The sequence below is a fragment of the Mycolicibacterium sp. XJ662 genome (assembly GCF_053484035.1).
On the sequence record NZ_JBEFTL010000006.1, the window covers coordinates 171,482 to 228,337 of the forward strand.

Annotated in this window: 56 protein-coding genes and 1 pseudogene (2 of these 57 only partly in view); 31 read left to right on the top strand and 26 right to left on the bottom strand. The window is 68.8% G+C overall.

Annotated elements, in window-relative coordinates:
* The 6 genes in view from ABQE93_RS17870 to sucB are tightly spaced (at most 18 nt apart) and all read right to left on the bottom strand, a layout consistent with a single transcriptional unit that may run on beyond the window.
* Positions 1-983 carry the 5' portion of an amidohydrolase gene (locus tag ABQE93_RS17870; protein WP_448409253.1) on the bottom strand. The gene continues 820 nt to the left of window position 1, outside the view, so only the first 983 of its 1,803 coding nucleotides appear in the window; it begins with the start codon at positions 981-983; its stop codon lies off the left edge, out of view.
* An 18-nt stretch (positions 984-1,001) separates the two neighbouring features.
* Positions 1,002-1,754 carry a DUF4191 domain-containing protein gene (locus tag ABQE93_RS17875; protein ID WP_448409252.1) on the bottom strand — a complete coding sequence of 251 codons (753 nt, stop codon included), beginning with the start codon at positions 1,752-1,754 and terminating at the stop codon, positions 1,002-1,004.
* 4 nt (positions 1,755-1,758) lie between these two features.
* Positions 1,759-2,691 carry a lipoyl synthase gene (gene lipA, locus ABQE93_RS17880; protein WP_448409250.1) on the bottom strand — a complete coding sequence of 311 codons (933 nt, stop codon included), beginning with the start codon at positions 2,689-2,691 and terminating at the stop codon, positions 1,759-1,761.
* Positions 2,688-3,374, bottom strand: coding sequence for a lipoyl(octanoyl) transferase LipB (gene lipB, locus ABQE93_RS17885; RefSeq protein ID WP_448409248.1), 687 nt, complete (start codon positions 3,372-3,374; stop codon positions 2,688-2,690). Before lipB ends, lipA begins: the two co-directional genes overlap by 4 nt.
* Positions 3,375-3,384: 10 nt before the next feature.
* Complete coding sequence (locus tag ABQE93_RS17890; RefSeq protein WP_448409246.1) at positions 3,385-4,287, bottom strand: TIGR01777 family oxidoreductase; 903 nt, start codon at positions 4,285-4,287, stop codon at positions 3,385-3,387.
* Positions 4,288-4,291: 4 nt separating this feature from the next.
* A complete protein-coding gene (gene sucB, locus ABQE93_RS17895) occupies positions 4,292-6,085 on the bottom strand; it encodes a 2-oxoglutarate dehydrogenase, E2 component, dihydrolipoamide succinyltransferase (RefSeq protein ID WP_448409245.1) in 1,794 nt (597 codons plus the stop codon).
* 154 nt (positions 6,086-6,239) lie between these two features.
* Here sucB and ABQE93_RS17900 point away from each other — a divergent pair, with 154 nt between their 5' ends.
* A complete protein-coding gene (locus ABQE93_RS17900; protein ID WP_448409243.1) occupies positions 6,240-6,584 on the top strand; it encodes an oxidoreductase in 345 nt (114 codons plus the stop codon).
* A gap of 53 nt (positions 6,585-6,637) precedes the next feature.
* A complete protein-coding gene (locus tag ABQE93_RS17905) occupies positions 6,638-8,404 on the top strand; it encodes an SDR family oxidoreductase (protein WP_448409242.1) in 1,767 nt (588 codons plus the stop codon).
* Between the two features lie 54 nt (positions 8,405-8,458).
* Here ABQE93_RS17905 and ABQE93_RS17910 read toward each other — a convergent pair whose 3' ends face one another.
* Entirely contained in the window at positions 8,459-9,973 is a 1,515-nt protein-coding gene (locus tag ABQE93_RS17910; protein WP_448409240.1) for a leucyl aminopeptidase, read from the bottom strand.
* A gap of 18 nt (positions 9,974-9,991) precedes the next feature.
* Positions 9,992-11,077 (bottom strand): adenylate/guanylate cyclase domain-containing protein, encoded by a 1,086-nt coding sequence (locus ABQE93_RS17915; protein WP_448409238.1) that lies wholly within the window; start codon positions 11,075-11,077, stop codon positions 9,992-9,994.
* 44 nt (positions 11,078-11,121) lie between these two features.
* Between ABQE93_RS17915 and gcvT the strand changes: the two genes are divergently transcribed.
* Positions 11,122-12,216, top strand: coding sequence for a glycine cleavage system aminomethyltransferase GcvT (gcvT, locus tag ABQE93_RS17920; RefSeq protein WP_448409236.1), 1,095 nt, complete (start codon positions 11,122-11,124; stop codon positions 12,214-12,216).
* A 22-nt stretch (positions 12,217-12,238) separates the two neighbouring features.
* A complete protein-coding gene (locus ABQE93_RS17925; protein ID WP_448409235.1) occupies positions 12,239-13,345 on the top strand; it encodes a branched-chain amino acid aminotransferase in 1,107 nt (368 codons plus the stop codon).
* Here the strand turns inward: ABQE93_RS17925 and ABQE93_RS17930 are convergent, their stop codons facing one another.
* From ABQE93_RS17930 to ABQE93_RS17945, 4 genes are read right to left on the bottom strand one after another with little or no spacing between them, the layout of a single operon-like run.
* Entirely contained in the window at positions 13,346-14,071 is a 726-nt protein-coding gene (locus tag ABQE93_RS17930; protein ID WP_448409233.1) for an adenosylcobinamide-GDP ribazoletransferase, read from the bottom strand.
* 5 nt (positions 14,072-14,076) lie between these two features.
* Positions 14,077-15,132 (bottom strand): nicotinate-nucleotide--dimethylbenzimidazole phosphoribosyltransferase, encoded by a 1,056-nt coding sequence (cobT, locus tag ABQE93_RS17935; protein ID WP_448409231.1) that lies wholly within the window; start codon positions 15,130-15,132, stop codon positions 14,077-14,079.
* Positions 15,129-15,650: a bifunctional adenosylcobinamide kinase/adenosylcobinamide-phosphate guanylyltransferase gene (locus ABQE93_RS17940; RefSeq protein ID WP_448409229.1), complete on the bottom strand. Its 522-nt coding sequence runs from the start codon at positions 15,648-15,650 to the stop codon at positions 15,129-15,131. Before ABQE93_RS17940 ends, cobT begins: the two co-directional genes overlap by 4 nt.
* 5 nt (positions 15,651-15,655) lie before the next feature.
* Complete coding sequence (locus ABQE93_RS17945; RefSeq protein ID WP_448409441.1) at positions 15,656-16,291, bottom strand: DUF3043 domain-containing protein; 636 nt, start codon at positions 16,289-16,291, stop codon at positions 15,656-15,658.
* Positions 16,292-16,468: 177 nt separating this feature from the next.
* Between ABQE93_RS17945 and ABQE93_RS17950 the strand changes: the two genes are divergently transcribed.
* Positions 16,469-16,831, top strand: coding sequence for a HesB/IscA family protein (locus ABQE93_RS17950; protein ID WP_448394258.1), 363 nt, complete (start codon positions 16,469-16,471; stop codon positions 16,829-16,831).
* Positions 16,832-16,835: 4 nt separating this feature from the next.
* Here the strand turns inward: ABQE93_RS17950 and ABQE93_RS17955 are convergent, their stop codons facing one another.
* Entirely contained in the window at positions 16,836-17,489 is a 654-nt protein-coding gene (locus ABQE93_RS17955) for an Rv0361 family membrane protein (RefSeq protein WP_448409228.1), read from the bottom strand.
* A gap of 131 nt (positions 17,490-17,620) precedes the next feature.
* Here ABQE93_RS17955 and ABQE93_RS17960 point away from each other — a divergent pair, with 131 nt between their 5' ends.
* A complete protein-coding gene (locus ABQE93_RS17960; protein WP_448409227.1) occupies positions 17,621-18,598 on the top strand; it encodes a carbohydrate kinase family protein in 978 nt (325 codons plus the stop codon).
* A gap of 12 nt (positions 18,599-18,610) precedes the next feature.
* On the opposite strand, the gene asnB is transcribed toward ABQE93_RS17960, so the two are convergent.
* The gene (gene asnB / locus ABQE93_RS17965; RefSeq protein ID WP_448409226.1) at positions 18,611-20,554 is read right to left on the bottom strand and encodes an asparagine synthase (glutamine-hydrolyzing); all 1,944 of its coding nucleotides are present in this window, start codon (positions 20,552-20,554) and stop codon (positions 18,611-18,613) included.
* Between the two features lie 105 nt (positions 20,555-20,659).
* Between asnB and ctaC the strand changes: the two genes are divergently transcribed.
* From ctaC to ABQE93_RS17985, 4 genes are all read left to right on the top strand, one after another.
* A complete protein-coding gene (gene ctaC / locus ABQE93_RS17970; RefSeq protein ID WP_448409225.1) occupies positions 20,660-21,694 on the top strand; it encodes an aa3-type cytochrome oxidase subunit II in 1,035 nt (344 codons plus the stop codon).
* Between the two features lie 9 nt (positions 21,695-21,703).
* Positions 21,704-22,123 (top strand): cytochrome c oxidase subunit 4, encoded by a 420-nt coding sequence (locus tag ABQE93_RS17975; RefSeq protein WP_448409224.1) that lies wholly within the window; start codon positions 21,704-21,706, stop codon positions 22,121-22,123.
* A gap of 175 nt (positions 22,124-22,298) precedes the next feature.
* The gene (locus tag ABQE93_RS17980; RefSeq protein ID WP_448409222.1) at positions 22,299-23,096 is read left to right on the top strand and encodes an MmpS family transport accessory protein; all 798 of its coding nucleotides are present in this window, start codon (positions 22,299-22,301) and stop codon (positions 23,094-23,096) included.
* Positions 23,096-23,767 (top strand): DUF2561 family protein, encoded by a 672-nt coding sequence (locus ABQE93_RS17985; RefSeq protein ID WP_448409221.1) that lies wholly within the window; start codon positions 23,096-23,098, stop codon positions 23,765-23,767. The genes ABQE93_RS17980 and ABQE93_RS17985 overlap by 1 nt, the downstream gene beginning before the upstream one ends.
* 168 nt (positions 23,768-23,935) lie before the next feature.
* Here ABQE93_RS17985 and qcrB read toward each other — a convergent pair whose 3' ends face one another.
* The 4 genes from qcrB to ctaE are packed head-to-tail and all read right to left on the bottom strand — an operon-like array spanning position 23,936 to position 28,286.
* Positions 23,936-25,627, bottom strand: coding sequence for a cytochrome bc1 complex cytochrome b subunit (gene qcrB, locus ABQE93_RS17990; RefSeq protein WP_448409219.1), 1,692 nt, complete (start codon positions 25,625-25,627; stop codon positions 23,936-23,938).
* Complete coding sequence (gene qcrA / locus ABQE93_RS17995) at positions 25,624-26,835, bottom strand: cytochrome bc1 complex Rieske iron-sulfur subunit (protein ID WP_448409217.1); 1,212 nt, start codon at positions 26,833-26,835, stop codon at positions 25,624-25,626. Before qcrA ends, qcrB begins: the two co-directional genes overlap by 4 nt.
* Positions 26,832-27,638, bottom strand: coding sequence for a cytochrome bc1 complex diheme cytochrome c subunit (gene qcrC, locus ABQE93_RS18000; protein ID WP_448409216.1), 807 nt, complete (start codon positions 27,636-27,638; stop codon positions 26,832-26,834). Before qcrC ends, qcrA begins: the two co-directional genes overlap by 4 nt.
* A 36-nt stretch (positions 27,639-27,674) precedes the next feature.
* The gene (gene ctaE / locus ABQE93_RS18005; RefSeq protein ID WP_448409214.1) at positions 27,675-28,286 is read right to left on the bottom strand and encodes an aa3-type cytochrome oxidase subunit III; all 612 of its coding nucleotides are present in this window, start codon (positions 28,284-28,286) and stop codon (positions 27,675-27,677) included.
* A gap of 68 nt (positions 28,287-28,354) precedes the next feature.
* Between ctaE and trpD the strand changes: the two genes are divergently transcribed.
* A complete protein-coding gene (gene trpD / locus ABQE93_RS18010) occupies positions 28,355-29,428 on the top strand; it encodes an anthranilate phosphoribosyltransferase (RefSeq protein ID WP_448409212.1) in 1,074 nt (357 codons plus the stop codon).
* On the opposite strand, the pseudogene ABQE93_RS18015 reads toward trpD, so the two are convergent.
* Positions 29,366-31,165, bottom strand: a pseudogene (locus ABQE93_RS18015) (DEDD exonuclease domain-containing protein); the annotation flags it as partial. The gene trpD and the pseudogene ABQE93_RS18015 sit on opposite strands and share 63 nt — an antisense overlap.
* A gap of 104 nt (positions 31,166-31,269) precedes the next feature.
* Here ABQE93_RS18015 and ABQE93_RS18020 point away from each other — a divergent pair.
* The 4 genes from ABQE93_RS18020 (at position 31,270) to ABQE93_RS18035 (ending at position 34,693) form a co-directional block, all read left to right on the top strand.
* Complete coding sequence (locus tag ABQE93_RS18020; RefSeq protein ID WP_448409210.1) at positions 31,270-31,473, top strand: hypothetical protein; 204 nt, start codon at positions 31,270-31,272, stop codon at positions 31,471-31,473.
* A 197-nt stretch (positions 31,474-31,670) separates the two neighbouring features.
* Positions 31,671-32,750 (top strand): peptidoglycan hydrolase RipC, encoded by a 1,080-nt coding sequence (gene ripC / locus ABQE93_RS18025; protein WP_448409209.1) that lies wholly within the window; start codon positions 31,671-31,673, stop codon positions 32,748-32,750.
* Complete coding sequence (locus ABQE93_RS18030) at positions 32,719-33,552, top strand: peptidase (protein WP_448409207.1); 834 nt, start codon at positions 32,719-32,721, stop codon at positions 33,550-33,552. Before ripC ends, ABQE93_RS18030 begins: the two co-directional genes overlap by 32 nt.
* A gap of 4 nt (positions 33,553-33,556) precedes the next feature.
* Positions 33,557-34,693, top strand: coding sequence for a glycosyltransferase family 4 protein (locus tag ABQE93_RS18035; protein WP_448409205.1), 1,137 nt, complete (start codon positions 33,557-33,559; stop codon positions 34,691-34,693).
* Here ABQE93_RS18035 and ABQE93_RS18040 read toward each other — a convergent pair.
* Positions 34,690-36,492 carry an AMP-dependent synthetase/ligase gene (locus ABQE93_RS18040; RefSeq protein ID WP_448409203.1) on the bottom strand — a complete coding sequence of 601 codons (1,803 nt, stop codon included), beginning with the start codon at positions 36,490-36,492 and terminating at the stop codon, positions 34,690-34,692. The genes ABQE93_RS18035 and ABQE93_RS18040 overlap by 4 nt on opposite strands.
* A 93-nt stretch (positions 36,493-36,585) precedes the next feature.
* Between ABQE93_RS18040 and ABQE93_RS18045 the strand changes: the two genes are divergently transcribed.
* The 5 genes from ABQE93_RS18045 (at position 36,586) to ABQE93_RS18065 (ending at position 39,949) form a co-directional block, all read left to right on the top strand.
* Positions 36,586-36,975: a polyketide cyclase / dehydrase and lipid transport gene (locus tag ABQE93_RS18045; RefSeq protein ID WP_448409202.1), complete on the top strand. Its 390-nt coding sequence runs from the start codon at positions 36,586-36,588 to the stop codon at positions 36,973-36,975.
* Positions 36,976-37,044: 69 nt separating this feature from the next.
* Positions 37,045-37,482 (top strand): SRPBCC family protein, encoded by a 438-nt coding sequence (locus ABQE93_RS18050; RefSeq protein ID WP_448409200.1) that lies wholly within the window; start codon positions 37,045-37,047, stop codon positions 37,480-37,482.
* Position 37,483: 1 nt separating this feature from the next.
* Complete coding sequence (locus tag ABQE93_RS18055; protein ID WP_448409440.1) at positions 37,484-38,758, top strand: ArsA family ATPase; 1,275 nt, start codon at positions 37,484-37,486, stop codon at positions 38,756-38,758.
* Positions 38,755-39,117, top strand: a complete 363-nt coding sequence (locus ABQE93_RS18060; protein ID WP_448409198.1) for a hypothetical protein — start codon at positions 38,755-38,757, stop codon at positions 39,115-39,117. The genes ABQE93_RS18055 and ABQE93_RS18060 overlap by 4 nt, the downstream gene beginning before the upstream one ends.
* A 106-nt stretch (positions 39,118-39,223) precedes the next feature.
* The gene (locus ABQE93_RS18065; protein WP_448409196.1) at positions 39,224-39,949 is read left to right on the top strand and encodes a lysophospholipid acyltransferase family protein; all 726 of its coding nucleotides are present in this window, start codon (positions 39,224-39,226) and stop codon (positions 39,947-39,949) included.
* Between the two features lie 61 nt (positions 39,950-40,010).
* Here ABQE93_RS18065 and ABQE93_RS18070 read toward each other — a convergent pair whose 3' ends face one another.
* Complete coding sequence (locus ABQE93_RS18070; RefSeq protein ID WP_448409194.1) at positions 40,011-41,255, bottom strand: glycosyltransferase 87 family protein; 1,245 nt, start codon at positions 41,253-41,255, stop codon at positions 40,011-40,013.
* Positions 41,256-41,339: 84 nt separating this feature from the next.
* Here ABQE93_RS18070 and ABQE93_RS18075 point away from each other — a divergent pair, with 84 nt between their 5' ends.
* The 3 genes from ABQE93_RS18075 to ABQE93_RS18085 are packed head-to-tail and all read left to right on the top strand — an operon-like array spanning position 41,340 to position 44,138.
* Positions 41,340-42,224: a hypothetical protein gene (locus ABQE93_RS18075; protein ID WP_448409193.1), complete on the top strand. Its 885-nt coding sequence runs from the start codon at positions 41,340-41,342 to the stop codon at positions 42,222-42,224.
* On the top strand, positions 42,224-42,727 hold the full coding sequence (locus ABQE93_RS18080) for a polyadenylate-specific 3'-exoribonuclease AS (RefSeq protein ID WP_448409192.1): 504 nt from the start codon (positions 42,224-42,226) through the stop codon (positions 42,725-42,727). Before ABQE93_RS18075 ends, ABQE93_RS18080 begins: the two co-directional genes overlap by 1 nt.
* A gap of 4 nt (positions 42,728-42,731) precedes the next feature.
* Positions 42,732-44,138, top strand: a complete 1,407-nt coding sequence (locus ABQE93_RS18085) for a class II 3-deoxy-7-phosphoheptulonate synthase (RefSeq protein WP_448409191.1) — start codon at positions 42,732-42,734, stop codon at positions 44,136-44,138.
* A 10-nt stretch (positions 44,139-44,148) separates the two neighbouring features.
* Here ABQE93_RS18085 and ABQE93_RS18090 read toward each other — a convergent pair whose 3' ends face one another.
* Complete coding sequence (locus ABQE93_RS18090; RefSeq protein WP_448409190.1) at positions 44,149-45,324, bottom strand: protein kinase domain-containing protein; 1,176 nt, start codon at positions 45,322-45,324, stop codon at positions 44,149-44,151.
* A 37-nt stretch (positions 45,325-45,361) separates the two neighbouring features.
* On the opposite strand from ABQE93_RS18090, the gene ABQE93_RS18095 reads away from it, so the two are divergent.
* On the top strand, positions 45,362-45,766 hold the full coding sequence (locus ABQE93_RS18095) for an Rv2175c family DNA-binding protein (RefSeq protein WP_448409189.1): 405 nt from the start codon (positions 45,362-45,364) through the stop codon (positions 45,764-45,766).
* Here ABQE93_RS18095 and ABQE93_RS18100 read toward each other — a convergent pair.
* The 4 genes from ABQE93_RS18100 to ABQE93_RS18115 all read right to left on the bottom strand — a co-directional run bounded on the left by ABQE93_RS18100 (position 45,687) and on the right by ABQE93_RS18115 (position 49,771).
* Positions 45,687-47,264 (bottom strand): alpha-(1->6)-mannopyranosyltransferase A, encoded by a 1,578-nt coding sequence (locus ABQE93_RS18100; protein WP_448409188.1) that lies wholly within the window; start codon positions 47,262-47,264, stop codon positions 45,687-45,689. The two genes, ABQE93_RS18095 and ABQE93_RS18100, sit on opposite strands and share 80 nt — an antisense overlap.
* 4 nt (positions 47,265-47,268) lie before the next feature.
* The gene (gene idsA2, locus ABQE93_RS18105) at positions 47,269-48,357 is read right to left on the bottom strand and encodes a bifunctional (2E,6E)-farnesyl/geranyl diphosphate synthase (protein WP_448409187.1); all 1,089 of its coding nucleotides are present in this window, start codon (positions 48,355-48,357) and stop codon (positions 47,269-47,271) included.
* A gap of 108 nt (positions 48,358-48,465) precedes the next feature.
* On the bottom strand, positions 48,466-49,152 hold the full coding sequence (locus tag ABQE93_RS18110; RefSeq protein WP_448409186.1) for an LppM family (lipo)protein: 687 nt from the start codon (positions 49,150-49,152) through the stop codon (positions 48,466-48,468).
* A 25-nt stretch (positions 49,153-49,177) separates the two neighbouring features.
* The gene (locus tag ABQE93_RS18115; RefSeq protein WP_448409185.1) at positions 49,178-49,771 is read right to left on the bottom strand and encodes a GNAT family N-acetyltransferase; all 594 of its coding nucleotides are present in this window, start codon (positions 49,769-49,771) and stop codon (positions 49,178-49,180) included.
* A 222-nt stretch (positions 49,772-49,993) separates the two neighbouring features.
* Here ABQE93_RS18115 and ABQE93_RS18120 point away from each other — a divergent pair, with 222 nt between their 5' ends.
* From ABQE93_RS18120 to ABQE93_RS18150, 7 genes are all read left to right on the top strand, one after another.
* A complete protein-coding gene (locus ABQE93_RS18120; protein ID WP_448409183.1) occupies positions 49,994-50,395 on the top strand; it encodes an SCO2097 family morphological protein in 402 nt (133 codons plus the stop codon).
* 260 nt (positions 50,396-50,655) lie between these two features.
* A complete protein-coding gene (gene mraZ / locus ABQE93_RS18125; protein WP_448394226.1) occupies positions 50,656-51,087 on the top strand; it encodes a division/cell wall cluster transcriptional repressor MraZ in 432 nt (143 codons plus the stop codon).
* Positions 51,062-52,225, top strand: coding sequence for a 16S rRNA (cytosine(1402)-N(4))-methyltransferase RsmH (gene rsmH / locus ABQE93_RS18130; RefSeq protein WP_448409182.1), 1,164 nt, complete (start codon positions 51,062-51,064; stop codon positions 52,223-52,225). Before mraZ ends, rsmH begins: the two co-directional genes overlap by 26 nt.
* Positions 52,222-53,202: a cell division protein FtsL gene (locus ABQE93_RS18135; protein WP_448409181.1), complete on the top strand. Its 981-nt coding sequence runs from the start codon at positions 52,222-52,224 to the stop codon at positions 53,200-53,202. Before rsmH ends, ABQE93_RS18135 begins: the two co-directional genes overlap by 4 nt.
* The gene (locus ABQE93_RS18140) at positions 53,199-55,136 is read left to right on the top strand and encodes a peptidoglycan D,D-transpeptidase FtsI family protein (RefSeq protein ID WP_448409180.1); all 1,938 of its coding nucleotides are present in this window, start codon (positions 53,199-53,201) and stop codon (positions 55,134-55,136) included. Before ABQE93_RS18135 ends, ABQE93_RS18140 begins: the two co-directional genes overlap by 4 nt.
* A gap of 61 nt (positions 55,137-55,197) precedes the next feature.
* The gene (locus tag ABQE93_RS18145) at positions 55,198-56,733 is read left to right on the top strand and encodes a UDP-N-acetylmuramoyl-L-alanyl-D-glutamate--2,6-diaminopimelate ligase (RefSeq protein WP_448409179.1); all 1,536 of its coding nucleotides are present in this window, start codon (positions 55,198-55,200) and stop codon (positions 56,731-56,733) included.
* Positions 56,730-56,856 carry the 5' portion of a UDP-N-acetylmuramoyl-tripeptide--D-alanyl-D-alanine ligase gene (locus ABQE93_RS18150; protein ID WP_448409178.1) on the top strand. It continues 1,379 nt past the right edge of the window, so only the first 127 of its 1,506 coding nucleotides appear in the window; its start codon is at positions 56,730-56,732; the stop codon falls past the right edge of the window. Before ABQE93_RS18145 ends, ABQE93_RS18150 begins: the two co-directional genes overlap by 4 nt.

Consider the following 56,856-nt stretch of genomic DNA (forward strand, 5'->3'; position numbering starts at 1 on the left):
ATGTCGGTGATCTGGGCGACGACGTCATCGGCAGGCGCGGACTTCACGCTGTAGGAGGCCACCACCCGAAACGGCAACTGTCCGCGCTGTTCGACGTCGGTGTACAGGCCGATCAGCGCGCCCTGATCGGCGCCGATGGGTGGCACGCCCGCGTCGAACACCGACGTGATACCCGCCGCGGACGCCTTCGGCGTCCACTCCTCAAGCAACCGCCCCATGGTTTCGGCGGAGATCGGCTCGATCGCGTCGACGAGGCTCAGCGCCGCGTTGACCTCCAGCACGTATCCGGTCGGATCACCGTTGGGGTCGCGGGCGTAATAGCTGAACCCGGGAACCGGATCCTCGGTGTCGCGGTCGACACCGGCCATCTCGAGGGCCTTGGTGTTGGCCCACAGGCTGTGCCCGTCGATCGCGAAGAAGAACCCGGGGCGGTCCGGTAGGACGCGGTCCAAGTCGGTGCGGGTCGGGCCCTCGGGTCCGAACATGTCCACGCGCCAACCGAATCCGCGTACGGGTCCGGTCGGATGCTCGTCGGCGTACGCCTCGATCGCGGCCAGCGCGTCGGCGCCCGTCGGCACCTGCAGGTCGACGCCGGAGGTGAGGAACGCGCCGAGGAACGGGTGGATGTGGCCCTCGACGAAACCCGGCATCAGCAGCCGGCCGTTGAGGTCGACCACCCGGGTGTCGGGCCCGGCCAGCGCCATCGCGCCGGCCTCGTCGCCGACGTGCACGATCGTGTTACCGCGCACGGCCACGGCCTGCGCCCACGGATCGGAGCCCGTGACGGTGTAGATCGGCCCGTTGCGGAAGACGAAGTCCGCGGGGTCGTCAGCGCCGGGCGACGCGGTCGGTCGGGGGTCTTCTGAGCGTGGCGCGCAGGCGCTCAACGCCGTCGCCGCGAGCACGACCCCCGCGCCGCGCAACACCGCACGACGGGTGGTGATGGCCGAGAAAGCCGGCGCCCATTCACATGCTGTACACATCTGGCCGGCGACCGCGCGTCAGCGTCGCCGGACGGTGCGCTGCACGCCGCGCATCTTGGCCTGGGCGGGCAGCGGACCCTTGGGCATGGCGGCGGGGCCGACCTTGGTGCCCAGCGCGGCCAACCGGGACTCCAGGGAGTCCAGCTGCTTGACGGTGATGTTGGCAGGCAGCTTGTTGAGATGGCGTTCGAGCTTGGCCAACGGGACCTCGCCCTCGCCCTTGCCGATGATGATGTCGTAGATGGGGATGTCGCCGACCAGTCGGGCGGTGCGCTTTTTCTCCTGGGCCAGCAGCGGTTTGACGCGGGTCGCGGAGCCCTCGCCGACGAAGATGACACCCGGACGTCCGATCACCCGGTGCACCGCGTCGAAGTGGCCGGTGGCCGCGACGCCGGGGGTGACCCGCCACTTACCGCGCATGTTCTCCAGCGCCCACGCGGCCGCGCCGGCCTGCCCCTCGGCCTTGCGGTAGACCGACTTCTGCGCGCGCCGGCCGAAGATGATGAACGCCACCAGCGCGCCGAGCACCACGCCGAGCGGAATCATCATGTAGGTGCTGAACCCGCCGGCCATCAACCCCAGCACCACCGACGCGCCCACAATCACCACGAACGCGGCGATCATGTAGGGCAGCAGGCGCTTGTCCTCTTTGCGTTGGACCTGAAACGCCTGCCACAGCTGCGTGCGGCGCTGCTTGGACGCCGCCTTACGGGCCGCCTTCGCTTCGGCTTTCGCGGCCTTCACGGCCGCAGGGTTGCGGGTTTTCGCCATGCCCTCAGGATACGGAGTCCGATGTCGCCTTCGCCTGGGCATACAGCCGGCCGGCCCGATACGACGACCGCACCAGCGGCCCGGCAAGCACCCCGGCGAACCCGAGTTCGTTGGCGAACTGTTCGTGCTCGACGAACTCCTCGGGCTTCACCCACCGCTCCACCGGGTGGTGACGCACCGAAGGCCGCAGGTACTGGGTGATGGTGACGATGTCGCAGCCGGCGTCGTACAGCTCGCGCAGCGCTTCGCGCACCTCCTCGGGCGTCTCGCCCATCCCGAGGATGAGGTTGGACTTGGTCACCAGCCCGTACGCGCGCGCCGCCGTCAACACCTGCAGGCTGCGGTCGTAGCGGAAGCCGGGCCGGATCCGCTTGAAGATGCGCGGCACTGTCTCCAGGTTGTGCGCCAACACTTCTGGGCGTGCGTCGAAGACCTGCTCCAGCAGCGCGGGGTCACCGTTGAAGTCGGGGATCAGCAGCTCGACGCCGGTGTCGGGGTTGAGCGCCTTGATGGCGCGCACGGTCTCGGCGTACAGCCAGGCGCCGCCGTCGGGCAGATCGTCGCGCGCCACCCCGGTGACCGTCGAGTAGCGCAGCCCCATGGTGTGCACGCTCTCGGCGACGCGGCGCGGCTCGTCGCGGTCCAGCTCGGCGGGCTTGCCGGTGTCGATCTGGCAGAAGTCGCAGCGCCGGGTGCACTGTTCGCCGCCGATGAGGAAGGTGGCCTCGCGGTCCTCCCAGCACTCGTAGATGTTGGGGCAGCCGGCTTCCTCGCATACGGTGTGCAGGCCTTCGCGCCGGACCAGGGCCTTGAGCTCCTGGTATTCCGGGCCCATCTTGGCCCGCGTCTTGATCCACGGCGGCTTGCGCTCGATCGGCGTCTCGGCGTTGCGCACCTCCAGACGCAGCAGCTTACGGCCTTCCGGTGAGACGGTCACGTCGTCAATGCTACTGACAGGCGGCCGTCGAGCGCGTCGCAAACGGCCTCGGTCACCGGGCCCAGCACCTCGTCGATGCCGACCCGGCGGCCCAACTCGGCGCTCAGCGAGGTGACCCCGGCGTCGGCGATACCGCACGGCACGATCGCGTCGTAGGCGCTCAGGTCGCAGTCGCAGTTCAGCGCGAACCCGTGCAGCGTCGTGGCCCGCGATACCCGGATGCCGATGGCGGCGACCTTGCGCGCCGGGCGCGCCCCGTCGGCCGGCACCCACACCCCGGAGCGTCCCGCCACCCGGGCGGTGGCCAGCCCGAGGTCGGCGCACACCTTGATCAACGATTCTTCAATGCGCCGAACGAAGTTCACCACGTCGACCGGTTCGGCGAGCCCGACGATGGGGTAACCGACCAGCTGTCCCGGCCCGTGCCAGGTGATCTTGCCGCCGCGGTCGGTGTCGACGACCGGCGTGTCCGAGACGTCGGGGAGTGGGCGCTCCTCCGGCAGGGTGCGCCGGCCGGCGGTGTACACCGGCGGATGCTCGAGCAGCAGCAACGTGTCCGGCCCGCCGGCGACGCGGGCATCGGCCAGCTCACGCTGCAGCTGCCAGGCCGTTTCGTAGTCGACGGTGCCAAGTCGCCGCACGTCGACCGGTGACTGCACCGACCGGATCGACATCGCCGCCATGGCTATGAATCTACGTGGGGTTTCGGCCGGTGGCGAATGCCAGCGCCTCGCCGATGGTGTTGTGGTGAAACCGGAAACCCGCCGCCTCCAGCACCGCCGGGATGACGCGCTGGCCGCCGAGCACGCCCTCGTCGGCGAACTCGCCGAGCAGCGCGCGCACCGCGAAGCCCGGCACCGCCAGCGGGGTGGGACGGTTGACCGCCCGACCGAGCGCCGCGGTGAACTCGGCGTTGGTGACCGGCGCGGGACCGGTCATGTTGACCGGGCCGGACAGGTCGCCGTGGGCGATCGCGAACATCAGTGCGCGCACCTCGTCCTCCAGGCTGATCCACGGCATGTACTGGCGGCCGTTGCCCAACCGCGCGCCCAACCCGAGCGAGAACAACGGCTTCAGCCGGCCAAGGATGCCGCCGGACGGGGCCAGCACCAGCCCGGAGCGGGCCAGCACCACCCGTGCCCCCGCGTGTTGGGCGGCCAAGGCGGCGTCCTCCCAGTCCCGGCACAGCTGGGCCAGAAACCCGTCACCGGACGGGGCGGACTCGTCGGTGATGCGGCTGTCGGTGTCGCCGTAGTAGCCGACCGCGCTGGCGTTGATCAGCGTCGGCACCTGCGCCGCCGCGACCGCCGAGGCCAGCACCTCCGTGGGCCCGATGCGGCTGTCACGCAGGCTCTGCTTGAACGCGCCCGACCAGCGTTTGGCGCCGAGGTTGACCCCGCACAGGTTCACGACCGCGTCGACGCCGGCCAGCACACCGGCATCGAACTCGCCGGTGTCGGGGTTCCAGAACACCTCGTCGACGTTGGACGGGGCCCTGCGCACGATCCGCAGCACCCGATGGTCGGTGGCGCGCAGTGCGTACACCAGCGCCGTGCCGATCAGGCCGGACGAACCGGCGATCGCGACGACGGACATCGGCCTACAGACCCAGGTCGGCCTCGAACGCGCCCTCTTCGAGTCGGCGCTTGATGGTGGTCAGGAAACGTCCGGCGTCGGCGCCGTCGATCAACCGGTGGTCGTAGGTCAGCGGCAGGTAGCACACCGACCGGATACCGATCGACTCGTTGCCGAACTCGTCGGCGATCACCCGGGGTCGTTTGACGATCGCCCCGGTGCCCAGCATCGCCGCCTGCGGCGGCACCAGGATCGGGGTGTCGAACAGCGCGCCCTGGCTGCCGATGTTGGTGATGGTGAACGTGCCACCGGACAACTCGTCGGGTTTGAGGTCAGCCGAACGGGCGCGCGCGGCGATGTCGGCGATCGCGCGGGCCAGCCCCGCCAACGACAGGTCGCCGGCGTTCTTGATCACCGGGGACAGCAGACCCTGTTCGGTGTCGACCGCGATGCCGAGGTGCTCGGCGTCGAAGTAGGTGATCTCCTTGGTGTCCTCGTTGTAGCTGGCGTTGACGTTCGGATGCGCCTTGAGCGCGTCGACCACCGCGACGGCGATGAACGGCAGATACGTCAGGTTCACGCCCTCGCGTTCGGCGAAGCTGGCCTTGGCCTTTGCCCGCAGCGCCACGATCTTGGTCATGTCGACCTCGTGGGTCTGCGTCAATTGCGCTGTGGCCTGCAAAGATTCGCGTGTCTTCTTGGCGGTGATCTGGCGGATCCGGCTGGCCTTCTGCGTGCTGCCGCGCAGATGCGCCAGGGCCGGTGCCGGTGTCGGGGCCTGTCGGGCCGGCTGCGCAGCCGACGGCTGGGGGGCCGGTTCATCAGCCGGCGCCTTTGCGGCTTCCGCCGCGGCCAACACGTCCTGCTTGCGGATTCGGCCACCGACACCGGTGCCCTTCACCGTGGTGAGGTCGATGTTGTTCTCGGCGGCCAGCTTTCGCACCAGCGGCGTGACGTAGGGCGTCGAGTCGCCGGTGGGCTGCGCCTTGGTTTCGGCCTTGGGCTCCGGTTTGGGCTCGGACTTGGGTTCCGGCTTGGGCTCGGACTTGGGCTCCTGCTTCGGCTCGGGTTCGGGTTCGGGCTCGGGCTCGGGCTCGGGCTCGGGTTCGGGTTCCGGCTCGGGTTCGGGTTTCGATTCCTGTTTGGCCGGGGCGGCACCGGCGGCACCGACCTTGGCCAACTCGCCGCCGACCTCGACGGTGTCGTCTTCTTCGGCGGTGATCGACAGCAGGGTGCCGGCCACCGGTGAGGGAATCTCGGTGTCGACCTTGTCGGTGGAGACCTCGAGCAGCGGCTCGTCCACCTCGACCGTGTCGCCGACCTTCTTCAGCCACCGCGTCACGGTGCCCTCGGTCACCGACTCGCCGAGCTCGGGCATCAGGACCGGCGTCGCCTCTGCGGAGTCTCCGCCGCCGTTGCCGCTGTCATCGGCCGGGGGTGAGGGGGTCTCGGCCGGCTCCTCCTGCTCTTCGGCGGCCGGTTCAGACTGCGCGGCGGGCTGTTCGGCCGGCTTCTCTTCCTCGGCTTCCTCGGCGGGCTCCTTCTGGTCCCCGTCACCACCACCGGAATCGTCGTCCTCGTCGGCGTCGCCGATCACGGCCAGTTCGCCGCCCACCTCAACGGTATCGTCCTCCTGGGCGATGATCTTCTTCAGCACCCCGGAGGCGGGGGAGGGAATCTCGGTGTCGACCTTGTCGGTGGATACCTCCAGCAGCGGCTCATCCTGTTCGACCGTGTCGCCCTCTTGCTTCAGCCAACGGGTGACAGTGCCCTCGGTGACGCTCTCACCGAGTGCGGGCATTTCAACAGAGATGGCCATGTATCGACTCCCTCGCTCCCTCGAACGGTCAGTCTTTTGCTCGGTCGATCGTCGTAACCCATCCTTTCACGTCTGCGCGCCTGGTTCGCCTCAGACCTGTCGACCGTTTGCTCTGGCACTATCTTGGGAGGTAGACGAAGGGAGTGCGACCCGAGTGCGATTGTTCGGCAAATTCCGGCGCGGCGCGCGCACCAAAAGCGGCCAAGCCACCGATCTGCAATACCTGCGCCAGTGGGTCGCCGACCATTACGGGGTAGAGGCTTTCGTCGAACCCAAGACCACCGTCACCGACGTCACCGTTGTGCTGGTCGCTGCCGACGGCGAATGGACGCGGCGCACGACCGGGGGAGAAGCCGGTGCCCGGCGGCTCTCGCAACGTCTCAACATCCCGGTCTACGACGTGCAGAAGGTCGGCTACCCCCAGCGGATGCGTGACTTCGACGAACGTCGCCGCATCGAACGCCGCCGCGCCCTCCGCAAGGAGCTCGGGGACTCTTAACCGACGGGCCTGCTACGTTACCGGCGGTCCCACTAACTTCGGGTGGAGGTGTGATGGGCGACATCACCGAGCGGTTCGTCGACAGCGCTGACGGTGTCCGGATCGCGGTATACGAACAAGGCAACCCCGACGGTCCGACGGTGGTTCTGGTGCACGGTTGGCCGGATTCTCATGTCGTATGGGATGGCGTGGTGCCGCTGTTGGCCGACCGGTTCCGCATCGTGCGCTACGACAACCGCGGCGTCGGCAAGACCTCGGTGCCGAAGAAGATCTCCGACTACCGGATATCTTGTTACGCCGACGATTTCGCTGCTGTTCTCGGCGAGATCGGCCCCGGTGCGCCGGTGCATGTGCTGGCCCACGACTGGGGTTCGACGGCGGTGTGGGAGTACCTGTCGCGTCCCGAGGCGCGTGACCGGGTCGCGTCGTTCACCTCGGTCTCGGGCCCGAGCGCCGATCACCTCAACCACTACGTGCTGGACAGCCTCAAACGTCCGTACCGGCCCCGGCGGTTCGTCCGGGCGCTGCGGCAGATGACGGCGTTCTGGTACATGGTGCTGTTCTCCGTCCCGGTCGTGGGGCAGGCGGTCGTGCGGCGCGGCTTCCGCGCCGGGGCCATGACGCGGCGCCTGCAGCGCGAGGGCATCAGCGGTGAACAGATCCGCCATTCCGCCGACGTCGCCGCCGACGCTGTCAACAGCCTGAAGGTCTACCCCGCCAACTACTTTCGGTCGCTGAGCGCCGCCAGGACCGACCACTACGTCGACGTTCCGGTGCAGCTGATCGTCAACGTCAACGATCCGCACGTGCGGCCGTTCGTCTACGACGACACCGAGAAGTGGGTGGCGCGGCTGTGGCGCCGTGACGTGCACGCCGGGCACTGGTCGCCGATGTCTCATCCGCAGCTGATCGCGCAGTCGGTGCACGAGCTCGTCGACCATCTCGACGGGAGCCCGGCGAGCCGCGGCCTGTTGCGGGCACAGGTCGGCAGGTCGCGCAAATACTTCGGGGACACACTGGTTTCGGTGACCGGCGCGGGCAGCGGCATCGGCCGCGAGACCGCGCTGGCGTTCGCCGGTGAGGGCGCCGACGTGGTGGTCAGCGATATCGACGAGGCCGCCGCCAAGGAGACCGCCGCCCAGATCGCCGCGCGCGGCGGTGTGGCGCACGCGTACCGCCTCGATGTGTCCGATGCCGACGCGGTGGAACGCTTCGCCGAGCAGATCTGCGCAGCGCACGGCGTGCCCGACGTTGTGGTCAACAACGCCGGCGTCGGGCACTCCGGGATGTTCCTGGACACCCCGCGCGACGAGTACGACCGGGTGTTGAGCATCAACTTCGGTGGAGTCGTCAACTGCTGCAGGTCTTTTGGCCGTCGACTCGTCGAGCGCGGGACCGGCGGGCACATCGTCAACATCTCGTCGATGGCGGCGTACGCACCGCAGCAGGCGATGAACGCCTATGCGACCAGCAAGGCCGCGGTGTTCATGTTCGGCGACTGCCTGCGCGCCGAGCTGGATCAGGCCGGCGTCGGGCTGACCACGGTGTGTCCCGGGGTGATCAACACCAACATCGTGCACACCACCCGCTTCAACGCGCCGGCAGGTAAGCAGGATGGTGTGGAGGCGCGGCGCGCGCAGCTCGAGAAGCTGTTCGCGCTGCGCCGATACGGTCCGGAGAAGGCGGCCAAGGCGATCGTGTCGGCGGTCAAGAAGAACAAGCCGATTCGACCCGTCGCGCCCGAGGCTTATTTCGTCTACGGTGCGGCCCATCTGCTGCCGCAGGCCATGCGAAGCACCGCCCGCGCCCGCGTACTTTGACGCCTCAGCCGCTCGCGGCTTCTGTCTGATCAGCCGCTCGCGGTTTCTGTCTGATCAGCCGCTCGCGGCTATGTCCTCCAGGACCGCGAACATCGTCCGCGTCGGCACACCCGTACCGCCCTTGCCGGTGTAACCCCACGGACCGCTGGTGTTGTAGGCCGGGCCCGCGATGTCGATGTGCGCCCACTGCACACCCTCGGGCACGAACTCCCGCAGATACGTGCCGGCGACCAGCATGCCCGCGAAGCGCGAACCGCTGACGTTGGCCAGGTCGGCCACCGTCGACTTGAGATCGTCCTTGAGCTCCTCGGGCAGCGGCATCGGCCAGCCGTTCTCACCCACGCGCTGCGACAGCTCGGCGACCCGGTCGCGGAACTCGTCGCTGCCCATCACCCCGGGGGTGCGGGCGCCCAGCGCCACGGTCTGCGCGCCGGTCAGCGTCGACGTCTCGATCAGGTAGTCGGGCTCGTCCTCGCCGGCCCGCACGATCGCATCGGCCAGCACCAGCCTGCCCTCGGCGTCGGTGTTGAGCACCTCCACCGTGATGCCGCCGTACTGGGTGAGCACGTCACCGGGCCGCTGCGCGGTCGCCGACGGCATGTTCTCGGCCATCGGCACCGTGGCGATGACGTCGATCGGCAGCTTCTGCTTGGCCGCCAGCACCACCGTGGCGATGACGGCCGCGGCCCCACCCATGTCGGAGGTCATGTGGTGCATGTTGGCCGCCGGCTTGATCGAGATGCCGCCGGTGTCGAACGTGATGCCCTTGCCGACCAGCGCCACCCGCTTGCCGTTCCGCTTGGCGCCCTTGTGCGTCAGCCGCACCAGCCGCGGCGGGCGCGACGACCCCTTGCCGACGCCGATGATGCCGCCGTAGCCCGCCTTCTCGAGTGCTTTCTCGTCGAGCACCTCCACCTGAAGTCCGGCCGATTCGCCCAAAGCCTTTGCGCGCTTGGCGAATTCGCCAGGAAACAGGTGAGAAGGCGGGGTGTTGACGAAATCGCGGGCGGTGGCCACCGCGGTGGCGATGTCGGCGGCGCGCTGCGCCACGTCCTTCTCGGGCTTGCTCGTCAGCGCGGTGATCGCCCGCAGCCCGGTGTCCTTGGGCGCGGTCTTGTCGCTGCGGAAGTCGGTGAACCGGTAGGCGCCGAGGATCAGCCCTTCGACCGCCGCGTCCAGGTCGATGTCCGACAGCGTGGTGATCGCCGTCTCGGTGCCGTTGAGCGAGCGCGCGGCCACGCCGGCGGCGCGCCGGATCACGTCGGCCGACCATTCGCCGGAGTCCTTGCCGAGCCCGACTGCCAGCACGCTGCCGACCGGCAGCGACGGCGCCACGAGGCGGGTGATCGACTCGGTGCCGCCCTTGGCGCCCAGCGCCTCGAGCGCGGCCTCGATCTCGCCGACGGCCTCGGCGCTGAGGAACGGGTTGGGTACGACGGTCGGCGCCGCGTTGTCCTCTGGCCCGCTGACCACGGGCACGATCAGCACGGACGAGTCGACCTTGCGCTTGGGCAGCGACGAACTGACGGAGACGCTGGGGGCCTGGTAACCGGTGTTTGCAGTGCTCACGAGCCCCAACCCTAGCCGTCAGCGGCCAACCCGCAGGTCGTAGGCCTGCACCGGAGCGTCGAAACCCTTGAGCATCAAGGCATCCTGCGCCACCGCGGGCCGGCTCCCCAGCTGGTCGCGCACGTCGGCGCCGGCGAGGATCTGCCCGGGTGCCGCGGCGGCGACGAGACGTGCGGCCAGGTTGACCGGATTGCCGAAGTAGTCGCCGCCGACGGCCAGCACCGGGCCGTAGCCCAGACCCGCACGGACCTGCAGTCCGGCCTCCCGCGCCCGGGGGTGTTCGACCAGGTCGACGGCCACCTTCACGAGCAGGTCGGGGGTCGAGGTCACCCACATCACCTCGTCGCCGATGAACTTCACCACCCGGCCACCGTCGACGTGCACCAGATCGCTGACGACGCCGCCGAAGTCCAGGAGCAGATCGGACAGCTCGGCCGGGGTGAGCCGCTGGGTCAGCGCGGTGAAGCCGGTCAGGTCGGCGAACCCGACACCGCACACGACGATCGCGGACTCGTCGCGGATGACGCCCTCGAAATGGGCGCGGGCGCTGGTGATGTGCTGGCGGAACACGGCCTCGATCAGCACGCCGAAGCGCTGCGTGATCTCGGAGACCGCGCGGTACGCCCGCGCGGTGGTGAGCTCGTCCTGGGTATGGGTCATCTGGATGTCGGGCCGCGCGACGCGGATCATCGAGGAGCCGGCCTCGGCCAGCCGCGACATCGACGCGCCCAGCACCCGCAGGAACGCCAGCGCCGCGTCGTCGCCGACCGCCGCCTTGACCTGGACCCAGACCGCCAACCCGTCGAGGTCGGCCTGGCTCAGCGCGACGTCGTCGGGGTCGGCGACGCTCAGCCCCAGCGCGGCCCACGCGCGCGAGAGCTCCTCCAGGGGCACGCCGAGCGTCTCGGCGGCGCTGCGCAAGCTGAACGCCGGGCGGCCCGACCACTGCAGCACGTCACCGGCGAGGCCGAAAAGCCGTCCGCGCCGCTCGGCCTCCACCATCTCGTCCGTGGTGAACCCCAGCCCGTCGAGGTACTCGAGCAGGGCCGCCCGACGGTGCGCGTCGGCGATGCCCGCGGCGGCCAGCGCATCGAGATCAACCACCGCACAAGTGTGACAAGGTCAGCGGCGCATTAGGGTGGATCGGCGTGAGCGAGATATCGAAGGGCCCGCTGGAAGACCGGCACCGCGAACTCGGGGCGAGCTTCGCCGAATTCGGTGGCTGGCTGATGCCGGTGTCGTATGCGGGCACGGTCAGGGAGCACACCGCGACGCGCAACGCCGTCGCTCTGTTCGACGTCAGCCATCTGGGCAAGGCGCTGGTGCGCGGACCCGGCGCGGCCGAGTTCGTCAACTCCGCGCTCACCAACGACCTGCGCCGCATCGCGCCCGGCAAGGCGCAGTACACGTTGTGCTGCAGCGAATCCGGTGGCGTGATCGACGACCTGATCGCCTACTGCGTCTCCGACGACGAGATCTTCCTGGTGCCCAACGCCGCCAACACCGCCGCGGTGGTGGCCGCGCTGCAGCAGCACGCGCCCGCTGGCGTCGCGGTCACCGACGAACACCGCTCCTACGCCGTGCTCGCCGTGCAGGGCCCCAAATCCACCGATGTGGTCGCCGCACTGGGGCTGCCCACCGACATGGACTACATGGGCTACGTCGACGCCGAGTTCGACGGCATCCCGCTGCGGGTATGCCGCACCGGCTACACCGGTGAGCACGGTTACGAACTGCTGCCGCCGTGGGACCGCGCGCAGGCGGTGTTCGACGCGCTGCTCACGCAGGTCCGCACCCATGACGGTGAACTGGCCGGGCTGGGCGCGCGCGACACGCTGCGCACCGAGATGGGCTATCCGCTGCACGGTCACGAACTCTCCGAGGAGATGTCGCCGCTGCAGGCCCGCTGCGGCTGGGCGATCGGCTGGAAAAAGGACGCGTTCTGGGGCCGCGATGCGCTGCTGGCCGAAAAAGAGGCCGGGCCGGCCCGGCTGCTGCGCGGGCTCAAGGCCGTCGGGCGCGGGGTGCTGCGCGCCGACCTCACCGTGCTCGACGGTGACCGCCCGGTGGGCACGACGACGTCGGGAACCTTTTCTCCGACTTTAAGACTCGGCATCGCGCTGGCGCTGATCGACACCGCCGCCGAGATCGCCGACGGGCACCGCGTCACCGTCGACGTGCGCGGTCGCCCCATCGAATGCGAGGTGGTCAAGACGCCGTTCGTGGAGGCGAAAACTCGGTAGTCAGCGCATATACAATCGCCTCATGACTGATGGCCCCCTCCAGTTCACGGTTGAGCGCAACGCAAACCCGGCGAGCGATGAGGTACGGGCATCGATTCTGGCCAATCCCGGCTTCGGCCAGTACCACACCGACCACATGGTGTCGCTCGACTACGTCGAGGGCAAAGGCTGGCACAACGCCCGCGTGATCCCGTACGGGCCCATCGAACTGGACCCGTCGGCGATCGTGCTGCACTACGCCCAAGAGGTGTTCGAGGGTCTGAAGGCCTACCGGTGGGCCGACGGGTCGATCGTGTCGTTTCGGCCCGAATCCAACGCGCGCCGGCTGGGCACCTCGGCACGTCGGCTGGCCATCCCCGAACTGCCCGAAGGGGTGTTCATCGAGTCGCTGCGCCAGTTGATCGCGCTCGACGAGGCGTGGGTGCCCGCCGCGGGCGGGGAGGAGTCGCTGTACCTGCGGCCCTACATCTTCGCCACCGAACCCGGCCTCGGGGTGCGCCCGGCCAACGAGTACCGCTACATGGTCATCGCCTCACCGGCGGGCGCCTATTTCAAGGGCGGCGTCAAACCGGTCAGCGTGTGGCTGTCGACGGAGTACGTGCGCGCCTGTCCCGGCGGCACCGGCGCGGCCAAGTTCGGCGGTAACTACGCCGCATCGCTGCTGGCCCAGGCGCAAGCCATCGAAAACGACTGCGACCAGGTGGTGTGGCTCGACGCCGCCGAACGCCGCTTCATCGAGGAGATGGGCGGGATGAACCTGTTCTTCGTGTTCGGCAGCGGCGGGTCGGCGCGGCTGGTCACCCCCGAACTGAGCGGGTCCATACTTCCCGGCGTCACCCGAGATTCCTTGCTGCAGTTGGCAACTGACGCAGGCTTCACCATCGAGGAACGAAAGATCGACGTCGACGAGTGGCAGAAGAAAGCCGCCGCGGGTGAGATCACCGAGGTGTTCGCCTGCGGCACCGCCGCCGTCATCACCCCGGTCGCCCACGTCAAGCACGCCGACGGCGAGTTCTCCATCGCCGACGGCGGCGCGGGCGAGATCACGATGGCGCTGCGCGACACGCTGACCGGGATCCAGCGCGGCACGTTCGCCGACACGCACGGGTGGATGGCCCGGCTGAACTGATCAGCCGATCGCCAGACCGACCGCGGTCAGCGTCGTGGTGACCTCGACCGTCGCGCCCAGCACGTCGCCGGTGACGCCGCCGAACCGCCGGACACAGTGCGCGACCAGCAGCGCACCGCACAGCAGCGCGACGACGACCACCACCGGGCCCTGCCACGGCCGCGGGCCGGCCAGCACCGCCAGACCCGCCACCGCGAGCACCCACAGCGCCACCACGGCCAGCGGCTGAGTGCCCGCGACCCGGGCGCCAAGCGAGCTGCCCGCCGCGGCGGGCACCGAGCGCCGGCACGCCGCGACGACGGCCACCCGCCCGGCCGTCACCGCGACGATCACGCCGAGCGCGCTGAGCTCGGCCAGCGCGAACGCCTGGGCCAGGATCGCCACGACGACGGCCGCCACGCCGAACGGGCCCGTTGAGCCGTCGCGCATCACCTCGAGCGCCCGCTGCGGCGGGCCGTAGCAGCCCAGCGCGTCGGCCGTGTCGGCCAGCCCGTCGATGTGCAGCCCGCGGGTCGCGGTCAACAACACCGCGACCGCCGCCACCCCGCCCAGCGCGCTGCCCGCGCCGAACGCCACGTCGGCCAGCCACAGGGCACCGGCGGCCAGCGCCCCCAGCGCCAGGCCGACCAGCGGCAAGGCGGTCAGCGCACCGCGTCCGACGGCGGCAGACGTGCGCACCGGCGCGATGCTGCCGAACGCGAACGCCGCGGCGACCGAACCGACCACCGCGACTACCGCTCCTCGGGGCCGCGGCTGATGCCGGCTTCGTCGAACGTCGCCATCGACGCCAGCGCCGCCACCGCCGCCCGCAAGATCGGTAGCGCCACCGCGGCGCCGGTGCCCTCACCCAGCCGCATCCCCAAGTCGACGATCGGCTCCAGGTCCAGACGCTGCAGCGCCACCGCGTGCGCTGGTTCGGCGGAGCGGTGACCCGCCTGCCACCACTGCCGCGCGCCGGGGGCCAGCCGCTCGGCCGCCAGCGCGGCCGCGCTGCCCACCAGGCCGTCCAACAGCACCGGGGTGCGGCGCACCGCGGCCTGCGCGCAGAACCCCGCCATCGCGGCCACCTCGGCGCCGCCGCAGATCCGCAGCAGCGCAACAGGATCGCCCGCAGCCGCGCGTGCCCGGTACAGCGCGTCGCGGATCGCCGCGGTCTTGCGTGCCCAGCCGGCGTCGTCGACGCCGGTGCCCCGGCCCACGACGGCGACCGGTTCCGAATCCGTCAGCGCCGCAATCAACGTCGTCGCCGGCGTGGTGTTCCCGATGCCCATGTCGCCGGCGATCAGCAGGTCGGCGCCCGAATCGACCTCCTCGTCGGCGAGCTGGCGACCGGCGTGCAGCGCGGCGGCGACTTCCTCGTCGCTCAGCGCATCCTCGACGGCGATGTTGCCGCTGCCGCGGCGCACCTTGTACTTGCCGATCGCCGCCGACAGCGGCTCGGCCACGTCCACCGCGATGTCGGCCACTCGCACCGTCGCCCCGGCCACCTCGGCCAGCACGTTGATCGCCGCTCCGCCGGCGTCGAAGTTGGCCAGCATCTGCGCGGTGACCTCGGTCGGATACGCCGACACGCCGGCGGCGGCCACCCCGTGGTCACCGGCGAACACCACCACCCGGGGTCGTTGAAACGGCTGCGGCGGGCACTGACCCTGGCAGGCGGCCACCCACACCGACAGGTCCTCAAGCCGGCCCAGCGAGCCGGCCGGTTTGATCAACCGGTCCTGGCGGGCGCGCGCGGCCGCGGCGACTTCCTGGTCGGGCGGTTGGACGGCGGGAAAGTCGGTCACCGGCCGGTGTCCTTGACCGTGACGGGCTGACCGGCGACGACCAGCACCACCCGCTCGCACACAGCGGCCAGCCGCTGGTTGAGCAGGCCCAGCTCGTCGGCGAAGCGCCGTCCCGCCTCGGTCGGCGGCACGACGGTCAACCCGACCTCGGGGCTGACCAGCGCAAGCGGCGCCGCAAACGCGCGGACCGCGTCGAGGAGGTCGTCGACGTCGGCGGTCACCGAGCCGCCGGTCCAGGCGCCTGCGCGGTCCATCGCCGTCGTCAGCCAGGAGCCGACGTCGTCGACCAGCGTCGCGGTGGAGTGAACTCGCAGCTGCGCGGCGACGTCGGAGGTCTCGACCGTCGACCACGAGCGCGGCCTGCGGTTGCGGTGCGCGGCCACCCGGGCCGCCCATTCGGCATCCCCGTCGGGTGCAGGGCCGGTGGCCAGATAGCAGACCGGTCCGGCCTCGGCGACGGCCGACTCGGCCCATTGGGACTTGCCCGACCGGATCCCGCCGAGCACCAGCGTGCGCACCGCGCTCAGGTGACCTTGTCGCCGCGGTTGACCTGCGGACGCGGTGCGCGCATCCGCCGCAGCTGGGAGGCGCGGCTGGCCGCGTAAAAGCCCAACCGCCATCCGGTCTCGTTGTTGTCCGGGAACTTCTGGTCGGCCAGCCGGTTGACCTTGCGGCCGAGGACGAACCCGTCGATCACCATGACCAGCACGAGCAGCAGCATCGCGGGGGAGAGCAGGCGCTGCACCTCCACGGACGGCACCGACAGCATGACGAAGATCAGCGCCAGCGCGGACGGCATGAACAGGCCGAGGATGTTGCGGCGGGCATCGACCACGTCGCGCACGTACTTGCGCACCGGGCCCTTGTCGCGCGGCAGCAGGTAGGCGTCCTCGCCGGCCATCATCTTCTCGCGGCGTTCGGCCATGGCGGCGCGGCGCTCGAGCTTGTCGGCCTTGCGCTCCTCGCGGGTCAGCTTGCGGCGCATCTCCTTGCGGCGCCGGCGCGCCTCGGCGGCCGTCATCGGGGCGGGCGCCACCGGACCGCGCTTGCGGCTGGACTGGTTGCGCTTGGGGGTCGGCCGGCCCTTGGGCGGGGTGGTGCGTGGTGGGCTGCCTGCGGCGTTATCGGCGTCCGAAGTGTCGGTGGTGTCTTCGGACACATCTGATTCCGGTGTTTCGTCGTCGCGTTTCTTGCGGCCCAGCAGGTTCACGCCTGCCAGGTTACTTCCGTGGCGCCGGGGGCTGCGACGAGCGGTGGACTAACTCGGGAATAGCGGGCAGAGGGGGTACCGTTGTTTGGGTACGCCCCACCAGCTGAGGCATTACAGGAGACGTAAATGACAGTTCAGGAAGAGTCGGCCACCGGAACCGCCACCCACGGCGTGACCCTCAGCGATGCTGCCGCAGCCAAGGCCAAGGCGCTGCTCGATCAGGAGGGCCGCGACGACCTGGCGCTGCGTATCGCCGTTCAGCCGGGCGGTTGTGCCGGGCTGCGCTACAACCTCTTCTTCGACGACCGGTCCCTCGACGGCGACCTGACCGCCGAGTTCGGCGGCGTCAACCTGACCGTCGACCGGATGAGCGCGCCGTATGTGCAGGGTGCCGTCATCGACTTCGTCGACACCATCGAGAAGCAGGGCTTCACGATCGACAACCCGAACGCCGGCGGCTCGTGCGCCTGCGGCGACTCGTTCAACTGACGGCTCAGTACTGCCCGGTCCGGGGGAGATACGAGCACACCAGCACATCGTTGTCATAGGACAGCAGCTGCGCGACGGCCTGCTGCTCGGTCGGGCGCGGTTCGCCGCGCCGGCCGCTGCTGGTCGGGGTGACGCTCATGGTGAACAGCACCTGCGCCTGATGCGGTGACGACCGCACGATCTTGTCGATGGACGCCACCTGGGCCTGGCTGTACTGCTTGCGGAACGCGTCGCTGGACAGACCGGCCAGGGCCAGGTCGGAACGCCGTTCCTTGACCGCATCGAACAGCCCGCACAGCGTGTGCCGGGCGACGGTCTCGTCGTCGCCGCCGGAAAGGGCGTCCAGATACTCCTGGAGGGCTTCCTTGGCCGACGCCTCGGTGAGCATCCCCGAAGCCGTGGCCGACGTGCTGTCGTCGCGGCCGGCCAACACGAGCGCGGTCACCAGGGCGCCGATCACCACCACCGCCAGCGCCACGCCGACGATCACCGGCCACCGGCGCTTCTTTCCGTACTGCACCGGCGGCGGCATCATGCCCGGATACACCGGCGGAGCGTTGTCCGGATACGGTTGCGCTGCGGTTCCGGGATACGGTTGTGGGTACATTTGCGGGGTTGCCGGACCAGCGCCGTATTCGGGCGGATACGGACCAGCCATAAATTTTCTCCCCGGGGATGTGCGTAGGAATGTGCCGTCTACAGTGACCGAGCGGACACTTGTAGGCAGGTTAGCGCAAGTCTGACGGTGTCCGACGACAACAACCGTGAACTAACGAAGGGTGACGTTACGTGACCATTGCGGTGACCGGATCCATTGCGACCGACCATCTGATGCGCTTTCCTGGCCGGTTCTCCGAGCAGCTGCTGGCCGATCACCTGCAGAAGGTGTCGCTGAGCTTCCTCGTCGATGATCTGGTGATCCACCGCGGCGGCGTCGCAGGCAACATGGCCTACGCGGTCGGTGTGCTCGGCGGCGACGTGGCCCTCGTGGGCGCGGCGGGCCAGGACTTCGACGAATACCGCGCCTGGCTTCAGCAGGCGGGCGTGGACTGCGACAGCGTGCTGATCTCGCAGTCCTCCTACACCGCACGGTTCGTGTGCACCACCGACGACGACATGGCCCAGATCGCGTCGTTCTACCCCGGGGCCATGTCCGAGGCCCGCAACATCTCGCTGGCCGACGTGGTCAAGCGGGTCGGCACCCCGGAACTGGTCATCATCGGCGCCAACGACCCCGACGCGATGTTCCTGCACACCGAGGAGTGCCGCAAACTCGGGCTGGCGTTCGCCGCCGACCCGTCCCAGCAGCTGGCCCGGCTCGACGGTGAGGAGATCCGCAAGCTGATCAACGGCGCCACCTACCTGTTCACCAACGACTACGAATGGGATCTGCTGCTGCAGAAGAGCGGCTGGAGCGAGGCGCAGGTGATGAACCAGATCGGGATGCGCGTCACCACGCTGGGCCCCAAGGGCGTCGACCTGGTCAGCTCGGACGGTCAGTTCATCCACGTCGACGTCGTTCCCGAGAAGTGCCAGGCCGATCCGACCGGCATCGGCGACGCGTTCCGGGCCGGCTTCCTCACCGGCCGCAGCGCCGGGCTGAGCTTGGAGCGCTCGGCACAGTTGGCGTCGCTGGTCGCCGTGCTGGTGTTCGAGGCGCCAGGGCCCCAGGAGTGGACGTGGAACCGCGACGAGGCAGTGCAGCGACTCAGCGACGCCTACGGCGCCGAGGCGGCTCAGGAGATCAACAAGGCCCTCGCCACGTAACCCGGGGCTCTCTCAGAGCTGCACCGGATATGTCGGCTCGCTGATCTGCGGGGTGACGCTGCCTTCGACGAAGATCGCGTGCCACAGCAGAAAGATCAGCACCGTCCACAGTCGGCGGCTGTGATCGCTTGTGCCGCTGCGGTGTTCGTCGAGCATGGTGCGCACGGCGGTGAGGTCGATGAGCTCACCGGCCTGTGACGAGCCGACCATCGCGTGCGCCCAGTCCAGCAGCTCGCCGGCGCGCAGCCAGTGTCGGATCGGCACCGGGAAACCCAGCTTGGGCCGGTTGAGCACGTGCGCGGGCACGATCGGTTCCAAGGCGCGCCGCAGCGCGTACTTGGTGGTGGCTCGAGTGATCTTCTGCTCGGCGGGTAGCCGCGACGCCACCGCGAACACCTCCGGGTCCAGGAACGGCACCCGCAGTTCCAGCGAGTTGGCCATGGTCATCTTGTCGGCCTTGACCAGGATGTCGCCGCGCAGCCAGGTGAACAGGTCGATGTGCTGCATGCGCGCCACCGGGTCGGTGCCTTCGGTCGCGGCGTAAAGCGGCGCGGTGACGTCGGTGTGCGTCCACTCCTGGCGGAAGCCGGGCAGCACCGCGCGAAGCTGCTCGTCGGAGAAGCTGCGGGCGTTGCCGTAGTAGCGCTCCTCGAGCGTGAGCGAGCCGCGGTGCAGCAGGCTCTTGCCGCGCATCCCTTCGGGCAGCGGTCGCGACGCCTTACCCAGCGAGCGCCGCACCGGCCGGGGCAGGTAGTCGAACGCCTTCAGCGACAACGGTTCCCGGTAGATCGTGTACCCGCCGAACAGTTCGTCGGCGCCTTCGCCGGACAGCACCACCTTGACGTGTTTGCGGGCCTCGCGGGCGATGAAGAACAACGGCACCAGCGCCGGATCGGCGACGGGTTCGTCGAGATACCAGACGATTTCGGGAAGCGCGGCCACGAACTCGGGCTGCGTCACCACCTTGGTCACATGCCGGGCGCCGATCGCCTCCGCCGATGCGACCGCCACGTCGACCTCGGAGAAGCCCTCCCGCTCGAACCCGGTGGTGAACGTGATCAGCCGCGGGTTGTGCCGCATCGCCAGCGCGGCGATCGCGGTGGAATCGATACCGCCGGAAAGGAATGCGCCGACCGTGACGTCGGCGCGCATGTGCTTGGCGACCGAGTCCTCGAGCACCGCGGTGATCTCGTCGTAGCGGGCCTGTTCCTCGCCGGGCGTGAACGGCACCGGGTTGAACTGCGGGGTGAAGTAGCGCGTCACCTGTGGCGGCTGGCCGGGACGCACGCGCGCATAGCTGCCCGACTCCAGCCTGCGCACACCGCTGTGCAGCGTCTCGGGCTCGGGCACGTACTGCAACACGGTGTAGTGCTGCAGCGCGCGCCGATCCAGCGTCAGGTCGATGCCGAGGTCATCGGCCAACTCCAGCAGGCACTTCTTCTCGCTGCCGAACGCGGTGCCGCCCGGCCCGGTCGCCATGTACAGCGGTTTGATGCCGAACGGATCTCGGGCGCAGAACAACTCGTTGTCCACGGTGTCCCACAGCGCGAACGCGAACATGCCCCGCAGCCGGTTCAGCGCGTCGGTGCCCCAATGGTGGTAGGCCGCGACGATGGCCTCACCGTCGCCGTCGGTGGCGAACGCCGCGCCGAATTCGCCGTGCAGCGCGTCACGCAGTTCCAGGTAGTTGTAGATCTCGCCGTTGAAGACCAGCACGTAGCGGTCAGGGGATTCGGGTGGTCCCCAGCGAAGCGGCTGATGGCTGTGGGCGATGTCGATGATCGACAGCCGGTTGAACCCGAAAACGCTGACTGGGTGCTGCGGATCGTCCACCCACGTTCCCGGCTCATCGGGCCCGCGGTGGCGCATCAGGTGAGTGGCCGAAGAAACCCTTTCGACCAGGCCAGATGACGCATCGGCGGACGGATCTCGCACCAGGGCCAACAGTCCGCACACGGCGCCAGTATGCCGAATCGCGAGGTGCTTCGAGACCAGTACCCGGTCGTGGTCTACGCTGCGTAGTATTCGGCCTGGCTCACGATCTCTTAGGGAGGCTCCAGCGTGACACCTCGCGTGTTCCGGGTGGCGGCGCTGTCGGTCGTCCTGGGTGGCACGGCGTTGCTGCTCAGCGGCTGCAGCTGGTCAGAAATTCTTGGTCTGGGCTGGCCCAACGGGATCACCCCGGAGGCGCACCTGAACCGGGAGCTGTGGATCGGTTCGGTGATCGCGTCGCTGGTCGTCGGTGCGATCGTGTGGGGGCTGGTGTTCTGGTCCGCGGCGTTTCACCGCAAGAAGAAGACCGACACCGAGTTGCCGCGCCAGTTCGGCTACAACATGCCGCTGGAACTGATCCTGACGGTCGTGCCGTTCCTGATCATCTCGGTGTTGTTCTACTTCACCGTCGTGGTCCAGGAGCGGATGCTGCACAAGGACCCCAACCCCGAGGTCGTCGTCGACGTCACCGCGTTCCAGTGGAACTGGAAGTTCGGCTACCAGAAGATCGATTTCGCCGACGGCACCTTCACCTACGACGGCGCCGATCCGGAGCGCCAGGCCGCGGTGGCCTCGGGTCCCTCGGGCCTGGAGGGTGAGCACGGCGGCGAGTACGGCACTATCGCCGGCAAGCACCCCGCAGACCGCACCTACCTGCACTACAACAAGGTCGAGACGCTCGGGACCACCTACGAGATCCCGGTTCTCGTGGTGCCCGTCGGCAAGCGCATCGAGTTCCAGATCGCCTCGGCCGACGTGATCCACGCGTTCTGGATCCCGGAGTTCCTGTTCAAGCGTGACGTGATGCCGGATCCGGAGGCCAACAACTCCGACCGCACGTTCCAGGTCAGCGAGATCAACGAGACCGGCGCGTTCGTGGGCCGCTGCGCGGAGATGTGCGGCACCTACCACGCGATGATGAACTTCGAACTGCGGGTCGTGGAGCCCAACGACTTCAAGGCGTACATGCAGCAGCGCATCGACGGTGCCACCAACGCCGAGGCGCTGCGGGCGATCAACCAGTCGCCGACGGCGGTCACCACGTTCCCGTTCGACACCCGCCGGGGCGAACAGGCGCCGCCGATCACCGACGCCACCAAGTAGGGGCCACAGATGCACATCGAAGCCAGGTTGTTCGAGCTACTGACCGCGTTCTTCTTCATCGCCGCGTTGGTGTACGGGGTGCTGACCCACATGTTCGCCCAGGGCGGCGTGGAGTGGGCGGGTACCACCGCGCTGGTGATGACCGGCGGCCTGACCCTGATCACGGGCACCTTCTTCCGGTTCGTGGCCCGACGTCTGGACACCCGGCCCGAAGACTACGAGGACGCCGAGATCAGCGACGGCGCGGGGGAGTTGGGTTTCTACGCCCCGCACAGCTGGTGGCCGGTGATGATCGCGCTGTCGGCGTCGATCGCGGCCGTCGGCCTGGCCCTCTGGCTGCCGTGGCTGATCGTGGCCGGCATCTGCTTCGTGATCGCCTCCGCGGGCGGCCTGGTGTTCGAGTACTACACGGGCCCCGAACGGCACTGACCCGCGCTGGCCGACCGGACCGAGAAGGTCACAATCGGGCCACCACTTCGCCGGTAAACCGCGGCGTCAGACATCTCGAGGTCGTGGCTTTGGGTAGTGTGACCGAGGCACGGTCGAGCCGCTTACGGTCGGAAGAACCCCGCGCCGGTTGAGTAGTCGAGAAGGATAGGCGTACATGAGCGGGCCGAATCCCCCGGATAACGACGGTTCGGATCTCGAAGGTCAAGAGCCGGCGCGCGCATATTCCGCACCCGAGTCTGAGCAGTTCAGCAGCGGCCCCTACGTGCCCGCCGACGCCTCCCTCTACGACTACGACAGCTACGAGCAGACCGAGCAAGTCGACCAGCCGCCGCCGCCGCGGTGGCCCTGGGTGGTGGGCGTGGCGGCCATCATCGCCGCCGTCGCGCTGGTCGCCTCGGTGTCGGTGCTGGTGACCCGCACCGACACCAGCAACCTGGCCACCCCGGCGCCGTCGACCACGACGACGCCGCCGGTGCAGGACGAGATCACCACGACCACGCCGCCACCGCCTCCGCCACCACCGCCGACCACGGAGCCCCCACCGCCCCCGCCGCCGCCGGAGACCGTGACGATCACCCAGGAGCCGCCGCCACCGCCGGCGCCCGCACCCGAGGAACCTCCACCGCCGCCGGCGACCAGTGAGCCGCCCCCGCCGCCGCCCCCGACGACCACGCAGGCTGGTCCGCGGCAGGTGACCTATTCGGTGACGGGCACCAAGGCCCCAGGCGACATCATCACCGTCACCTACATCGACGCCGCCGGGCGCAGCCGCACCCAGCGCAACGTCTACATCCCGTGGTCGCTGACCGTGACGCCGATCTCACAGTCCGAGGTCGGCTCGGTGCAGGCGTCGAGCCTGTTCCTGGTCAGTAGGCTCAATTGTTCGATCACCACCAGTGACGGCACCGTGCTGTCCTCCAACACCAACAACGCTGCACAGACGAGCTGCTGATGACATATGACACCGATTCGACGGGCCGCTCCCGGCTGACCGCAGGGCTGGACCCCGCCGAGCTCGATCCCATCGACCGCATCCTGCTCGGGGCGTGCGCGGCCATCTGGCTGATCGCGCTGGGCGCCGCGGTCGCCGCCACGATGGCCCTGATCGACCTGGGCCGCGGGGGAGCCGATTCCACCGGCGATTCCGGTACGCCATGGGTCCTGTACGCGATCATCGCGGTGTCGGCCTTGGTGATCGTCGGCGCCGTACCGCTGCTGTTGCGGGCCCGCCGCGAGACGCGGAGCGACGCGCCGCCCGCCGCCGACCCGCCCGCCGCCAGCGGGGCCACGACGCCCGACCGCGGAACGGAGGCGCCGACGGAGAAGCTCCAGTCGCTCAGTGCGGCCACGACAACGGATTACGCCGCGCCGCGGATGCAGCGCACATCGGCCCCGACCCCGCTGGAAGCGGCCGTCGACCGGCTCTGGCTGCGCTACGCGGCGGCGATGGGCTGCGCGATCGGCGTGGCGATGGTGGCCATCGGCGTGGCGACCTATCTGATGGCCGTCGACAACACCGTCGCCGCATGGGTGCTATATGTCCTGGCTGGCCTCGTCACCGCGGCGATGACGGCGGTTCCGTGGTACTTCCTGCGTGAGCTGAACACCGTCACCGACCGCTGACCCTTTCGCGTTCTTAACGGCCGCGAAATCTACGCCAGGGCTGTGAAATCGCGCCTGGAACAGCCCTGGGGTAGATCTCGGCGCACAGCGTGCCGGTGCTCCAAAACGAAGATCCCCAACACACTCCAAGTGTGTTGGGGACCTTCGTGATCTCGGAGGGCTAGCCGATCAGTGGTGCCCGTTGTGCCCGTCGCGCGAGCCGTCGAGCTCCTCCTGGTGCTCGCGCAACGCGGTGAGCGCCCGGCGTTCGGAGGCGTGTGCCGCCGCGGCCAGCGCTTCGTGCTCGGATATCGGGTCCGGGGACAGGAAGCTGCCGCTGCCTGGCTCGCCGGCCGAGCCGAGCTTGTTCATCCGCTTGGGCACCGCGGTGCCCTGGTACTCCAACGGAATCGGGTGACCGTGCTCGTCGACCGGGCCGAGCGGCTGGTGCAACTCGATGTAGGCACCGTGCGGCAGCCGCTTGATGATGCCGGTCTCGATGCCGTGCTCGAGCACCGCCCGGTCGCTGCGCTGCAGACCGACCGCCCACCGGTAGGTGACGTAGTAGACGATCGCCGGCAGCACCACCGTGCCGATACGGCCGATCCACGTCGTCGCGTTCAGCGAGATGTGGAACTTGAACGCGATGATGTCGTTCATCGCACACAGCGTCCACAACATGTACAGCGAGATCGCCGCCGCACCGAGCGCGGTACGCACCGGAACGTCACGCGGCCGCTGCAACAGGTTGTGGTGCGCGTCGTCGCCGGTGAGCCTTTTCTCGATGAACGGGTAGATGATCAGCAGGACGAACACCAGCCCCATGATCACCGCGACCCACACCGACGCCGGGATCGTGTAGTTGCCGATGTAGAACTCCCACGGCGGCCAGATACGGGCCAACCCTTCTGTCCACATCATGTAGAAGTCCGGTTGGCTACCCGCCGAGATCATGGACGGCTTGTAGGGCCCCAGATTCCAGACCGGGTTGATCGTCAACAAACCGCCCATCAGACCCAGGATGCCGGTGGTCATCGCGAAGAACGCACCGGACTTCACCGCGAACACCGGCATCACCCGCACCCCGACAACATTCGTCTCGGTGCGGCCGGGGCCGGGGAACTGGGTGTGCTTCTGGAACCACACCAGGGCCAGGTGCAGCCCGATCAGCGCCAGCATGATGCCCGGGATCAGCAGGATGTGCAGGGCGTACATGCGCGGGATCCAGAAACCGTCCTGCGAGCACATGTAACCCACACCGCCGCAGGGGAAGTCGCCGCCGAACAGCGCCCAGTGCAGCCAGGTGCCGATGACCGGCATGCCCAGGGTGATCGACGACATCGCGGCCCGCAGACCGATGCCCGAAAGCAGGTCGTCGGGCAGCGAGTAACCGAAGTAACCCTCGAACATCGCCAGGATCAGCAGCAGCGAGCCGATCACCCAGTTGGCTTCACGCGGGCGCCGGAACGCGCCGGTGAAGAAGATGCGGGCCAGGTGAACCATGATCGACGCGGCGAAAAGCAGTGCGGCCCAGTGGTGGACCTGCCGGACGAACAAGCCGCCGCGGACCTCGAAGCTGATGTCGAGCGTCGATTCGTAGGCCTTCGACATCTGGACGCCGCGCAGCGGTTGATAGACGCCGTTGTAGGTGACCTCGGCCATCGACGGGTCGAAGAACAGGGTCAGGTACACGCCGGTGATGATCAGGATGATGAAGCTGTACAGCGCGATCTCGCCCAGCAGGAACGACCAGTGGGTGGGGAACACCTTGTTCAGCTGACGTCGTACCGCAGCCGACGGGTGGTAGCGCGAATCGATCGCCTCGCCTTGTCCGGCCGCGACTTCGGCCATACTCGGCGGTTTCGGCAAGCTCGGACTCATTCTGTCCTCCGTTCCCAAAAGGCCGGACCAACGGGCTCGATGAAGTCACCGTTGGCGACGAGGTACCCCTCGGAGTCGATGGTGATGGGCAGCTGCGCCAACGCCCGCGCGGCCGGACCGAATATGGGTTTCGCGAAGTGCAGCGCGTCGAACTGCGACTGGTGACACGGGCACAGGATGCGGTAGGTCTGCTGTTCGTAAAGCGAAGAGGGACAACCCAAGTGCGAACAGACCTTGGTGTAGGCGAACAGGTCGCCGAAGTTGAAGCTCTCCTGGCCCTTGCGCTTGACGACCTTGGGCAGGTCCTGCGGCTTGATCCTGATCAGCATCACGGGGTTGCGCACGCCCATCGAGATCTCGGCGAGGTGGTGCGCGGACTCGACGGTGGTGCCGTCGCCGTCGGATTCGCGCCACGGGAACACGGTCTCCATGCCGCCGGCGTCGATGTCCTCGGGCCGCATCTTGATGAACGGCCCCAATCCGTCACCTCCGACGGCGCGAGCCAGATAGATGGTCTCGCCGTGGTAGCGCGGCGTCCAACCGGACGTCCACAGCACCGCTTTCTTCCCGTCGGCGGTCTGCACCACCGGTTTCCACGGGTTCTTGATCAACCCGCCGGCGAACGCCACCAGCGTGCCGAGGCCGAACGCGCCGAGCCCGACGCCCAGGGATATGCCGATCAGCTTGCGCCGCTTGACCGTTGAGCCCTCGAGCGCATCGGTGAGGTTGGCCACCACGGTCTTGCGGTGCAGTTCGGGGGAGGCGCCGTCGTGGCGCTCCTGGATCGAGATCTCCTGCGGGATGAACTTTTTCTGGTACAGCACCGCGCCGACGCCGATGGCCAGGATGGACAGGCCGAACGTCAGCCCGTACATCGGGGTGGCGAGGGTGAACATGAACTCGCCCTCGGCGCCGGTAGGTACCCACTCCCACGGCCAGAACAGGAACACCAACAGCAGGGCCAGACCCGAAAGGCCGCCCAGCATAAGCCAATACGCGACTAGGCGCTCAGAGCGCTTTTCGGCCTTGGTGTCCTTGACGGGCCAGCGGTCCTCTTTGAGAACCGTCTCGACGCCGTCGAGCTTGCCGCCGAGAGCGACCAGCTCTTCGCGTGACATCGACGCCAGCTCGGCGTCGGTGGGCTGGCCGGGCTCCCCGGCGTGGCCGGGGGCGTCGGTGCCCTTGGGCATGTTATCTGCGTCGGTCATGTGCGTGCTCCGATCCAGAGGGCCGTAGCGATGAGGGCCACCATGCCGATGATCCAGGCCGCCATGCCTTCCGGCGCCGGACCGAAACCGCCCAGCCCGTACCCGCCGTAGCTGGGCTCCTCCGCCGATCCGCGCACGTAGGCGACGAGGTCACGCTTCTCCTCAGGCGTCAGCTGGCGGTCGGAGAACTTGGGCATGTTCTGCGGACCGGTCTGCATCGCGGTGTAGATCTGCGCCGGGGTGGCGTCGCCCAGATCGGGGGCGTACTTACCCGACGACAGCGCACCGCCCTTGCCGGTGAAGTTGTGGCATGACGCGCAGTTCAGCCGGAACAGGGTGCCGCCGCGCGCCACGTTGTCGCCGATCAGCGACTCCTGGGCGACCTGGCCGTTCTCGTCGCGGGGGACCACCGGCCCGCCGCCGTTGGCCTGCACGTACGCGCCCAGCGCGTCGGTCTGCGCCTCGTCGAACAGCGGGGGCTTCTCCGGAGCCTGGGCCTCGCCGCGCATCGCGGGCATACGGCCGGTGGACACCTGGAAATACACCGACGCTTCGCCGACGCCGATCAGGCTGGGCCCGCGGTCGGGCACGCCCTGAAGGTTGACGCCATGGCAGGTGACACAAGAGGTGTCGAACAGCTGCTTGCCCGTGCGCAGCAGGGCCGACTGCGACTCGTCGGCGACGGCCACCTGAGGCTGTGGCGTGAGCGTTGCGGCGAGCCCGCCGGCGACGGCGAGTCCGAGGAGCAGCAGTACGCCCCCGGACAAGCGCCGGCGCAGCCGACGGCGCGACTTGTCGGTCATCGAACCCCTTTTCTCATCGGACATCGGCCGGGCCGATCATCGTACGAAGTAGATGGTCGCAAACAAGGCGATCCACACGATGTCGACGAAGTGCCAGTAGTAGGACACGACGATCGCCGCGGTGGCCTGCGCCGGGGTGAACTTGCTCATCCGGGTGCGGGCGAGCAGGAAGATGAAGGCGATCAAACCGCCGATCACGTGCAGCCCGTGGAAGCCGGTGGCCAGATAGAAGACCGAGCCGTAGGCACTGCTGGAGATCGTGGTGCCGTGCTGGACGAGGTGGATGTACTCATACCCCTGGCCCAGCACGAAGAACGTGCCCATCAGCAACGTGACGAAGTACCACCTGCGCAGCCCGAACACGTCGCCGCGCTCGGCGGCGAACACGCCCATCTGACATGTGAACGACGACGCGATCAGCACCAAGGTGACCGGCACCGCCTGTACCAGGTTCAGCTCGGTCGGCGGCGGTGGCCATTCACCGCCCGCCTGCGAGCGTGCCGTGAAGTACATTGCGAACAGCCCAGCAAAGAACATGAGCTCGCTGGAAAGCCACACAATGGTGCCGACACTGACCATGTTCGGCCGGTTCAGCGAATGTACTCGCGACGTGATTGCAGTCCCGGAGCTACCTACAGCACTCGTCACAGAAGCAAGTATGACGCTTTGTAGTTGTCGAACTCCACCCGGGTCGACGTATTGGGCATAATCTGGCGGTGACATCTTCCCGCGCGCAGTCGCCCGACGCCCCGACGTGGCCGCTGATCCTCGGCCGGTTGACCACTGGTCAAGCGCTCGCACCGGGTCAGGCCGGTTGGGCGATGGACCAGATCATGACCGGCGCGGCCACCCCCGCACAGATCGCCGGCTTCGGCGTGTCGATGCGGATGAAGCGCCCGACGTCGGCTGAGGTGACCGAACTGGCCGACATCATGCTCAGCCACGCGCGTCGGGTGCCCACCGATGTGATCGGCACCGCCACCGTCGACGTGGTGGGCACCGGCGGCGACGGCGCCAACACCGTCAACCTGTCCACCATGGCGTCGATTGTGGTGGCCGCGGCGGGCGTGCCGGTGGTCAAGCACGGCAACCGCGCGGCCTCATCGTTGTCCGGCGGAGCCGACACGCTCGAGGCGCTCGGGGTGCGCATCGACCTCGGACCCGACGAGGTCGCCCGCAGCGTCGCCGAGGTCGGCATCGGGTTCGCGTTCGCGCCGCAGTTCCATCCGTCGTACAAGCACGCCAGCGTGGTGCGCCGCGAGATCGGCGTGCCGACTGTGTTCAACCTGCTTGGGCCGCTGACCAATCCGGCCTCACCGCGGGCGGGGCTGATCGGCTGTGCGTGGGCCGACCTCGCCGAGGTGATGGCCGGGGTGTTCGCCACCAGGGGTGCCAGCGTGCTCGTCGTGCACGGCGACGACGGCCTCGACGAGCTGACCACCACGACGACGAGCACCATCTGGCGGGTGCAGGCCGGCACCGTGGAGCGGCTGACGTTCGATCCGGCGGCGTTCGGGTTCGCGCGCGCCGAGCTGTCCGAGTTGGTCGGCGGTGACGCGGAAACCAACGCCGCCGAGGTGCGCGCGGTGCTCGGAGGCGCCAAGGGCGCGGTGCGAGATGCCGTGGTGCTCAACGCCGCCGGGGCGATGGTGGCCCACGCCGGACTAGCCAGCGACGCCAAATGGGTGCCGGCGTGGGAGTCCGGGCTCGCCCGTGCCGCCGAGGCGATCGACTCGGGTGCGGCCGAACAGCTGCTCGCGCGTTGGGTGGGGTTCTCGCAGAAGCTCTGAGTCCTCGTCGAACCCGTTGGGCGCCAGGTTCTGTTCGGCGGCCAGCCGTGCCGACCGCGCCGTGGCGGCCCAACCGGCCCACTGTCCTGCCGCGCCGACCGGTGAGCAGTAACCGGGTTCGGCCCGCACGATGCGCACCCCCGGTCTGCCCAGCCAGCGCGCGACCAGCCCCACCTCCTCCACCAGCGCGCCGCCCAGCGGGGTAGGCGCGGCGATCACGGTCTGCGCACCCGCGCACAGCGCGTCGACCACCGGCATCGGCGGCACGCCGCGCGGCGCGGTACCCGCCGCGGCCAGCTGACCGTGGCGCAGCACCGCCAGGTGCCACCCGCCCGCGCCGTCGGGGCGGGCAGCCACCATCTCGGCGACGGCGGCCAGCGCGCGCAGCCGCTGACCGCGCCACAGCACGCCGATGGCGGCGGCCGCGGAATCGCGCAGCCGGGCGGCCGTCTCGTAGCGGTTGCGGGCGGCCAGATCGCCGATGTGGGCGACGATCTGGGCCAGGGTGCGGCTGTCGCGGCCCTCGATCAGGTCGACGGCGCGCTGCACGGCCGCCCCGTACTCGGTCGCGTCGACGCCCCGCGCGGCCGGACACGGCGACACTTCATGCTCGGGGCAGGCCTGACCGTGCAGCGCGCTGCGGCCCAGCCGCGTGGTGCACGTGCGCACGCCGGTGAACCGGGCCAGCAGCGCCGCGGTGTTGACGGCGTCGGCGCGGGCGCGAAACGGCCCCACCGCGCGGTCGTGCTTGGGGGCGCGCACCGCGGAGAACCGGGGGAACGCCTCGTCGGTGAGCACAATCCACCACCACCGGTGCGGAAACTTCGACCGTCGGTTGTAGGGCGGTGCGTGCGCGGCGAGCAGCCGAAGTTCACGCACGCCGGCTTCGAGGTCGTGGGCGCATTCGACGTGGTCCACCGCGGCGGCCAGCGACGCCATCTCTTTGATGCGGGTGCGGGAGTCGGCCCCGTTGAAGTACTGGCCGACGCGGCGACGCAGATCGACGGCGGTGCCGACGTAGAGCACTTCGGCCGCCGGACCGCGGAACAGGTAGACGCCGGGCCGGTGCGGCAGCGCGGCGGCGAGGTGACGGTTGCGCCGCTGCGCCGGGGTGACGTCAGGCAGGTAGGAGCGCAACTCGGGGTAGGTGTGCACGCCCTGGTTGCCGACGCGCTCGATGAGCCCGTGCAGAACGTCGACGGTGGCGCGGGCGTCGTCGAGCGCGCGGTGGGTCGGGGTGGTGGACGTCTGAAACAGCCGCGCCAGCGCCGAAAGTCGCACGCTGGGCGCCTCGTCACGGCTCAGCACCCGGCGCGCCAACTTGACCGTGCACAGCACAGGCGGTTTGGGCCAGGTGATGTCGGCGCGTTCGGCGGCCGCACGCAGAAAACCGATGTCGAAGCCCGCGTTGTGGGCGACCAGCACCGCACCGCGGGCGAACTCGAAGAACGCGGGCAGCACCGAGTCGATCTTCGGGGCGTCGCACACCATCGCCGTGGTGATCCCGGTCAGCGCGACGATCTGCGGCGGAATGCTGCGGCCAGGGTCGACCAGGGTGGCCAGCTCACCGAGCACCTCGCCGCCGCGGACCTTGACGGCGCCGATCTCGGTGATCGCGTCGTACCCGTCGCCGTTGGCGCGTCCACCGGTGGTTTCCAGGTCGACGACCACGAACGTGGTGTCGCGTAACGACAGGTCGGCCAGCGGATCCACATCGGCGAAGCTCAGCTGGCCCATGCGCTGAAGGTAGGCAAGGGCACCGACAGCATCCGGTTACGACCCGCCGGAGTTGTCGGTACCTGCCGATACCGTCAGCGCAACACCGACCGAGAGGAGTGTTCATGGGCACGGTGAAGATCGACTGCGACGACTGCGCGGTACGCGGCCCCGGATGTGAGGACTGCGTGGTGAGCGTCTTGCTCGGCACCCCCGAGACCCTGCTCGACGACGAACGTCGCGCACTGGAGGTCCTTGCCGACGCGGGGATGGCCCCGCGCCTTCGGTTGGTACCGATCCGTCGCCGCGGCGATCCGGGAGTGGCTTGAGCGGACACGCGGCTAGGCGGCGAACGATTGCACTTGGTGCAGCTGCTAAATTGGCGTCTTCGTTGGACAAGCCCGTTGCCGTTTCGTAACCTGTTTGAGACCTAAGAGCAGTTCGTAGCGGCTTCGTCTCGGAAGTTTGAAGGACGCAAATCTTGAGGCTCCATCGCAATCAGTTGCCCGCGCGTGTCTTTTCGCGAATGCGTAGACCGGCAGTAGGCGTGATAGCGAGCCTGGCGCTTCTCATCGGCATGCTGGCCGGCAGTGTGCAGGCCGATCCCGCCGAGGATGCGCTGGCAAAGCTTCACGAACTTTCCCGGCAGGCCGAACAGGCCACTGAAGCAATGCATTCGGCGCAGCTGGACCTGGATAACAAGCTGGCAGTGCAGCATGCGGCAGAGGCCAAGCACGCCGAGGACGCGGCGGCGCTCGAGGCGGCCCGCTCCCAGTTGGCAACCTTTCAAGCCGCGGTCAACAAGGTTGCTGCAGCGGAATACATGGGCGGCCGGACCGACGGTATGGACGCGATCCTGACCGCCGCCTCACCGCAGGGGCTCATCGACCAGTTGTCGGTGCAGCGGGTGATGGCCGCCGAGATGTCGGCCCAGATGACGAACTTCCGCGAGACCGGAGCCAAGGCCGCGCTGGCCGCACAGGCGTCGGCGAAATCGGCCGCGGACGCCAAGACCGCCGCAGAACAGGCCGCCGCGGTGCGCGCCGAGCTGCAGGCCAAGCAGAGTCAGCTGCAGGTCCAGATCGCCGTCGTCAAGGCCCAGTACGAGGCCCTGACCCCGCACCAGCGCGAGGAGCTCGCCGCGCTGCCGCCGACGCCTCCGGTGCCCGCGCCGCTGCCGCCAGGCGGCGATCCCGCGATCATCGCCGCACCGCCTGCGCCCGGTGCCATCCCGCCCGGTGATCTGGCACCCCCGACGGGTGGGCATTCCGGGACCGTCATCCAGGCCGCACTCAGCCGCATCGGCTCGCCGTACTCGTGGGGCGGGTCCGGACCCAGCGCCTTTGACTGTTCCGGGCTGGTGATGTGGGCGTTCCAGCAGGCCGGTATCTCGCTGCCGCACTCCAGCCAGGCGCTGGCCAGGGGCGGTCAGGCGGTGTCGGTGGACCAGATGCAGCCCGGCGACGTGGTCAACTACTACTCCGACGCGTCGCACTCGGCGATCTACATCGGTGACGGAATGATGGTGCACGCCTCTACGTACGGCACGCCGGTGCGAGTCGCCCCGGTGAACAATGCGCCGATCTACAACGTCCGCCGCTACTGACCGCCTGGCGGTGCACGCCAGAAGCCGAAAGACCCTGTTCGCCGTACTCCTTGCCGAACTGCTCAGCGCGCTGCTGCTGGTGGGCCGGTTCGACACCCCGTCGGGCCCCGTGTTGGCCACACCGGCCTCGGTGACCACCCCCACCACGGCGTCGAGCAGCCAGGTTCTGCGCGACGGCCGCACCGTGCAGTTGGTCGGCATGGGCGGGCAGCAGACGACGCGGCTGTTGTCGCGGATCGCCGCCGAGATGGACGACGCCGCGGCCGCGGTCACCGCGTTCTGGGGTCCGAACTGGCCGCGCGACATCGTCGTGGTGGCCGCCGGCACCGACGAGCAGTTCGCGGTGATCGGCGGCGGCGGCCCCCACACCGCGGCCACCACCACCGCCGAGCGGATCATGTTCGCTCCAGCCGCCGACACGATGAGCGACTCCGCGCTGCGAATTGTCTTGCGACATGAGCTGTTTCACTACGCGGTCCGCGCCGAGACGGCCGCCGACGCCCCGCAGTGGCTCACTGAAGGGGTCGCCGACTTCGTGGCGCGCCCGGCCGCGCCGCGTCCCGACGGCGTGGCCGCGACGTTGCCCACCGACGCCGATCTGGCAGGCCCGCAGCGCTCGGCGGCCTATGACCGCGCCTGGCTGTTCAGCCGGTTTGTGGCCGACGAGTACGGGGTCGGCAAACTTCGGGAGCTCTACCTGCGCGCCTGCGGGCACGGCCACCCCGACACCGCGACAGCGCTGCACGAGGTGCTGGGCCAGGAGCCCGACGCCATCATGGCGCAGTGGCGGCAGTGGATGTGATGGGTTGAGCCGGGTCCTGTTGGTCACCAACGACTTTCCGCCGCGCCGCGGCGGCATCCAGTCCTACCTGCAGGAGCTGGTCCACCACCTGGTCGCCACCGGTGAGCACACGCTGACCGTCTACGCACCGAAGTGGAAGGACAGCGACGCCTTCGACGAACAAGCCGCGGCGAGCGGTTACACCGTGGTGCGCCATCCGGGCACCCTGATGCTTCCAGAACCGTCGGTGATGATGCGTATGCGCCGGCTCATCGAACGCCACCGGGCCGATACGGTCTGGTTCGGTGCGGCGGCGCCGCTGGCGCTGATGGCTCCGTTGGCGCGCCAGAGCGGCGCAACACGGGTGCTGGCCAGCACCCACGGCCACGAGGTCGGCTGGTCGATGCTGCCACTGGCCCGAACGGCGTTGCGCCGCATCGGATCCGGCACCGACGTGGTGACCTACGTCAGCGACTACACCAGAAGCCGGTTCGCGTCGGCGTTCGGACCCGACGCCGCGCTCGAGCACCTGCCGCCGGGCGTGGACACCGACCGGTTCGCCCCCGATGAGGTGGCGCGCGCCGAACTGCGCGCACGTTACCGGCTGGGGGACCGCCCGGTGGTCGCGTGCGTATCGCGGTTGGTGCCGCGCAAGGGCCAGGACATGTTGATCCGGGCGTTGCCCGCGATCCGCCAGCGCGTCCACGGCGCGGCGCTGCTCATCGTCGGCGGCGGTCCGTACCGGGCGTCGCTGCGCCGGTTGGCACATAGTTTCGGCGTAGCGTCGCACGTGTTCTTCACCGACGCGGTGCCCGGTGACGAACTGCCCGCCCACCACGCGGTGGCCGACGTGTTCGCGATGCCGTGCCGTACCCGCGGCGCGGGCCTGGACGTCGAGGGGCTGGGCATCGTGTATCTGGAGGCCTCGGCGACGGGGATTCCGGTGGTGGCGGGGCGTTCTGGCGGCGCACCGGAAACCGTGCGTGACGGCGAAACCGGAGTGGTGGTCGACGGCTGGGACGTCGGCGCCATCGCGGCAGCGGTCAGCGACCTGCTCGCGAACCCCGACCGGGCGGCCCGCATGGGCGCGGCCGGCCGGCGCTGGGTGGTGGACAACTGGCAGTGGCGCACCCAGGCCGCGCGGCTGTCCGCGTTGCTCTAACCCCTCTGGTAGATCGCCTCGATGTCGGCGGCGAACTTCTCGGCCACCACCTTGCGTTTGACCTTCATCGTCGGCGTCAACTCGCCGGTGTCCTCGGTGAAATCGACCGGCAGGATGCGGAACTTGCGGATTCCCTCGGCCTTCGACACCGCCTGGTTGGCCTCCTTGACGGCCAGATCGACCTCGGCGATCAGATCGGGGTCGTCGGTCAGGTCACCCACCGTGGCGTTGGCGCCCTTGCTGTTTCGTTCCTTCCAACCCTCGATGGCCTCGGGGTCGATGGTGATCAGCGCGCCGACGAACGGCTTTCCGTCCCCGACCGCCATGGCCTGGCTGATCAGCGGATGCGCGCGCAGTTGGTCCTCGAGGATCCCCGGTGCGACGTTCTTGCCGCCGGCGGTGACGATGATCTCCTTTTTGCGGCCGATGATCGTCAGGAACCCGTCGTCGTCGATCGCGCCGAGGTCACCGGTGTGGAACCAGCCGTCGGAGAACACCTTCTGGGTCTCTTCCTCGTTGCGCCAGTAGCCCTCGAACACGACGCCACCCCGGACCAGCAGCTCCTGGTCCTCGTTGAGGCGCATGCTGTTGCCGGGCAACAGTTTTCCGACCGACCCGATCCGCAGGTCGTCGATCCGGTTCACCGTGACCGCGGCGCTGGTCTCGGTCAGGCCGTAGCCCTCGTAGATGGTCACCCCGACACCGCGGTAGAAGTGGCCGAGCCGCTCGCCCAGCGGTGCGCCACCGGAGATCGCGCCGCGGCATTCACCGCCGAGCGCCGCCCGCAGCTTGCCGTAGACCAGCCGGTCGAACACCGCGTGCTTGGCCCGCAGCAGCAGGCCCGGCCCGCCCGTGTCCTGGGCCCTGCTGTAGTCGATGGCGGTGTTGGCGGCCATCTGGAAGATGCGGCCCTTACCGTCGTTGTCGGCGTTCTGCTCGGCGGTGTTGTACACCTTCTCGAACACCCGCGGCACCGAGACCACCAGCGTCGGCTTGAACACCGCGAAGGTGGGAACCAGGTTCTTGATGTCGCTGGTGAAGCCGAGCGTGACCTTGTTGGCGAAGGCGGCCAGCGTGACCGCACGGGCCAACACGTGGGCCAGCGGCAAGAAGACCAGCAGCTTCTCGCCCTTGTCCAGCAGCGTCGGGAAGCTTTCCTTGCAGCCGCGGATCTCGTAGACCAGGTTGGAGTGGGTGAGTTGACAGCCCTTCGGCGTGCCCGTCGTGCCGGAGGTGTAGATCAGCGTCGCGGGGTCGGTGACCTTGATTCCGGCCAGCCGGTCCTCCAGTTGCCTGGCATCCAGCGACTTGCCCGCCTCGGCCAGCGCCTCCAGCGCAGGAGTACCCGACCCCTCGATGCGCAGCACCTCACGCAGCGCGGGAAGCTCGTTGACGAGGTTGTCGATCTTGTCGGCGTGCGCGTCGGTCTCGGCGAAGACCAGCACGGCGTCGGAGTTGCCCAGCACGAACTTCACCTGTTCGGCGGAGCTGGTCTCATAGATCGGCACGGTCACCGCGCCGACGGCCTGGATCGCGAAGTCGATGATGGGCCATTCGTAGCGGGTCGCCGCCAGCAACGCGACCCGGTCGCCGGGGTTCACGCCGCGCGCGATCAAACCCAATGCCGTGGAACGGATCTGTTCGGCGGCCTGCTTGCAGGTCACATCGGTCCACACACCGTCGATCAGGCGTTGGAAGATGACGTGGTCGGGATCGTCGCGCTCGTGGTCGAAGACACTTTGTACGACGTTGTCGTGCTCGTCTACGGTGAACGAAGCGGGACTGTTGAACTCACGCACGGTCCTGGCCTTTCGACGTTCGGCAACTCTGCCGTATCCAGCCTAGTCGGCCACGGCCGGCCAAGCCGGGTGCATATGTGAAGCTGGGAGGTCATGAACAGCATCCAGGTGGCAGACCAGACGTTCGTGGCCGCCGATCCGGTCGAGGTCGGACGGTCGGTCGGCGATCCCGCGAGCTGGCGGCGCTGGTGGCCCGACCTGCGGCTCACCGTGGTGGAGGACCGCGGTGAGCTGGGGCACCGGTGGAGCGTGACAGGGGCGCTCACCGGCACGATGGAGGTCTGGCTTGAGCCCGCACTCGACGGCGTCATCCTGCACTATTTCCTGCACGCCGAACCGTCGGGGGTGGCGGCGTGGCAGCTGGCCAAGATGAACCTGGCCAAGATGAACCATCAACGCCGGGTGGCGGGTAAGAACATGGCGTTCGAGGTCAAGCAGCGGCTCGAGGCCACCCGTCCGGTGGGCGTATCGCGCCTGGCCTGATAGTTCGGCCATCCCCGGGCGGGGAGGGTAAATTTTTGGCCAGCGACAAATTTCACCAGGAAAGAAGCAGTGGCGGACAAGACGGCGCAGACGATCTACATCGATGCCGACCCCTCGACGGTGATGGACGTCATCGCCGACATCGGTTCCTATCCGGACTGGGTCGCCGAGTACAAGGAAACCGAGGTCCTGGAGACCGACGAGCAGGGCAACCCCAAGACGGCCCGGCTGGTGCTCGACGCCGCCGTTCTCAAAGACACGATGGTGTTGTCCTACGAGTGGCCGCCGGACCGTCTTTCGGTGACGTGGAGCCTGGTGTCGAGCTCGCTGCTCAGATCGTTGAACGGCGCGTATCGGCTGGCCCCCAAGGGATCCGGGACAGACGTCACCTATGAACTGGCGGTCGACCTGATCATCCCGATGATCGGGCTGCTGAAGCGCAAAGCTGAACGGCGCTTGACAGACACCGCGTTGAAGGACCTGAAGAAACGAGTCGAGGCTGAGTGAGCTGAGTGATCCCGCCGAAGCGGCTGCCGCCAGTATCAGCCTGTTCGTCGGAAAGGGCGGTGTAGGCAAGTCGACGTTGGCGACCGCCACCGCCGTACGCGACGCACGTGTGGGCCTTCGGGTGCTTCTCATCTCGACCGACCAGGCGCACTCGATCGGCGACGTGCTGGGCACCACGGTCGCCCCGACCGGGCGCCGGGAGCCGACCCGGGTGCTGGCCGACCTGGAAACCGGGACCGCCGACGGGTCAGGCGGGTTTCTGGACGCGCTGGCGCTGGACACGTTGGCCCTGCTGGAGACGCGTTGGCGCGACGTCGCCGCGCTGATCTCGGCCAGATTTCCCGACTCCGATCTGGGAAACATTGCCCCGGAAGAACTCTCGGCTCTGCCCGGCGTCCAGGAGGTGCTCGGCCTGCACGAGGTCGGCGAGTTGGCCGCCTCGGGGCAGTGGGACCGGGTGGTGGTCGACTGCGCGTCGACGGCCGATGCGCTGCGCATGCTCACGTTGCCCGCGACGTTCGGGATGTACCTGGAACGGGCATGGCCGCGGCACCGGCGACTGGCCAGCGCGGCCGACAACGCGCGCACGGCCGCGGTGGTCGGCGTGCTCGAGCGCATCGCCGCAGGCACCGATGAGCTGAGCGCGATGCTCACCGACGAGTCGAGGGTCAGCGCGCACCTGGTGATGACGCCTGAGCGGGTGGTCGCCGCCGAGGCGGCGCGCACGCTGGGTTCGCTGGCGCTGATGGGTGTGCGGGTCGACGAGCTGATCGTCAATCAACTTCTGGTGCAAGACGATTCCTACGAATACCGCAACCTGCCCGACCATCCCGCGTTCGACTGGTACGCCGAACGCATCGCCGAGCAGCAGGCCGTCTTCGATGAACTCGACACCACGATCGGTGATGTGCAACTGGTCATGGTGCCCCACCTGGCCGGTGAACCGATCGGAGCCAAAGCGCTGGGCGAACTCCTCGACAACGCCAGGCGCAGGGACGGGGCGCCGCCACCGGGACCGCTGCGGCCGATCGTGGATCGGGAATCGGGCTCGGGCCTCGAAGCGATCTACCGAATGCGGCTAGAGTTGCCACAGGTCGATTCTGCGGCCCTGACGCTGGGTCGGGTCGACGACGACTTGATCATCGGTGCCGGCGGCCTACGCCGCCGGGTTCGGCTGGCGTCCGTGTTGCGCCGGTGCATCGTGGTGGACGCGCAGCTGCGCGGGTGTGAACTGACAGTGCGGTTTCGACCGAATCCGGAGGTGTGGCCGAAGTGAGTGGGGCACATCCCGAGCTCGGTCCGGAGCTGCGCCAGCTGGCTCAGACCATCCTGGACCGGCTCGACCCCGCCGTGAAACTGGCCGCAGCGCGGGCAATGGGGGACGGTGCGGGCAAGTGCCAGCAGGTGTGGTGTCCGGTGTGTGCGCTGGCGGCGCTGGCCGCCGGTGAGCAGCATCCGCTGCTGACGGTGATCGCCGAACACAGCGTCGCGCTGCTGGCCGTGGTCCGCGCCGTACTCGACAACAGCGCAGGACCGGGTGAGCCGCCGCCGAGCCCGCCGCCACCGGACAGCACAAATCCGAACGGCACACAGCCCGGCCACTATCAGCACATTCCGGTCATCGTCGAAGAATGAGCACACGTGACGGCCACGTCAGCGCACCGGCGCTGTGGTCGCATCCACAACGCGTAGGTAAAGTTGTCCCAGAACACCGGCCGGTGTTCGGTCACCGGGAGGGCCCATGTGGTATTGGCTGTTCAAATACATCTTCATGGGACCCGTGCTGTCGTTGCTGGGTCGACCCAAAGTGCAAGGCCTCGAACATGTTCCGCATTCCGGTCCGGTCATCCTGGCGAGCAACCACCTCGCCGTGGCCGACAGTTTCTATCTGCCGCTGGTAGTCAGCCGCCGGATCACCTTTCTGGCCAAGGCCGAGTACTTCACCGGAACCGGCATCAAAGGATGGTTCACCCGGTGGTTCTACACGGTGGCCGGGCAGGTGCCGATCGACCGGACCGACGCGGACAGCGCGCAGGCCGCGTTGACGACCGCCGCGCGCATCCTCGATGAGGGCAAGCTGCTCGGGATGTACCCCGAGGGCACCCGGTCGCCCGACGGGCGGCTCTACAAGGGCAAGACCGGTCTGGCGCGGCTGGCCCTTGAGACCGGTGTTCCGGTGATTCCGGTCGCGATGATCGGCACCGACGTCGTCAACCCGCCCGGCACCAAGATGTGGCGGTTCGGCCGGGTCGAGGTCAAGTTCGGCAAGCCGATGGATTTCAGCCGGTTCGAGGGCCTGGCCGGTAACCGGTTCATCGAACGCGCGGTGATCGACGAGGTGATGTACGAGCTGATGCGGCTGTCCGGGCAGGAGTACGTCGACCTGTACGCCGCCGACATCAAAGACGGCAAGGCCGACATCACCACCAAGCCGTCGGCGCGGATGCCCGAGGTAGCCGCCGGCTGAGCCGGCAATTCGGGGCTGAAGCCGGCTGAGCCGGCGATTCGGCTGGAGCCGGCTGAAGCGGCTAGTTCACCGCAGGCACCGGCCGATTCGCCGGGTTGGTCGGGGCCGGATCGGCGGTCTTCGAGCGTGCCGACACCGTGCCCGCAGCCGCGATCACCGCGATCGCCCACCACACATAGGAGCCGCCGACCAGTTGGCGCCACAGCGGTGCGGCGGTCTCGTGGTGTTCGGGCATCAGCGGAATCGGAGTCCACACCATCAGCGCGAGACCCGCCACGGCGAGCACCGCCAACGTGGCATGGCGCCGGCGATGGGCCACCACCGCGGCCACCAACACGGTCGGCAGCGCCCACACCCAGTGGTGCGACCACGACACGGGCGAGACCACCAGCCCGAACATCGCCACGCAGATCAACGCCAGCACCGGCTCGGCCTTGAGTACCCGTCGCGCCGCCCACACCGTAAGTGCCAGCACCGCAAAGCACGCCAGCGTCCACAGCACGAACCGGACGCCCTCGCCCAGCCCCAGCCGGGCCAGCGCGCCCGCGATGTTCTGGTTGGTGTTGAGCGTCGCGGTGCCGATGCGGTCGGTGTTGCGCACGGTCTCGGTCCAGTACTCGAGCGAGTCGCGCCAGGCGAACGCGAAACCGACCAGCGTGGCGGCGACCGCGGATGCGGCGCTGACGAGCAACGCCCGGGTGTCCCGGCGCAACAGGAAGTACAGCAGAAACACCGCGGGGGTGAGCTTGAGCGCGATGGCCAGGCCGAGCAGCATGCCGCGCGGCCACGGGGTCTTGCGGGGCACACAGTCGGCGATGACCAACGTCATCAGCACCACGTTGATCTGGCCGAAGTCGAAGTTCGACCGGATCGGCTCCAGATAGACCACCGCCGGCGCCACCAGCGCGGCCGCCAACCAGGCCCGGCGCAGCCACGCCGGCTCGTTGGTCACCGAACTCTGCGGCCACACGTTCAGCCCGCTCAACACGATCGTGGTCGCGACGATCAGCAGGATCAGCGTGGTGAGGGTGATCGCAACACCGGCCAGGTCCAGCGACAGCACGGCCAGCGGAGAAAACACGATCGCGGCCAGCGGGGGATAGGTGAACGGCAGATCCAGCCCGCCCTGGGTGGCGAACATCGCGCCGTCGGCGTACAACGCGCGGCCGTCGAGCCAGGCCTGACCGCCCATCCGGTACACGTCGACGTCGATGCGGTAGGGCATCCCGCCCAGCAGCCGCCAGCCCGCCCAGCCCAGCGCCGCCACGGTGAGCAGCTGAAACAGCCGCCAGCCCCAGATCCTCATGTTGCGCCCCACACTATCGGGGCGCATCGGCGCGTCTGCCGGTATCCCGGCCGTGTCACGTGCACGTCGGCGTAAGTTTTCTGGGTGCCCGCCGACCTGAACTTCGACTTCGCGATCCCGCCGGAACGGATCCCGCTGGCCCTCTGCCTGATCGCGTTCATCCTGACGTTCTTCGTCACCCGCACGATCGTGCGGTACATCCGCAGCCACGCCGACAGCGACGCGCCGCGCAAGTGGTGGCAGCCGCGCAATATCGGCACGGGCGGGCTGCACATCCACCACGTGGTTATCGGCGTGATCCTGGTCATGATCTCCGGGGTGACGATGGTGACGTTGGCGGTCGACGGGGGAGTACCCGAATTCACGGCGGCGGCAATCATATTCGGAATAGGGGCCGCGCTGGTTCTCGACGAGTTCGCGTTGATCCTGCATCTGGAGGACGTGTACTGGGCCGAGGACGGGCGCACGTCGGTCGACGCGGTGTTCGCCGCGGTGGCCGTCGCGGGTCTGCTGATCCTGGGGTTCAACCCGCTGTCGTTCTTCGACATCGGGATCTGGCGCGAAGACCACAGCCTCGCCGCGCGGGCCAGCGTCGTCGCGATCGCGGTGCTCACCTTGGCGCTGGCGGTCATCGTGCTGCTCAAGGGCAAGGTGTGGACCGGGCTGGTCGGGATGTTCATCACCCCGCTGCTGGTGGTTGGCGCGGTCCGGCTGTCACGGCCGCACGCGCCGTGGGCGCGCTGGCGCTACACCAATCGCCCGCACAAGATGCATCGCGCGCTGGAACGGGAAAGATGGCTGCGGCGACCCGTCGTGCAGGCCAAGCTGTGGCTGCAGGACGCGATCGCCGGGATGCCGAAGTTTCCCGACGACGCCAAGGTCGACGAACAACTCGACCGCGAGATCCGCGCCGCCCCGGCACCGGGTGAGCGGGCGAACACCCGACAACGCGACAAGGAACATGTTTAGTGCGCTACTTCTACGACACCGAGTTCATCGACGATGGCCGCACCATCGAGTTGATCTCGATCGGTGTCGTCGCCGAGGATGGGCGTGAGTACTACGCCGTCTCAACCGAATTCGACCCCGAACGCGCGGGCAGCTGGGTGCGCAAACACGTGCTGCCCAAGCTGCCGTCGCCGGGGGCGGCGGTGTGGCGTTCGCGTCGGCAGATCCGCTCGGAGCTGGAGGGGTTTTTCGGCGTCGACGGCAACGAGCCGATCGAGCTGTGGGCCTGGGTGGGCGCCTACGACCACGTGGTGCTGTGTCAGCTGTGGGGTCCGATGACCGAGCTACCGCCGGCGATGCCGCGCTTCACCCGTGAACTGCGCCAACTGTGGGAAGAGCGCGGTTCGCCGCGGCTGCCGCCGCGTCCCGACGACAGCCACGACGCGCTGGTCGACGCGCGGCACAACCTGTTCCGGTTCCGGTTGATCACCGAGGGTCCCCAGGCCGCGGGGTCGTTACCATGAACGGGTGAACTGGACCGTCGACGTACCCATCGACCAGCTGCCCCCGCTGCCGCCGCTACCCGATGAGCTGCGGCAGCGGTTGGACGCCGCCCTGGCCAAGCCGGCGGTGCAACAGCCCAGCTGGGATGCGGAACACGCCAAGACCATGCGGACGGTGCTGGAGAGCGTTCCGCCGGTGACGGTGCCTGCCGAGGTCGAGCGGCTCAAGGGGCTGCTGGCCGACGTGGCCCGCGGCGAGGCGTTCCTGCTGCAGGGCGGGGACTGCGCCGAGACCTTCGTCAACAACACCGAACCCCACATCCGCGCCAACATCCGCACGTTGCTGCAGATGGCGGTGGTGCTGACCTACGGCGCCAGCGTGCCGGTGGTCAAGATGGCCCGGATCGCGGGCCAGTACGCCAAGCCGCGCTCGTCGGACATCGACGCGCTCGGGTTGAAGTCCTACCGCGGCGACATGGTCAACGGCTTCGCGCCGGATCCCGCCGTCCGCGAACACGACCCGTCGCGTCTGGTGCGCGCCTACGCCAACGCCAGCGCCGCGATGAACCTGGTGCGCGCGCTGACCGCGTCGGGTCTGGCGTCGCTGCACCAGGTGCACGACTGGAACCGCGAGTTCGTCCGCACCTCGCCCGCGGGTGCGCGCTACGAGGCGCTGGCCGGTGAGATCGACCGTGCATTGACGTTCATGAGCGCCTGCGGCGTCGACGACCGCAACCTGCAGACCGCGGAGATCTACGCCAGCCACGAGGCGCTGGTGCTGGATTACGAGCGTGCGATGCTGCGCCTGTCCACCGAGGACGCCGAAGGTATGGCGGGGGAGCACAAGCCCAAGCTCTACGACCTGTCGGCGCACTACGTGTGGATCGGGGAGCGCACCCGCCAACTCGAGGGCGCCCACATCGCGTTCGCCGAAGTGATCGCCAACCCGATCGGCGTCAAGATCGGTCCGACGATGACGCCGGAACTGGCCGTCGAGTACGTCGAACGCCTCGACCCGGCCAACGTGCCTGGACGGTTGACGCTGGTGACCCGCATGGGCAACAACAAGATTCGCGACACGCTGCCGCCGATCATCGAGAAGGTGCAGGCCACCGGCCATCAGGTGATCTGGCAGTGCGATCCGATGCACGGCAACACCCACGAGTCGTCCAACGGGTACAAGACCCGCCATTTCGACCGGATCGTCGACGAGGTGCAGGGCTTCTTCGAGGTGCACCGGGCGCTGGGCACCCACCCCGGCGGTATCCACGTCGAGATCACCGGTGAGGACGTGACGGAGTGCCTCGGTGGCGCACAGGACATCTCCGACACCGACCTGGCGGGCCGCTACGAAACCGCGTGCGATCCGCGGCTCAACACCCAGCAGAGCCTGGAGTTGGCGTTCCTGGTCGCGGAGATGCTGCGCGACTAGAGTCGGGCCGCTACAGCAGGACGCTGATATTGGTGCCCAGCGTCCACGCGCCCGCGGCGATCAGCCCGGTCAACGTTAGCACCGTGAGAAACCAGAACCATCCCGCCCTTCTGGCGCGTTGGCGCGCCCAGTAGAACTCGTCGAGGTCGATGCCCGCGAACCTGCCTGTGACGGGCTGATATTCGGGTTCGGGTGCGATGTCGTCGCGGGTGAACTCGCGGGTGTGCTGAGGCGGGGGCGGCGCCTGCGGTGCGTGCCGGCTGTGGTGCAGCGCCGCCGACGCGTGCTGGGCCGAGTTGCGCGGAGCGGGCACCCGGAACGGCGGCAGCCCCAGCTCGTCGACGATCGCGTCCAGCTCGTCGGCCATGTGCTGGGCGTCGGCGTAGCGTTGCGCGGGGTCGCGGGCGGTGGCGTGCAACACCAGCTCGTCGAATTGTGCTGGGACACCGGCGATCACCGAGCTCGGCATGGGAACGTCGTTGTCCATCCGTTGATACGCCACGGCAAGGGCGCTGTCGCCGGTGAACGGTGTGGTGCCGGTGAGCAGTTCGTAGAGCAGGATGCCGGCCGCGTACACATCGCTGCGTGGCCCGGCGTTGCCAGTGCTGACCTGCTCCGGTGACAGGTAGGCCGCCGTACCCAAAATCACGCTGGTGGAGGTGATCTTGGCTTCGGCCACTGCGCGCACCAGGCCGAAGTCGGCGATCTTGACATCGCCGTCGTCGGAGATCAGCACGTTCTCGGGTTTGATGTCGCGGTGGACCAGCCCGGCCTGGTGGGCGACGGCCAACCCGCCGAGCACCGGCGCCAGCACCGCCGCGGCGGCGTGCGGCGGCATCGGGCCGCGTTCGCGCAACAGTTCCCGCAGCGTGCCGCCCTCGACGAGCTCCATGACCAGAAAGGGCTGCTGACCGTCCATACCCTGGTCGTACACGGCGACCAGGCCCGGATCCTTCAGCCGGGCCACCGCGCGCGCCTCGCGCTGGAAGCGGGTGAGGAACTGGGTGTCACCCGCATAGCGCGAATCCATGATCTTGACCGCGACGGGCCGGTCGAGTCGCAGGTCCAGGCCGCGGTACACCGCCGACATGCCACCGGTGGCGATGATCGTGTCCACCCGGTAGCGGCCGTCCAGCACGGTCCCGCCCAGGGGATCCAATTGCTGGTTGGCTTCCACCGAAGACATGGTAACGAGACGGCCCGCTCGACTTAGACTCGATGTGGTGAGCACCATTCCGGCCGCCGAAGATGTTCTCGATCCCGATGAGGCCGTGTACGACCTGCCCGCGGTCGCCGACTTGCTCGGCGTACCGGTGTCCAAAGTGCATCAGCACCTCAAGGAGGGCCACCTGATCGCCATTCGCCGAAACGGTGAGGTGGTGGTGCCCAAGGTGTTTTTCGACGACACCGGACACGTGGTCAAGAGCCTGGCCGGTCTGCTCGTCGTCCTGCACGACGGGGGATATCACGAGACCGAGATCATGCGCTGGCTGTTCACCCCCGACCCGTCGCTGACGATCCGCCGCGACGGCAGCACCGAAAATCAGGTCAATGCTCGGCCGGTTGATGCGCTGCATTCCCACCAGGCTCGCGAGGTGGTCCGTCGGGCCCAGGCGATGGCTTATTGACCGCCCACGGTCGTGGCGTACTGAGCGCGGTCGTCTCCGACGTCCGGGACAGCGCATACCACGCCACCACCGCGCACGCCGTTGCCAGCAGCACGTGCGTCCACGAGTACATTCCGTGCGCCCCGTCGGGCTTCCACACCACGGTGATCCATGTCGACAGCCCGGCGATCACCGCGATCGCCGACCGGGTCTGCGCCAGTGCGGAAACCACCGCCAACGGCCAGGTGTAGTACCAGGGCAGCGCAGCGGGCACGAACAGCACCACCACGACCATCACCCAGGCGATGCCCACCAGCGCCTCCCGGTCGGTGTGGCGAAAACGCCACCACAGCAACGGAAGTGCGATCGCGATGATCGCGATGCCGATGATCCTGGTGACGTCGAGCACGGCGTAGAAGTTGACGGCGCCGAACAGGCCGCCGACGACGTTGATCAGGTTGGCCGCCGCGGTCGGGATGGTCAGCCAGTTGATGATCTTCACCGAGCCGGCGAGCGCGGTCAGCCAGCCCAGGCCCACGCCTGCGATCAGCGACAGGACCGCGAACACCACGACGAACAGCACCGCGGACGCCACCGTGGCGATCACGAAAGCCTTGGCTGCGCCGTACCCGCGCCGGCTCCGAAGGTCACGGGCCCACACCCAGACCATGAACGGAAGCGCCAGCCCCGCCGTGGCTTTCACCGCGACGGCGGCGGCGATCAGGCCCACACCCCAGCCGTGGCGGCCGGAGAACGCCAGCGCGATGCCCGCCATCATCAGCCCGACCATCAGCATCTCGTTGTGCACGCCGCCCATGAGGTGGATGATCACCAGCGGGTTGAGCACGCAGATCCACAATGCGGTCGGCCCGTCGGCGCCGACATGGCGGGCCACCCGCGGAGCGGCCCAGATCAGCAGCGCCAGACCGGGCAGCATGCACAGCCGCAGCAGCAGCGTGCCCGCGACGATGTCCTCGCCGACCAGTTGGGTGACGAACCTGGCGATCAGGATGAAGCCGGGTCCGTACGGCGCGGTGGTCGTCGTCCAGATCGGGCTCACGTTGTCCAGCAACGAGTTCGGGTTGTCGACGGGGCCGACGGCGTAGGGGTCGAAGCCGTCGCGCAGCAGCGCGCCCTGAGCCAGGTACGAATAGGTGTCCCTGCTGAACAGCGGAACGCTGAGCAGCAGCGGCGCCAACCAGAACGCGGTGGTGGCGACCATCGTGTATTCGGTTGTGGTGCGGGCGATCACGCGCCGGCCCAGCCACAGCCACGCCACCAGCATCAGCGCCACGCCGGCCCACATCAGGATCGACGACAGCACCAGCCCGTGCCCGAAGCGCAGCCACGACACGTGCATCGACTCCAGCAGCGGATCGTGCAGTCGGGTGCTGCCGGCGCCCAGCCCGCCGGCCGCGATCAGCAGGGCGCCCAGAAAGCCCAGCCGGGCGGGTTGTGCCTGCGGGGACGTCGCGAACGACGTCAGTCGCGAAAGGTGTTGTACCAGGGAGGTCGTCATGTCTCTAGGCGGACCGGTTCGCGACCAATCTGGTGAGCTCGGCCAGTCCGGCTTTGGCGTGTTCGTCGATCGGTGCCGCGTCCAGCGTGTGCAGGGCTCGTTGGGTGAGTTCCTCGATGCGCTGTTCGACGGCGGCCAACGCGCCCACCGACTCGATCATCTGGCAGAGTTCCTTCACCGCGGCATCGGAGAGCTCGCTACCGATGGCGGCGCGCAACCGCTTGGCGGCCGCGGGATCGTTCTTGTCGGCCAACTCGATCGCCTCGGCCAGCAGCACCGTGCGCTTGCCCGACCGCAAGTCGTCACCGGACGGTTTCCCGGTGACGGCGGGGTCGCCGAACACGCCGAGAACGTCGTCGCGCAACTGGAACGCGACGCCCAGGTCATTGCCCATCTCGTGGAACGCCGCCAGCACCTCGGGCCGGTCGGCGGCCGCGGCGACGCCCAACTGCAGCGGACGCGAGATCGTGTAGGACGCGGTCTTGTAGATGTTGACCGTCATCGCGGACTCCACCGCTTCGGCGCCGCTGGCCTCGGAGACGATGTCGAGGTACTGGCCGGCGAGCACCTCCGAACGGATCGCGGCCCAGATCCGGCGCACCCGCCGATGGGCTTCGGCCGGCAGATCCGCCGTCGCGACGATGTCGTCGGCCCACACCAGCGCGAGGTCGCCCAGCAGGATTGCCGCTGACACCCCGAACTGTTCGGAAGGCCCGTGCCAGGCGTTGGCGCGGTGCCGGTCGGCGAACAGCCGGTGCACGGTGGGCAGCCCGCGCCGCGTCGCGGAGGCGTCGATGACGTCGTCGTGGACCAGCGCACAGGCATGCAGCAGCTCGAGGGCGGAGAACAACCGCAGCGCCTGCGGGTCGAGCGGGTCCACGTCGTGGTCGACGACCGCGCGCCAGCCCCAGTAGGCGAACGCGGGCCGCAGCCGTTTGCCGCCGCGCAGCACGAATTCCTCCAGCGCGGCGGTCAGCTCAGCGTAGGCCGGACCCATGTAGGCACCGTCTTCGGCGCGTCCGGCCAGCACCTCACGCAGCTGTTCGGTGACGGCGCCGGCCAACTCGACGGCTGACGGTGCCACAGTGTGCACGCTCAGAGGGCGCCCCTTTCGCTGTGCGTTTCTACCCCGGCCCGAGACGCATTCAGAGTAGAGCCTGCAGGTGAGCAATTAGCAACCCAGGCGGTGGCCCGTCGCCGGCTACGACGCGGGGTCGCCGACGCGGGGAGAGCGGTCGCGGCTCAGATACGCCAGCGCGCCGATGAGGCCGGCCACCGCCAGCGAGCCCAGCCCGAGCCAGATCGCGGCGCCGGTGAACGAGCGGGCGCTGGGATCGGTGTAGCGCGCCTGGGCGTTCATCGTGCTGACCACGCCGGGGCGCAGCTTCCACTGGACGATCTCCGCGGAGACCTGCTCACCGTTGGTCGAGGTCACCTCGCCGGGAAACGACACCGACAACGACACGTCGGCCTCCGGATCGTTGAGCGACGTGAGATCGGCGCGGCCCTCGAGGATCACCAGGTCACCGGCGCGGCGCAGCGAGATGTCCACGCCCGCGGCGTCGCGGTTCATGCTGGCCAGCTGCGGGACCTCGGCGAACGTCAGGTCGGAGAACACCGCCCGCGAGCCCACGTAGTCGTCGCGCTCGTACTCCGAAACCGCAACCTTGTTGGAGAACGGCAGGTTGTTGAGCAGTTGCGGGCCTTTGTCGTCGGCGTTGCGGGGAATGGCTGCCGCGACGATCTGCCCGGATACCCGGTCGTCGGGGGAGACGGTGATCGACGCGCGGATCCGCACACACCCCACAGCCGTGGGCAACACCACGAGCAACACCAGAACAACGGCCAGCAGCCGGGTTCTGCTGCCGCGCTTCAGGAGGGCCGGCACGTGGTCATCGTGCCAGATCGACGCGTCAAAGCGGCAGCGACCGGCCCAGGATGGCGAAGGCGCGCGGGTCTCCGGCGAAGTGGTAGCCGCGGATGATGTCGGTGAAGCCGAGCCGTCGGTACAGCCGCCAGGCCCGATTGGACTCGCCGTTGATCTCCGGCGTCGACAGCAGCACGTAGGACTCGGCGCGGTCGGCGAGCAGCCTGCGCGCCAACGCTTCACCGAGCCCGCGGCCCTGAGCGCGGGGGTGGATGTGCAGCTCGGTGAGCTCGAAGTAGCTCGTCATCAGCTCCGAGATCCGCGAGCGGTCCGCACCCACCCGGCGCAGACCCGACACCACCTGCTGCTGCCACCACTGGTCGGGTGCGCCGCAGTAGCCGTAGGCGATGCCCAGCAGCGGCGCGCGGGCAAGTGTGTCGGCGCCAGGCCCGTCCGGTTCGGTGGTTTCCACCGCGGCGACCGCCTTCCAGCCCTGTCTGCGGGTGTGCTCCAGCCACATCGAGGCGCGCTGATCTTCGGTGCCGCGGGGATACCGCATGGCGTCGACGTACACCGCGAGGGCGTCACCGAGCCGGCGTTGCATATCGCTCGGCGACAGATCGATGAGATGTGTCGCCAACTGTTCTCGCCTTCTCCGAGGGGTGGTGCGGGGTCTGGTTCCATTATTCGGTGAGATGCTGCTGCTTCCCAGCGGCGGCGCACGTCATACAATCGGGGGTCCAACAAGGTGGTACGGCTCAGATAGACCTCGTATCATGACTGTTAGGTGCCCGTTGCGGCGGGTGCGACTGTTTAGTTTTTGAGATGGCCGGGTCGGCCCCGGGTTTCGAGGGAGGGACGAATGCCACTCTCCGATCATGAGCAGCGCATGCTCGACCAGATCGAGAGCGCGCTCTACGCCGAGGACCCCAAGTTCGCGTCCAGCGTTCGTGGTGGCACCTTGCGCGCTCCCTCGGCGCGGCGTCGCCTTCAGGGCGCCGCGCTTTTCGTGGTCGGTCTGGCGCTACTGGTCTCCGGCGTCGCATTTCCCGCGACCCAGATCAGCGGTTTTCCGATTCTGTCCGTCATCGGCTTCATGGTGATGTTCGGCGGAGTGGTGTTCGCCATCACTGGCCCGCGGGTGGTCGGCGGGCGTGACCGTTCTCCCGAACCGGGCGCACCGCGGCAGAAGAAGGCCAAGGGCTCCGGCGGCTCGTTCACCAGCCGCATGGAAGACCGTTTCCGCCGCCGCTTCGACGAATAGTCCGACACCGAACAAGGGGTAGCCCGCCCGGGCTGCCCCTTTTTTGGTGCGCCCGCCCGCCCCCACTTCACCCCACCCGCTACGAGCTGCGGTTTTGCTGTTCGCGGGGTACTCACCGACCGGTGCTCGTGGCGCTGGGTGGGGAAACCGCCACATCGACACGTTGTGTTGGGAGCAAAGTGGGGGATTGTGGGGTAAAGTGGCGGACAACGGAGCGACCGGGGCTTCGTTGACAGACCGGGCAGTTGGAGGTTGGCGAGATGTTTCTCGGCACCTACACGCCGAAGCTCGACGACAAGGGGCGGCTCACGCTGCCCGCCAAGTTCCGCGACGCGCTGGCAGGAGGGTTGATGGTCACCAAGAGCCAAGATCACAGCCTGGCCGTGTACCCGCGCGCCGAGTTCGAAAAGCTGGCGCGACGGGCGTCGCAGGCCTCGCGCAGCAACCCGGAGGCGCGGGCGTTCCTGCGAAACCTGGCCGCTGCCACCGATGAACAGCATCCCGATTCGCAGGGCCGCATCACGCTGTCCGCCGATCACCGCCGCTACGCCAACCTGTCCAAGGACTGCGTGGTGATCGGATCGGTTGACTACCTGGAAATCTGGGATTCCACGGCATGGCAGGAGTACCAGCAGACCCACGAAGAGAACTTCTCCGCGGCCACCGATGAAGCTCTGCACGACATCATCTGACTCGGCGGCTGACCGGCATGCGGCCCGTGCATCGCGGCCTCTGCCCGAACCGGCCCTGGCGTACTTCCCCAACGCCAGGTCCGTGCTCTCGGACAGGGACCCCGATGCAGCGGGCACGCTGCTCGGCCGGAAAAGGGCATATGCGAGAGGTATTGCGATGGCCCCGGAAGCTCACGGACACGTGCCGGTCCTGCTCGACCGCTGCGTCGAACTCCTCGAACCGGCGCTGACCCGGCACAGTTCGGACGGCGCCGGCGCCGTGTTGGTCGACGCCACGCTGGGCGCGGGCGGACACGCCGAACGGTTCCTGACCCAGTTTCCCAATCTGCGGTTGATCGGGCTGGACCGCGATCCCGACGCGCTGTGGATCGCCGGGGAACGGCTGGCCCCGTTCGGTGACCGGGTGATGCTGGTGCGCACCCGCTACGACGGCATCGAAGGCGTGCTGGGTGAAACCGGTTACTGGGCAAGCAAAGTCGACGGCGTCCTGTTCGACCTCGGGGTGTCTTCGATGCAGCTCGACCGCACCGAGCGCGGGTTCTCGTATTCCGCCGACGCACCGCTGGACATGCGGATGGACCCCGACGCCGCGTTGACAGCCGCCGAGGTCGTCAACACCTACGACGAGAAGGCGCTGACCCGCGCGCTGCGCGAGTTCGGCGAGGAGCGCTTCGCCGGTCGCATCGCCGCCCAGATCGTCCGCCGCCGCGCTCGGCAACCGTTCGCCACCACAGGTGATCTCGTCGAACTGCTGTATCAGGCGATCCCGGCGCCGGCCAGGCGCACCGGCGGCCATCCGGCCAAGCGCACCTTCCAGGCGCTGCGCATCGTCGTCAACGGCGAACTGGACTCGCTGCGCGCGGCGCTGCCCGCAGCGCTGTCGGCGTTGGCGCCGGGCGGGCGGATCGTGGTGATGGCCTATCAGTCCCTGGAAGACCGCATCGTCAAGAACGCGTTCACCGCCGCGACGGCGTCGCGCACACCTCCCGGTCTGCCCGTCGAATTACCCGGGCACGAACCGCAGTTCGTCGCATTGACCCGCGGCGCCGAGCGCGCAGCGCCGGCGGAGGTCGAACTGAACCCGCGTAGTGCATCTGTTCGGCTGCGAGCACTGGAAAAGGTGAGGGGAGCGGCGTGAAACCCAAGCAGGCCAAGCGTAAAGCGCCGGTGCGCGGCAGCGACGAGCGTCGAAGGAATCCGCGTAACCCGCGCGAACCACGTAACACGCGCAACCCGCAGCGCCGCGCGGCCGATGCCCCGCCGCGGCGCAAACCCCCTCGCGAACAGCGCACCGCCCGCCCGGCGCCGCAAACCGGTCCGATCCGGCGCCCTGTCGAGCGACCGGCCCGGCCGAAGAACACCAGCCAGGCCAAGGCCCGAGCCAAGGCACGTAAAGCCAAGGCGCCCAAGGTCGTCCGGCCACCACTTCGACAGCGGCTCATCGTCAAGCTCGCATCGATCGACCTGAACCCCCGGACCCTGTTCGCCCGGGTGCCGTTCGTGGTGCTGGTCATCGGATCGCTGGGCTTCGGGCTCGGCGTCACGCTGTGGTTGTCCACCGACGCCGCGGAGCGCTCCTATCGACTCGGCAGCGCCCGCGAGACCAACCAGGAGCTCCTGCAACAGAAGGAAGCCCTCGAGCGCGAGGTGCTCGAGGCGCAGGCCGCACCGGCGTTGGCCGAGGCGGCTCGCGAGCTCGGCATGATCCCGTCGCGTGACACCGCGCACCTGGTGCAGGACCCGGCGGGCAACTGGGTCGTGGTCGGCACCCCGAAACCCGCGGAGGGCGTTCCGCCGCCGCCGCTGAACACACCGCTGCCGGAGGCGGCCCCGCCGCCACCGCCCTCGTCGCCCGCGCCCCGGGTGGTCGAACCGCTCGAGCGCTCGGTCCGGTTACCGTCCACGACGGAACAGGTGCCCGGGGCCGTGCCGCAGGTGCCCGGGGTCGTGCCGCAGGTGCCCGGGGTCGTGCCGCAGGTGCCCGGTGCCGTACCGCACGTGCCGGCGCAGGGCCCGCCGGGGCCGGTACCCGGGATGCAACAACCGTTGCCGGTCCCAGCACCCGCACCCGCACCCGTGCCCGTGCCCGCGCCCGCGGTTGGCGCTCCGGCATGAGCCGCGGCGAGCGCCAGACCCGGCGGACAGCAAAACCCAAACCCCGCCCGGCCAAAAGCGCGACCGCCACCACACAGGAGCGCTCGGCCAAGTCGCGGCGTACCCGTTCGCCCATCGTCGACAGCGGGCTGCGCAGCGCGTCGTTCGTGTTCCGGCACCGCACCGGAAACGCCGTGATCTTCCTGCTGCTCGTCGTCGCCGCCGCGCAGCTGTTCAACCTGCAGGTGCCGCGCGCCGAGGGGCTACGCGCCGAGGCCGCAAGCCAGCTCAAGGTCACCGACGTCGACAAGGCGGTGCGCGGGGCGATCGTCGACCGTGACAACGACAAGCTGGCGTTCACGATCGAGGCGCGCGCGTTGACCTTTCAACCTGCCAAGGTACGCAAACAGTTAGAAGAGGCCAGGGCGAAGACCGCCGACGCGCCCGACCCCGACGAACGACTGCGTGACATCGCCGCCGAAGTCGCGTCGCAGCTGAACAACAAGCCCGACGCGAAGACGGTGCTCAAGAAGCTGCGAAGCGACGAAACGTTCGTCTACCTGGCGCGCGCGGTGGACCCGGCCATCGCCGAGGCCATCCGCAAGGAGTACCCCGAAGTCGGTGCAGAGCGCCAAGATCTACGCCAGTACCCCGGCGGCTCCCTGGCCGCCAACGTGATCGGCGGCATCGACTGGGACGGGCATGGCCTACTCGGGCTTGAGGATTCGCTCGACGCGGCGCTGGCAGGCACCGACGGGTCGATCACCTATGACCGCGGCTCCGACGGTGTGGTGATCCCGGGCAGCTACCGCAACCGCCACGACGCGGTGGACGGTTCCACGGTCATGCTCACCCTCGACGACGATATCCAGTTCTACGTGCAACAGCAGGTGCAGCAGGCCAAGAACCTGTCGGGGGCCAAGCACGTGTCGGCCGTGGTGCTCGACGCGAAAACCGGTGAGGTGCTCGCGATGGCCAACGACAACACCTTCGATCCGTCCCAGGACATCGGCAGGCAGGACAACCGGGAACTGGGCAACCCGTCGGTGTCCTCACCGTTCGAACCCGGTTCGGTCAACAAGATCGTCACCGCGGCGGGCGTCATCGAATACGGGCTTTCCCAACCCGACGAGGTGCTGCAGGTGCCCGGTTCGATCCACATGGGCGGGGTCACCGTCGGCGACGCCTGGGAGCACGGCGTCATGCCCTACACCACCACCGGGGTGTTCGGGAAGTCGTCCAACGTCGGCACGCTGATGCTCGCGCAGCGGATCGGCCCGGAGCGGTTCGCAGACCTGTTGCGCCAGTTCGGACTCGGCCAGCGCACCGGGGTGGGCCTGCCCGGTGAGAGCGCTGGCATCGTCCCGCCGATCGACCAGTGGTCGGGCAGCACGTTCTCGAACCTACCGATCGGACAGGGTCTTTCGATGACCCTGCTGCAGATGACGGGGATGTACCAGACCATCGCCAACGACGGTGTGCGGATTCCGCCGCAAATCGTCAAGACCACGGTCGCACCCGACGGCACCCGCACCAACGAGCCGCGCCCCGAGGGCGTTCGGGTGGTGTCGGCACAGACCGCCAAGACGGTCCGCGACATGCTGCGCGCGCCCGTCCAACGCGATCCGCGCGGCGTGCAGCAAGGCACCGGACCGCAGGCGGCCGTCGAGGGCTATCAGGTGTCGGGGAAGACCGGCACCGCGCAGAAGATCAACCCGGCGTGCGGCTGCTACTACAGCGACGTCTACTGGATCACGTTCGCCGGCATGGCGCCCACGGAGGATCCGCGCTACGTCGTGGGCGTCATGGCCGACGACCCGGACCGGGCGGCCGACGGCGAACCCGGCAGCTCGATGGCGCCGCTGTTCCACAACATCATGTCCTGGCTGCTGCAGAGCCAGAACGTGCCGCTCTCCGCCGACCCCGGCGCGCCGCTGGTGCTGGTCGCCGACTGACCCGCGCAGAGCACCGCTTGGGGCCGGACGTCGGTGGCTGGCCGGTACTGTGTCATCCGCGATGAACCTGCGTCCCCGCCAACCTGCCGGCGCCGCGCTCGCGCAGCTCGCTGAGCAGCTGGCGACGGCGCCTGCCGCACCGGGCGCCGTGCCCGACATCGAGGTCACCGGCGTGACGCTGCGCAGCAGCGACGTCCTGCCCGGCGACGTGTTCGCCGCGCTGTCCGGGTCCGCCTCACACGGCGGCCGCTTCGTCGGCGAAGCGCTGGCCCGCGGGGCGGCGGCCGTGCTCACCGACCCCGACGGGCTGGCACACATCGGCGCCGACGTCGCGGTGCCCGTCCTGGTGCATCCCGCGCCGCGAACGGTGCTCGGTGAGCTGGCCGCCACCGTCTACGGGCACCCCTCCCAGAAGCTGCGCGTCATCGGCGTAACCGGCACGTCGGGCAAGACCACGACCACCTACCTGGTCGAAGCGGGCCTGCGCGCGGCCGACCGGGTCGCGGGGCTGATCGGCACCGTCGGCATCCGCATCGACGGCCGCGACCAGCCCAGCGTGCTGACCACCCCGGAGGCCCCCGATCTGCAGGCGCTGTTGGCGCTGATGCTCGAAGGCGGCGTCGACACGGTGGTCATGGAGGTGTCCAGCCACGCGCTGTCGCTGGGGCGCGTGGACGGCGTGCGTTTCGCGGTCGGCGGGTTCACCAACCTCTCGCGTGATCACCTGGACTTCCATCCGACGATGCAGGACTACTTCGACGCCAAAGCCCGCCTGTTCGACCCCGGATCACCCACGCACGCCGACGTTTCCGTGGTGTGCGTCGACGACGACGCGGGACGCGCGATGGCAGCGCGCGCGCACCGGCCGGTGTCGGTGAGCACCACCGGCCGTGACGCCGACTGGCGCGTCGAGGACATTCGCGCGATCGACACGGGCTCGGCGGCGGCCGCGCAGGACTTCACCGCCGTCGACCCCGCGGGCGTGCATCACCGGCTGCGTATCAGCCTGCCCGGCCACTTCAACGTCGCCAACGGCGTGCTGGCGGTGGCGCTGCTCGACGCGGTCGGGGCATCCCCCGAGCAGGCCGCGCCCGGGCTGCGCACCGCAACGGTGCCCGGCCGGCTCGAGGCCGTCGACCGCGGGCAGGCGTTCCTTGCGCTGGTCGACTACGCCCACAAACCCGGCGCGCTGCAGGCCGTGCTCGAAACGCTGCGCGCGCAGCGCACCGGCCGGATGGCTGTGGTGTTCGGCGCCGGCGGGAACCGGGACGCCGGCAAGCGCGCCCCGATGGGCCGCGTCGCCGCCGAACTGGCCGACCTGGTCGTGGTCACCGACGACAACCCCCGCGACGAGGAGCCCGCCGACATCCGCGCGGCGATCGTGGCCGGCGCGAGCGGTGCGGGCGCCGAGGTGGTAGAGATCGGCGACCGCCGCAACGCGATCCAACACGCGGTGGCGTGGGCGCGGCCGGGCGACGTCGTTCTGGTGGCAGGTAAGGGGCACGAAACCGGGCAGACCAGCCGGGGCCAGACCCGCCCGTTCGACGACCGCGACGTGCTGGCCGGCGCGCTGGAAGCATTGGAGCACCGCACATGATCGCCCTGTCGCTGGCGCAGATCGCCGACATCGTCGGAGGCCGGCTCACCGACATCAGCGCGCAGGAGGCCGCGGCCACCAAAGTCACCGGCACCGTCGAGTTCGACTCGCGCGCAGTCACTT

Excerpts from the sequence above, each read along its gene's own strand:
- ABQE93_RS17905 (WP_448409242.1), top strand. The coding sequence starts at position 6,638 with ATGGGCGACATCACCGAGCGGTTCGTCGACAGCGCTGACGGTGTCCGG.
- ABQE93_RS17985 (WP_448409221.1), top strand. The coding sequence starts at position 23,096 with ATGACATATGACACCGATTCGACGGGCCGCTCCCGGCTGACCGCAGGG.
- ABQE93_RS18030 (WP_448409207.1), top strand. The coding sequence starts at position 32,719 with ATGCGCCGATCTACAACGTCCGCCGCTACTGACCGCCTGGCGGTGCAC.
- ABQE93_RS18145 (WP_448409179.1), top strand. The coding sequence starts at position 55,198 with ATGAACCTGCGTCCCCGCCAACCTGCCGGCGCCGCGCTCGCGCAGCTC.
- ABQE93_RS18045 (WP_448409202.1), top strand. The coding sequence starts at position 36,586 with ATGAACAGCATCCAGGTGGCAGACCAGACGTTCGTGGCCGCCGATCCG.
- ABQE93_RS18140 (WP_448409180.1), top strand. The coding sequence starts at position 53,199 with ATGAGCCGCGGCGAGCGCCAGACCCGGCGGACAGCAAAACCCAAACCC.
- ripC (WP_448409209.1), top strand. The coding sequence starts at position 31,671 with ATGCGTAGACCGGCAGTAGGCGTGATAGCGAGCCTGGCGCTTCTCATC.
- ABQE93_RS18070 (WP_448409194.1), bottom strand. The coding sequence starts at position 41,255 with ATGAGGATCTGGGGCTGGCGGCTGTTTCAGCTGCTCACCGTGGCGGCG.
- sucB (WP_448409245.1), bottom strand. The coding sequence starts at position 6,085 with ATGGCCATCTCTGTTGAAATGCCCGCACTCGGTGAGAGCGTCACCGAG.
- rsmH (WP_448409182.1), top strand. The coding sequence starts at position 51,062 with ATGAAGCTCTGCACGACATCATCTGACTCGGCGGCTGACCGGCATGCG.
- ABQE93_RS18100 (WP_448409188.1), bottom strand. The coding sequence starts at position 47,264 with ATGACGACCTCCCTGGTACAACACCTTTCGCGACTGACGTCGTTCGCG.
- ABQE93_RS17975 (WP_448409224.1), top strand. The coding sequence starts at position 21,704 with ATGCACATCGAAGCCAGGTTGTTCGAGCTACTGACCGCGTTCTTCTTC.
- ABQE93_RS17955 (WP_448409228.1), bottom strand. The coding sequence starts at position 17,489 with ATGGCTGGTCCGTATCCGCCCGAATACGGCGCTGGTCCGGCAACCCCG.
- ABQE93_RS18090 (WP_448409190.1), bottom strand. The coding sequence starts at position 45,324 with ATGTCTTCGGTGGAAGCCAACCAGCAATTGGATCCCCTGGGCGGGACC.
- mraZ (WP_448394226.1), top strand. The coding sequence starts at position 50,656 with ATGTTTCTCGGCACCTACACGCCGAAGCTCGACGACAAGGGGCGGCTC.
- ABQE93_RS18020 (WP_448409210.1), top strand. The coding sequence starts at position 31,270 with ATGGGCACGGTGAAGATCGACTGCGACGACTGCGCGGTACGCGGCCCC.
- lipB (WP_448409248.1), bottom strand. The coding sequence starts at position 3,374 with ATGGCGGCGATGTCGATCCGGTCGGTGCAGTCACCGGTCGACGTGCGG.
- ABQE93_RS17890 (WP_448409246.1), bottom strand. The coding sequence starts at position 4,287 with ATGTCCGTCGTCGCGATCGCCGGTTCGTCCGGCCTGATCGGCACGGCG.
- ABQE93_RS17950 (WP_448394258.1), top strand. The coding sequence starts at position 16,469 with ATGACAGTTCAGGAAGAGTCGGCCACCGGAACCGCCACCCACGGCGTG.
- qcrA (WP_448409217.1), bottom strand. The coding sequence starts at position 26,835 with ATGACCGACGCAGATAACATGCCCAAGGGCACCGACGCCCCCGGCCAC.
- ABQE93_RS18065 (WP_448409196.1), top strand. The coding sequence starts at position 39,224 with ATGTGGTATTGGCTGTTCAAATACATCTTCATGGGACCCGTGCTGTCG.
- qcrB (WP_448409219.1), bottom strand. The coding sequence starts at position 25,627 with ATGAGTCCGAGCTTGCCGAAACCGCCGAGTATGGCCGAAGTCGCGGCC.
- ABQE93_RS17925 (WP_448409235.1), top strand. The coding sequence starts at position 12,239 with ATGACTGATGGCCCCCTCCAGTTCACGGTTGAGCGCAACGCAAACCCG.
- ABQE93_RS17980 (WP_448409222.1), top strand. The coding sequence starts at position 22,299 with ATGAGCGGGCCGAATCCCCCGGATAACGACGGTTCGGATCTCGAAGGT.
- ABQE93_RS18120 (WP_448409183.1), top strand. The coding sequence starts at position 49,994 with ATGCCACTCTCCGATCATGAGCAGCGCATGCTCGACCAGATCGAGAGC.
- ABQE93_RS17875 (WP_448409252.1), bottom strand. The coding sequence starts at position 1,754 with ATGGCGAAAACCCGCAACCCTGCGGCCGTGAAGGCCGCGAAAGCCGAA.
- qcrC (WP_448409216.1), bottom strand. The coding sequence starts at position 27,638 with ATGACCGACAAGTCGCGCCGTCGGCTGCGCCGGCGCTTGTCCGGGGGC.